This window comes from Amycolatopsis sp. NPDC003865 (assembly GCF_053605345.1).
In genome coordinates this window covers 451,183-506,177 of record NZ_JBSGJA010000002.1, presented here as the reverse complement: position 1 = coordinate 506,177, position 54,995 = coordinate 451,183, and the positions used below count along the sequence as shown (strand labels likewise).

Sequence of the window (54,995 nt, the reverse complement as noted above, 5' to 3'; positions counted from 1 at the left end):
GAACGTGACACCGTGCGGGCGCTGCGCTCCCGCCGCGTCGACGGCCTGCTGATCACCCCGGCGCCGGGCGACGGCCCGGTGATCGGCGAGCTGGTGTCGCTGGACGTGCCGACGGTGCTGATCGACCGGCTGACCACCCGGACCGACGTCGACCAGGTGGGCACGGAGAACATCCAGGCGACCTCGGCGCTGACCGCGCACCTCGGGACGCTCGGGCACCGGCGGATCGGGATGATCAGCGGCGCGCCCGGGTTGTCGACGAGCGAGGAGCGTGTGCTGGGCTACCGGCTCGGGCTCGGCCGGTCCGGGCTGACCTGGTCGTCCGAGCTCGTGGCCTGCGGGAACTCGTCGCACGAGGGTGGCTCGCTGGCGTTGAGCCAGCTGCTGGCGCTGCCCGAGCCGCCGACGGCGCTGGTCGTCGGGAACGACAGCATGATGGTCGGGGTGCTGCACGAGGCGCGGCGGCGCGGCCTCCGGATCGGCCGCGACCTGCCGGTGGTGGTCTACGACGACGTCGAGTGGGCCGACCTGGTCGACCCGCCGCTGACGACGATGGCGCAGCCGATCGAGGAGATCGGCCGGCAGGCGGTCCGGCTGCTGCTGGCCCGGATCAACGACCCGGGACGCAAGGCCGAGACGGTCCGGCTGGCACCCACTCTGCGTCACCGCGAGTCCTGCGGCTGCCCCTCGGTTCACTCACATCAGTGATTCTGCAGTTTTACCGGCACGGCGTGGAGGTTGAGCGGCTACGTTTCGGCCTGAGCGTCTGCGAGGGCTTATGACGGCACTTTCGCCGGAGCTCCGGTTGTGGGACCCCCCGGTCACCTACCGGATCGGCGTCGCGATGGGTACGAGCGCGAACCCCTACTCGGGTGAGCTGCTGCGCTCGATCAGGGCAGCCGCGGCCCAGGCGGGCTGCGACGTCACCCTCGCCGACACCGGCGACACCGCGAGTGAAGAGGCGGCGGTGGTCCGCGCACTGCGGGCGGACCTGGTGGACGGCGTGCTGCTGGTGCCGTCGGCGGGCGCCGACGCGGTGGTCAACGGCCTGGTCCGGATGGGCGTCCCGACGGTGCTGGTCGACCGGGTGGCGGCTCGCAACGACGTCGATCAGGTGGGCACGGAGAACGTGCACGCGGTGGCTTCGCTGGTCCGCCACCTGACCGAGCGGCGGCACCGCAAGATCGGGTTCATCTCGGGTGACGACGGCCTGGAGACCAGCCGCGAGCGCGTCCGCGGCTACCGGCTGGGGCTGGAGCAGGCGGGGCTGCGCTTCAACCGCGAGCTGGTGGAGTGCGGCCTGTCGACCTCGGGCGGCGCGGCCCGCGCGACGGCGAAGCTCCTGGACGGCTGGCCCTCCCCGACGGCGCTGGTGGTGGCGGACGAGTCGATGCTCGTCGGCGTCCAGTACGAGGCCCACCGCCGCGGGATCCGGATCGGCTCGGAGCTGGCGGTGGTCGGGTACGGCGACATGGAGTGGGCCCGCCGGGTGAGCCCGGCGGTGACGACACTGGCCCAGCCGGTCGCGGACCTCGGGCGCCGGGCGGTGCAGCTGCTGCTGTCCCGCATGGCCGACCCGGACCGGCCGCCGGAGTCGGTGTTCCTGACGCCCCGCTTCCTGCACGGCGCCTCCTGCGGCTGCTGAGCGGACACTGGCCACTTCCGGACGCCCGGGAGTGACAATTGGCCTGAATGCGTCACTTCGTTGCTACCCTCGGCGCGCTCGACGGAGGCGAACGGGGAGAGATGCGGCGATGAGCGGGCAGTACCTGAGCGGAAGCGTTTACTCGGCTTCCTTGTCGGCGGCGCTCAACGACTACTGGCAGACGCTGGAACGCCGCTGGATCCGGGACGCCGGGCAGACCCTGCGCGGCGGAACGAGCCGGATCGACGCCGCGCCCGAGCCCGCCCGGTGGCAGGTTCCGGTCGAGTCGCGAGGTCACCTGACGAACTGCCCGATCGTCACCTGGGCGGTCAACGACAGCACACCCGCCAACCGGCCGGCCGCACCCTGCGACGGGTGGAGCGTCCCGGACGCGAAGTACGTCGAATGCCGGGCGGCGGACGTCTTCTCCCAGGTCGGTGACTGGGCGTGGGCCAAGCGGGAGCAGCTCGCGGCCGCGATCCCGGATCTGGCAGGCGGACCGGAACTGTCGTTCCTGGAGGACGCCCGGCAAAGCCTGCTGAACGCCGACGGGACGCTGCACCCGGAGGGTTCCATCGACGCCTACACCCTGCCCGGCATGGTCGACAAGCTCTCCACCAGGGACGACGGCAACACCAACCGGGCGTGGCTGGCCGGCTGGACCGGGCTCGCGGCGAACAGCATCAAAGGCGGCTTCCTCTCGACGGTCGGGCCGGCGCTGAAGAACCAGAGCGTGCTCGTGCGGTGGCTGGCCAATTGCTATTCCGTGCGGGCCACGACGATCCACGCCACCCGGAACAACGCCCTGCAGCTCATCGGGCAGGCCACCCGCGACCTCTTCGAGGCCGCCCCGGCGTCGGGGGACACGCCAACGGACAAGGTCGCCGTGAACGCCGCCAGCCAGGTGTGGGGGATCGTCTCGACGGTTGCCACGGCGTTGGGCGAGGAGGCGCCGGGCAGCATCGGCACCGCGCTGACCCTGATCGACTTCGCGCTGAACCTCCGCGAGGGAAAGCCGAACGAAGACCTGAAGTTCCCGCAGCTGAGCGGCTTCTTCGCGCACATGGATGCCGCCGTCCGCGGCCTTCACGAGGACCTGACCGCGGCCGAAGCCGACTACCAGAGGGCCATCACGGGCATCCGGCAGCGGATCGCCGGAGCCGACCGCACGGTGCTGGAGCTCTACGACTTCACGAAGAGCAGCCCCGACGGCGACGACAGCGACCCGTCCGCGTCGAGCCGGTTCGCCGTCGACGTCGCCGTGGTCATGGAAATCGCCCAGCTCTGCGTCGACGCCGCCGACATCTACTCCCGCTCGGTGCTGAGCAAGGTCGCCGAGGCGTCCTACGCCGACGGGCAGCTGGTCGGCCGCGGCGTCGTGCCCACCGCGGCGGACACGGCGTTGATCGCGTTGCGGGAAGACATCGAGTCGTTCTTCCGGAACACGACCGCGCGGTACCTCCTGGCGTCCGATCGCATCAGGAAGGCGGCGGAGAAGTACGCGGCGAGCGATGCGGAGCAGAAAGCCCGGCTCGAGGACGCGATCAAGGCTTGGCGCGAGACCGGCGAGGACCGCAAGCGCGCCGGGATCGACCTCGACCCGCGCAAGGAAGGCGTCCAGAACTGACCCGCCCGTAGCGGGAGAATGGCGAGGTGGTCAGACTCGCGCACACCGCCCAGCTGCCGCCCGCCGACCTGCAAGCCGTCCGGGCTCTGCTCGAAGGCGCGTTCGCGGACTTCGATCCACCGGGCTGGGAGAACACCCTCGGCGGCATGCACGCCCTCACCTTCGACGGCGACCAGCTGATCGGGCACGCCTCGCTCGTGCAACGCCGGCTGCTGCACGGCGATCGCGTGCTGAACACCGGCTACGTCGAGGGCGTCGCGGTGCACCCGGACCACCGGCGGCGCGGGGTGGCGAGCGCGTTGATGGCGGCGATGGAGGAGCTGCTGCCCGGGTACGAGGTCGGCGCGCTGAGTGCCAGCCGGGCCGGGGCGCCGCTGTACGCGGGCCGGGGCTGGCAACGGTGGCGCGGGCCGACCTTCGCCTTGACGCCGGCCGGGCGCCGGCGCACCGAGGACGACGACGGCGGCGTCTACGTCTTCCCCGGCCGGGTGTCGCTCGACCTGGCCGGGGAGCTAACCGCCGACTGGCGGGCCGGCGACGTCTGGTGACAGCGTCGCCGCCGCTTCCAGGAGCATCCAGCCGCCCACCTGGACCGACAGGTCCCGTTCCGGGGCGTCCTCCGGCAGCGGCCACGGCGCCGGGCGGTCCCAGTACGCGCTGAACACCGGCCCTTCGGCCGCTCCCGACCAGCACGCCTCCGCCGAGGCCACCACCAGCGAACGGGCGATCGCGGCTTCCGGGCCCGGCAACGCGCGGGCCGCCAACGCCAGGTACCGCGCCAGGATCGCACCGAACAAGCCGCCGTCGCCGCCGCCTTGACCGCGGATCACCCCGCCGGGGGCGCAGTGCGAAGCCACCGCGCGCACCGTGCGGGCCGCATTGTCCATTTCGGACAACTCAAGGCACGCCCCCAGGTAAACCCCTTGGCAGTACGTGTAAATGTGCTCCACTAGTTCGCCGGTGTCCGCGCGGATGCCGTCCCGGACGAGACCCGTCGAGGGATCGACCAAAGTGGACGTCAGCCAGTCCGTCAGCTCGCGGGCGCGGGCGAGGTTGCCCGACCGCGCGTGGAAGATCGCCGCCGGGCCGTTGGCCGGGGCGTTCTTGAAGTCGTCCCCGCGGCGCCACCAGATGCCGCCGCCTGCCGCGGACGTCCAGCCGGACAGCAGCTGCGTGTCGATCGCCGCCAGTGCCGGGCCGGCGTCGATGCCGAGGGACTGAACCCGTTGCAGCGCAAGGCCGAGCCACGCGATGTCGTCGTAGTAGTCGTTGGTCCAGCGCCCGAAGTTGCGCAGCCGCACCGAGCGCACGAACGACCGGATCAGGGCCAGGCGCGAAGCCGAAGGCGCGCGCAGCTGGGCGTCGACCAGCGTGTCCAGCAGGTGCGCCTGCCACCAGTAGTTCCAGTGCCAGTGCAGCCGCTGGCCCGGCGACGGTGGCCAGCCGCTGCGGCCGAGCACCGTGCCGGGCAGCGCCCACACCCGGCGCAGGTGCCGTGAGGTCACCGCGTGTTCGGCAGCCGAGACGTCCATGTCGCAATCGTGCCTTGCCCATCGACATACCGCTCGGTATGTTGGGCTGTCATGACGACGGCCCACGTGACCTGCCCGCTGTGCGAAGCCACCTGCGGCCTCGAAGTGACGCTGGACGCGAACCAGCAGGTCACCCGCGTGACCGGCGACCAGAACGACGTCTTCTCCCGGGGCTACATCTGCCCGAAGGGCGCGTCGCTCGGGGCGCTGCACCACGACCCCGACCGGCTGACCGCGCCGCTGCTCAAGCGCGACGGCGAGTTCGTCGAGGTCAGCTGGCAGGAGGCCTACGACGAGATCGCCCGCCGCCTCCCGCCGATCCTCGAAGAGCACGGCCGCGACGCCGTCGCCGTGTACGCGGGCAACCCCGGCGTGCACAACATCGCGCTGACGCTCTACGGCCGCGTGCTCTACAAAGCGCTGGGCACCAAGAACTTCTACAGCGCGACGTCGGTCGACCAGCTGCCGAAGCACTACTCGGCGGGCACCATGTTCGGCGACCCGCTCGCCATCCCCGTTCCCGACCTCGACCGCACGCGGCACCTGCTGATCCTCGGCGCCAACCCGCTCGTCTCCAACGGCAGCCTGATGACCGCGCCGGACATCCGCGGCCGGCTGCGCGGGATCCGCGAGCGCGGCGGCAAGATCGTCGTCGTCGACCCGCGCCGCACGCGCACCGCCGCGTTCGCCGACGAGCACCACGCCATCCGGCCCGGCACCGACGCGCTGCTGCTGTTCGCGCTGGTCAACGTCCTGTTCACGGAGAACCGCGTCGACCCCGGGCGCTTGGGAGAGCACCTCAGCGGGCTCGACGAGGTCCGCGAGCTGGCCCGGCCGTTCACGCCCGAGGCCGTCGCCCCGCGCACCGGCATCGACGCGGCCGAGATCCGCCGGATGGCGCTCGAACTGGCCACCGACAACGCCGTCGTCTACGGCCGGATCGGCACCACCACGCAGACGTTCGGCACGGTCGCGAGCTGGCTCGTCGACGTCCTCAACGTGCTCACCGGCAACCTCGACGCGCCCGGCGGCGCGATGTTCCCCCTGGCCGCGTGCCAGCCGACCGGGAACCGGCGGCCGTTCGCCGTCGGGCGCTGGCGCAGCCGCGTGCGCGGCTACCCCGAGGTGGTCGGCGAACTGCCGGTCGCGACGCTCGCCGACGAGATCGAGACCCCGGGCGAGGGCCAGGTCCGCGCGCTGATCACGGTCAGCGGCAACCCGTGCCTGAGCACACCGAACGCCGGGCGGCTCGCCGCGGCCCTCGAGACCCTCGACTTCATGGTCTCGGTCGACGTCTACCTCAACGAGACGTCCCGCCGGGCCGACGTCATCCTGCCCGGCCCGTCGCCGCTCGAACGGCCGCACTTCGACCTGGCGTTCTACCAGCTCTCGGTGCGCAACGTCGCCAACTGGACGCCGGCGACGCTGCCGTCGCAGCTGCCGCAGGAGTGGGAGACCATGCTGCGGCTCACCGGCATCGTCACCGGTCAGGGCCCCGAGGCGGACGTCGCCGCGCTGGACGACTTCGTCGCCGCCGAAACCGCGCGCCGGAACAAGCTCGACGTCACCGGCGACCGCACCGGGCCCGCGCGGCTGGTGGACCTGCTGCTGCGCGCCGGGCCGTACGACGTCACGCTCGCCGACCTCGAAGCCGCGCCGCACGGAATGGACTTCGGGCCGCTCAAGCCGCGGATCCCCGAGGTGCTGTGCACGGCGTCCGGGCGGATCGAGCTGGCACCGGAACCGGTGGTCAAAGACGTCCCGCGGCTGCGCGACGAGCTGGCGAAGCCGGCGGACGACGGTCTCGTGCTGATCGGGCGGCGCCACCTGAGCTCGAACAACTCGTGGATGCACAACCTGGCGCCGCTGGTCCGCGGCGGAAACCGCTGCACGGTCCTGGTCCACCCGGCCGACGCGACGCGCCTCGGCCTCATCGACGGCGCGCTGGCGTCGGTGACGTCCCGCGCGGGCAAGCTGGAGGTGCCGGTCGAGGTGACCGACGAGGTCCGCCAGGGCGTGGTCAGCATCCCGCACGGCTGGGGCCACGACGTCGACGGCGCGCGGACCCGCGTGGCGAGCGCGAACCCGGGGGTCAACTCGAACCTGGTCGCGGACGAGACGCTGCTCGACGTGCCGTCGGGGACCTCGGTGCTGAACGGCATCCCGGTCGAGGTCGCGCCGGCGTAGCTACCAGGCCGTCGACAGGTCGGCGTGCTGCCGGACCCAGGCGTGCATGACGATCCCCGCCGCGACGCCCGCGTTGATCGACCGGGTCGTCCCGAACTGGGCGATCGACACCGTCAGCGACGCCGCTTCGCGCGTGGCCTCGGACAACCCGGGCCCCTCCTGGCCGAACACGAGCACGCACTCGCGCGGCAGCGTCGCCGTCTCGACCGGCTCGGACCCCGGCGTGTTGTCGACGGCCACCACCGCCAGGTCTTGCGAAGCCGCGAACGACACCAGCCCGGTGACGTCGTCGTGGTGACGGAGGTGCTGGTAGCGGTCGGTCACCATCGCGCCGCGGCGGTTCCAGCGGCGGCGGCCGACGATGTGCACCTCCGCCGCCGCGAAGGCGTTCGCCGTGCGGACCACCGTGCCGATGTTGTGGTCGTGCTGGAAGTTCTCGATCGCCACGTGGAACGGGTGCCGCCGGGCGTCCACATCGGACACGATCGCCTCGCGGCGCCAGTAGCGGTACGCGTCGACGACGTTGCGGCGGTCGCCGTCGCGCAGCAGGTCCGGGTCGTACCGCTCGTCCGACGGCCACTCACCCGGCCACGGGCCGACGCCGACCTCTTCGCGGGCCACCCACTCGGTGGGACCGGCGTCCGGGGAGGTGCTCACCCCCCGATTGTCGCTCAGCCCAGGCGGACCCGGTGCGTCCGGGCGTCTTCGCTGTGGTCGCGGTGGCGCCAGCGGTGGTAGACGCCGACGTAGGAGTAGACGACCACCGCGATCGCGACGACGCCGATCACCGGCAGCCACGCCCGCGGGAACACCGTGTCGTAGAGGTAGTAGGCGTTGAACCCGCCGGGCAGGTCACCGAGGCCCTGCTGGTGCCGGAAGAAGTTCTCCAGCGCGGTGAACGGGCACGGCACCGGCGCCACGTTGACCAGGACACCCCAGGCGACGCCCAGCAGGTGCACGAAGATCAGCTTGGGCCAGCGCCAGGCGAGGAAGCCGCCGAAACCGATGAGCAGCAGGGCCAGGATGTGTACCGCGACTGTCACGTCCGCCAGGAACTTCGCCACCGCACGCCCCCTTCACCGACCCCTACCAGCGACTTTACTCCGCTGATCGGATTCGGCCGCCCCTAAGAGTGCCCGGGTGTGTGATGTTCAACCCTGCGGAGCAACCCTTTCACCTGGGCGGTGACGGAGGCGTCACACCCGGTGGGAATTCCGGCGGGCGCTTCGCGGGGTACTGCGTCGGCTCCTCGTGCGGGTACGGCTGCGGCTTCTTCCACGGCGGGGTGTGCCCGGGCCGGTCCGGCGGCTCGTCGGGCTTCGACGGCTCTTCCACGCCCCCGACGGTACGCCGGATCAGCTGACCCGGTCGGACGGCGCGGGTGCCTCGTCCCCGGGCAGGTGGACGTCGCTGACGTTGATGTTCACCTCGACGACCTGCAGCCCGGTCATCTGCTCGATCGAGGTGACGACGTTGCGGCGCACCGACCGCGCGAGGTCGGCGATGGCGACGCCGTAGTCGACGAGGATCTGCAGGTCGACGGCGGCCTGCTTCTCACCGACCTCGACCGAGACGCCCTGGCCGGCACTGGCCGACGCGCCCGGGATGCGGTCGCGCAGCGCCCCGAACGCGCGCGCCGCGCCGCCACCGAGGTCGTGCACACCGCTGACCTCGCGCGCGGCGAGCCCGGCGATCTTCTGCACGACGGTGTCGGCGATCGTGGTGGTGCCCTGCTTGGTGACGAGGGCGGTGGTCTCGGTCTTCTCGGCCGTGGCGGTCATCGTGGTCCTCCCTGGTGTCTCGGTCCTTCGTAAGCAAGGACCCTGAGGACGGGAGGTGATCACTGTGACGTGGGTCTCCCGAAGGCCGCGCCGTCGAGATCGGTGACGACCAGCCGCAGCCGCGCGCCTTCCCACTCGGTGCCCGCCAGCACCGGGCGCACCACGGCCGCGGCCTGCTCCAGCAGCGGCGGGATCGGCAGCCGCGTGGCGATGAGGCGGATCTGGACGACTTCGGCCGAGAGGTCGACGGCCTGGCCGGCCCAGTCGACCGGCAGCCACGTCGTCTCCGGGGAGATCGGGGTCGCCGGCCGGAGGCCGTCCACGGATTCGAGGGCGCCGACGATCTTCTCGACGGCTTCGGCGCCGGTCACCGGGGCTCGATGTCCAGGATGGACACCGAAACCCCGTCGACGGCCAGGCCCGTCTGCTCGGCGACGAACCGGCCGACCGAGCGCTGCACCGCCCGGCCCACCGCCGCGGCCTGGTCGGCCGCCGACGTGACCAGGTCGACCTCGACCGTCACCCGGCCGTCCGCGGTGCGCACCCGGACACCGTCCGCCGGCGCCGGGTCGAGCCCCTTCCAGCGCTGGCGGGCGGCCCGCGTCCACGCCGTCACCAGGCCGCGCAGGCCCGGCTCGAGCCGCACCACGCCGGGTGTCGTGATCGCCGCCTTCGCCGCCACGCTGGCGATCACCGGATCGGCGATGACGTACTCAACGCTCATTCCCCTGGCTCCCCGACAGCGTCTTCTTCGAAAATGTCATCCACGAGCAGGTCGAGCCTCGCAAGCGTCAGCCCGACCCGGGCCGCGGCCGCCGCGGTCACCCGCTCCCGCACCATCGCCAACGCTTCACCGCCGGTAGCGTTCCGGAGACTCACCGCGAGGGTGAGTTCGACCTCGACCCCGCCCTCGGCGAGGGTGCGGATCCGGCAGCGCCGGGCCCGGACGCCGTCGACCGTGTCCGCCGCGTACCGCAGCACGGCCGCGACGGCCTGCTCGCTGATCTCGACGAACCCGGGTTCCGGGGTCGGCAGCGCGACCATCGAGCCGCGCCGCACCTCGGCCCGCACGGCGGACATGATCCGGCCGAACAAGGCCGGCGGCACGTCGTCCTCCACCACCAGTTCCGCCGTCGCTTCCCGCAGCGCCAGCAGGCTTTCCCGCGCGGCCCGGCAGTGCGGGCAGGTCAGTTCGTGCTCGTCGGCCAGCCCGGCGCCGACCGCGTCGAGCCGCTCCCACACCTGCTCGACGTCGCGTTCGCAGGGCAGCTCGTAGTCCGTCATCGCCATGGCTTCATCACCTCCGCCAGCTGGGCCCTGGCCCGCGCGATCCGGCCGCGCACCGCGGTCGCGTTCGCGCCGACGACTTCGCCGATCTCTTCGTAGGACCGGCCGTGCACTTCCCGGAGCAGCCAGCACGCCCGTTGCTCGGGTGTCAGCTGTTCCAGCGCCGCGTTCAACGCCGCGAGCTGACCGCTCACCTGGGCGGCCCGCTCGGGCTGCAGGTCCGCCCGCGGCGACTCGGCGGTGTCCAGGTCGACGTCCGCCTGCGGCTTGCGCGCGCGGATGGCGTTGAGGCACCGGTTCGTGGTGGCCCGGTAGAGCCAGCCGACGAACGCGGCGTCGTCCCCGAGCTGGCCGAGCTTGCGCCAGGCGTTGAGGAACACCTCCTGCACGACGTCTTCGGCGTCCCCGCGGTGCGCGAGCATCTTCACGGCGAGCCGGAACATCGGCCCCTGGTAGCGCAGGACGAGCTGTTCGTAGGCCTGCACATCGCCGTCTTTGGCGCGCCCGACGAGGGTCGCGTCGTCGAGCGGCGTAGCGGTGGTCGTCACGGCACCTCCTCGGGAGGAGGACACCGGCGGGCGGAAAACGTCACGGGCCGATTGTGGGTGACCTGAGTCACCACGGCGAGTCCGTGACGATCACGCGCCCCGGTGGTCCTTCCGGCAGCAGGGTGCCCCGCCGGGGTGCCGTCCGAACGGGAGGTGCGCGATGTCGCTGGGTGACAAGATCAGCAACAAGGCCGAGGAGCTGGGCGGCAAGGCGAAGGAGACGGCCGGGGCCGCCACCGGCGACGAGCAGCTGAAGGCGGAGGGCCAGGCCGACCAGGCGAAGGCCGGGCTGAAGGGCGCGGTCGAGAACGTCAAGGACGCCGCGAAGGACCTCTTCAAGAAGTGAGCCGCGCGAAGGCCGGGGACCCGCGGGTCCCCGGCCCGGTGCGTCAGTCCAGGCCGAGGTCGTCCTTGCCGAGGATGTACCGGTACTCCAGGCCTTCCTTCTCGATGGCCTCCCGCGCCCCGGTGTCGCGGTCGACCACCGTCACCACGCCGATCACGTTCGCGCCCGCTTCGCGCAGGGCCTCGACCGCCGTCAGGACGCTGCCGCCGGTCGTCGACGTGTCCTCGACCGCCAGCACGCGCTGGCCGCGGACCTCCATGCCCTCGATGCGGCGCTGCATGCCGTGTTCCTTGACGGACTTCCGGACGACGAACGCGTCCAGCACCACGCCGTCGTTCGCCGCCGAGTGCAGCATCGCCAGCGCGACCGGGTCGGCGCCGAGCGTCAGGCCGCCGGCCGCCACGTAGTCCCAGTCCGCCGTCAGCTGGCGCAGGAGCTTGCCGATCAGCGGCGCGGCCGCGTGGTGCAGCGTCGCGCGCCGGAGATCGATGTAGTAGTCGGCTTCCTTGCCCGACGCCAAGGTCACTTTTCCGTGCACCACGGAAAGATCGGTGACCAGCCTGGCCAGTTCGAGTTTCGCCGCTTGATCCAACCCGGGGTTCGCCACGGCCGTGAGTCTTACACACGCCCGCCGTCACTCCCCGATCGATGTGGCGTCGACCGCACGCCCGCGCGTCGCCGCCCAGGCCGGGACGAGGATCGCCACGAGCGAGAGCACCACGGCGATCGCGAGCACCACCAGGTAGATCGCGAGCGGCCCCGACGGCAGCACCGATCCGCTGACCACCAGGCAGAACGGCACGATCGAGCCCGCCGCGACGAGCGTCCCGAGCAGCACCGCGATGGCCGCGATCAGGCCGCCCTCGACGCCGGCCATCCGCAGCACCTGGCCGCGGGTGAACCCGCTCAGCCGCTGCAGCCCGAACTCCCGCCGCCTCTTCGAGGTGGCCATCACCAGCGTGTTCACCACCGAGATCACCGTGTACGCGATGATCATCCCGACGAGCAGGTAGTTGACCCACGCGCCGACCTCGTTGCCCTTCGCGTGCGCCGCGATGAGCGCGTCGCGATCACCGACGGAGACCGGCAATCCCGCCGTCGCCTCGCGAAGCCGCGAAGTCAGCGTCGCCGTGTCGACGCCCTCGGCCGCCCGCACCAGCACCTGCGGGGCGAGCCCGGCCGTCGTGTGCGGCGCGAGCAGCCCGGCGGGCAGCACGAGCTTCTCGAACCCGGCGCGCTGCTTGACGACGGAAGCCACCCGCACGTCCACCGGCGAGCCGTCGCCGAGCCGCAGCGACAGCATGTCGCCGACGTGGCGGCCGAGCGTGTCCGGCACCTCGATCGCGTTCCCGGTCAGCTCGCTGACGCCCAGCGCGGGCCAGCCGTCGTCGTCGTGGTTCGAGTCGAACGGCTTCTCGACGAACACCGAGCTCGTGACGTACTCCGAGGCACTCGCGACCCCCGGCGTCGCGCGCACGCGGCCCAGCACCGACGGGTCCAGCCCGCCCGGCCCGGCCACGACGGCGTCCGCGCGCAGGTCCTCGGTGTACGCCTGGTTCGAGACGGCTTCCTGGGTCGTCTGCAGGTAGATGTTGGCGGTCGCGATGCCGACCGCGAGCATGATCGGGGTGACCGCGCCCGCCGTCCGCACCGCGCCGACGCGGGTGTTGCGCAGCGCGACCCGGCCGGTGACCCCGCTCAACGCCTGCACCGGCCAGCGCAGCAGCATCGCCGTCACCTTGGTGACGCCCGGGCTGATCGCCGCCAGGCCGAACGCCCACAGCATCACCGCCGGGCCGGACGTGCTGGCCGCGACCGGGCCGGTCATCACCGCGACCGTGACGACGGCCAGCGCCGTGCCACCCGCGAAGCACAGGATCGCGGTGATCAGGCGGATCGGCGTAAGCCAGCGCCGTTCGACGGCCGCTTCGGCCAGTGCTTCGGTCGGGCGGACCTTCGAAGCCCGCCGTCCGGCCACGAAGGACGCGGCGAAGACGGCCAGCAGCGACGCGCCCGCGGCGACGATCGCCGGGATCCAGCCCTGCCCGAACCGCAGCACGTCCGGGACGACGTGGTTGGCCGCCAGCTGGTCGAACAGCCAGTTCCCCAGCACCGGCCCGAGCACGACCGCGACGGCGACCGCGAGCAGCCCGACGACGAGCGCCTCGCCGAGCACCATCCGCCGCAGCTGCCGCGGGGTCGTGCCGATCGCCCGCAGCAGCGCGAGTTCGCGCTGGCGCTGCTGGGTCGACAGCGTGAGCGTGCCCGCGACGACGAACACCATGACCATCGCCGACAACCCGCCCGAGACGGCGGCGAGCACGATCAGGTTCTCGCCGCTCTTGGTCACCTCGGGGAACTCCAGCGCCCCGCGGTCGGCCCCGGTCGTCACGACGCCGGCGTCGCCGACGACCGCCGACACCGCGGCCGCGTCCCCGCCGAAGACACCGATCGCGTCGAACTGCCCCGGGTGTCCCGAGAGCCGTTCCGCGTCGGAGGCCGCGAAGAACAGCGCCGGGTCCCGCATGGACCGGGGCGCCTTCGCGACGCCGGACACGCGGTACTGGGCGATGGTCCCGTGTGCGGCAACGGGCAGAGTGGTCCCGGCGGCGATCCCCATGTCGGCGTCAACGACCACTTCACCCGGCTTCGGCGCGTCGCCGGTCAACGCGTACGGCGTCAGCGCGGCGGAGTCCCACGCGTGCCCGAGCGCGCTCGCCGCGCCGAGCCGCACCGGGAAGCTGACCTCGCCGACCACGTTCGTGACGCCGGGGACCGCACGTAGGCGGTCGGCCAGCGCCGCGTCGACCCGGACGCGCTCGGGCAGGGTCGCGTTCTTGTACTTGTGCTTCTCCTCGGGGTCGAGGGTCGCCGGGTCGTCTTCGGGCACCGCAAGCGTTTGCTGCCCGCCGACGACGATCGGCGCCGCCGCCAGCCGCTGCACCGGCGTCTCGGACCGGATGCCGGTCTCCATCAGGCCACCGCACGCCGAGACGATCAGCGCGCCGAAGAACACGGCGACGAACGTCGCCAGGAAGCCGCCCTTGCGCAGGCGCAGCGTCCGCAGCGCGAGGGAGAACATCACGCCGCCACCCGGCCCCACGCGCCCAGGTGGGTCATCCGCTCGGCGACGGCTTCCGCGGTCGGCCGGTCCAGGCGCCCGGCGATCCGGCCGTCGGCCAGGAACACGACCTGGTCGGCGTAGGACGCGGCGACCGGGTCGTGCGTCACCATGATCACCGTCTGCCCGGACGACCGGACGGAGTCGCGCAGCAGGCCGAGCACGTCGGCGGCGGTGCGGGTGTCGAGCGCGCCGGTCGGCTCGTCGGCGAACAGCACGGCGGGATCGGTGACCAGGGCCCGCGCGATCGCGACGCGCTGGGCCTGCCCGCCCGACAGCTGACCGGGCAGGTGCTTGCGGCGCCCGTCGAGCCCGACGTGCGCGAGGATCCGCGCGACCAGCCGCTTGTCCGGGCGCCTGCCCGCCAGCTGCAGCGGCAGCACGACGTTCTGCTCGACGGTCAGCGCCGGGAGCAGGTTGAACGCCTGGAAGACGAAGCCGACGCGGTCGCGCCGCAGCTTCGTCAGGTAGGTCTCGTTCTTGCCGTCGAGGTCCTGGCCGTCGAGCACGACCCGGCCCGACGTCGGCCGGTCGAGGCCCGCCGCGCAGTGCAGGAAGGTGCTCTTGCCCGAACCGGAGGGGCCCATCACCGCCGTGAACCCGCCGCGCGGGAACGAGATCGAAACCCCGTCCAGCGCGACCACGCCGCCGTACTCCTTGCGCACGGCCTCGAGCCGCACCGCCTCATTCGTCATGGGGAAAACGCTATTGAGCCGGTCGGGCAACCACCCTGGTGCGCGCGTGCGTCTTGCCGGTAGGGACAGCCCTACTCAGGTGCGGCCCTTGCCGCCGAAACCGCCGCTGATCCGGCGCAGCACCGCGCGCGGCAGCAGCCCGCCGATCGCGACGACGGCCTTGTACTGCAGGCTCGGCACCGAGATCACCTTGCCGCGACGCAGGTCCGCGAGCGCCTCGCCGACCACCTGTTCGACACCCAGCCAGGCGATTTTCGGGCCCGGTTTCCCGATGCCGGCCCGCTGGTGGAACTCGGTCGCGGTGAACCCGGGGCAAAGCGCCATCATCCGGACGCCCTTCGGCAGCGACGCGGCGATGCCTTCGGTGAACGAGGTGACCCAGTTCTTGCTGGCCGTGTAGGTCGAGCCACGGCCGCTGAAGAAGCCCGCGACGCTGCTGACCTGGATGATGTCGCCGTGGCCGCGCTCGATCATGCCGGGCAGCGCGGCCCGGGTCAGCCGCAGCACGGCCGTCACGTTGACGTCGAGCTGGCGCTGCAGCGCGTCCGGCGGGATGGTCCAGAAGTCGCCGTTGAGCCCGAACCCGGCGTTGTTCACCAGCAGGTCGACCGGCCCGGCGGCGAGCCGCTCCTCGACCGCCGCCCGGCCGTCCACTTCGGACAAGTCAGCCGGCAGCACCTCGACGGCGACCCCGTGCTGTTCCCGCAGCTCAGCGGCGTAGGCCTCCAGCCGCGCGGTGTCGCGCGCGACGAGCACCAGGTCGTACTTCTCGGCGGCGAGCGTGCGCGCGAACTGCGCGCCGATGCCCGCGGTGGCACCCGTGATGAGAGCGGTGGTGGTCATGTGGGTGAACGATACCCACAGGTCAGAGCCTCCGGATGCACCCGATTCGCCACCGGGCTATCGTCCGCGCATGGGTAAGCACAGCAGGCGCAAGAGCGGCTACCTGCCCAAGGTCGCCGCGCCCGTGGCCCTCCTGTTCGCGGCCCCCGCGACGGCGCTCGCGTCCCCGGCCGACCTCACCCTGCCCCTCGACCACCGGCACACCACGACGCTCGACAACGACGGCGACACGCTCTCGGCGAGCCGCCGCGACTTCGTCGGCAAGCAGCTCGGCGACGTCCGGGTGGCGGCCGACCAGACGGAGGCGGCCGCCACGCGCGGCGATCGCGCGGGCGCGGTCGAACGGGCCCGCCAAGGCGTCTGGCTCGGCCACGGCGTCGACGTCCTGAGCGAGAACGCCGAGCAGCTCGACGCGGGGCTCTTCGCCGGGGACCTCTCGGGCGGGGTGGCCGCTCGCCACTCGTCCGGCCAGGCCGTCGACCTCGGTCAGCTGGGCGCGGTCGGGACGACGTCGGAGGTGCACGCCATCGGCAGCTTCGCGGGCGACCTCGACGTGGGGCAGGCGCACGAACTCGGCGGTCAGCTCGGACCGGCGTCCGGCCTGGTCAGGACGACGGCGGGCTCGTTCAGCGGCGACCTCGGCGTCGACCACGTGGTCCACGTCCAGGGCGGCACGACGTCGCTGCGCGGCACGCTGTCGGCCAGCGTGCTCGACCAGCCGGTGCTCTAGTCCCGCGGCTCGGCGGGCGGCGGGATCGGCGTCCCGGCGGCCGGGGTCGGCGGGTTCCCCCCGGCGGACGGGATCGGCGCGCTCGCCTGGTGGCGGCCCGCGTCGTAGTCCTCGTCGAACGGGTCGACGATGTCCGCGATCTCGCCGAGGTCGCGCAGCAGCCGCTCGAGCCGCGACGGGCCGGCGGTCGGGACGACGCTGGCGAGCACCCACTCGTTTTCGAGCCACGCCACGCCGACGTCGCCGCCGAGCTGGTCCGCGGCGTCGACGAGCTCCTGGGTGATGACCACGCGGGCACCGTCGGCGTCGTCCGCGAAGGCGTAGCGCGAACCGATCGGGCCGAGCATCTCGGGCATGTCGGCGCGCTGGAACGGCACGCTCGACAGCCACATCTCGATCGGGATCCGGTGCTTCTTGTTGCAGCGCACGGCGACGACGACCGCGGGGATCTGGCCCTCTGACTCGATGTCGAAGATGAACACCGGGCGGCGGCCGTCGGAGGTGAAGGTCGACCCCGCGACGACGTTCACGGCGGCGTCCGCGCCGAAGTAGCCGATGGCCCCACCGGACCACTGCTGCGGCAGCCGTTCGTCCTCTTCGACGAACTGCCAGCCGCGCAACTGGGCCCAGCGCATGCGCTCGCGGTTGCGCGAGCCCTCCTTCGCCCGGTCGGCAGCGAGCAGCCCGAGGCCCGCCACCAGGGCGACGGCCGCGATGACGAACCAGATCCACGCCGGAATACCCACGACGTGCAGGGTATCGCCTGCTACGCCGAAGAGATGATCGCCGGTACCCGTGTCGCCTGGCCCGTTCGGACCATTTCCCCGTCCCCGGGTCGACAAATCGCCTAATCGCGCGATTCGGTCAGGGCTTCAAGGCACGCGAAGAACGTGGCACGGTCGGCTTTTCCGAGCGGTTCGACCAGGTGCGCCCGCACGGCCCGGGCGTGCACCGGCCGCGCCCGGGCGGCTTCCGCCCGTCCGGCGTCGGTGACGACGACTTCGACACCGCCGTCGACCGGCCGCCGCGTGACGAGCCCGCGCTGCTCCATGCGGGTCAGGTGGTGGGACAACCGGCTGCGGTGCCAGCCCATCGAGTCGGCGAGCTGGTTCTGCCGCAACCGTCCGCGCCCGTCCTCGGTGACGCGGGTGAGCACGCCGAAGTCCGGATCGGACAGTCCGGTCGCGGCGGCGACATCCTCGGCCACCCGGGCCCGCACCGTTTCGGCGGCACGCTTCCACGCGTGCCACAACGCCATCTCGTCCTTGCTGAGCCGGTCCACCGCGCCACCCTACGTCGATGTTGTCATGACAACAACAGACGCGTACGGTGTTGTCATGACAACAGCATTGGTGACCGGCGCGAACAAGGGCATCGGCAAAGCGATCGCGGCCGGGCTGGCCGGCCGGGGAATGACCGTCTACGTGGGAGCCCGCGACGAAGCGGCCGGGAAGGCCGCCGCCGCGGAGATCGGCGCGCGGTTCGTGCGCCTCGACGTCCGGTCCGACGAGGACGTCGCGAAGGCGGTGGCGGAGATCGGCGAGCTGGACGTGCTCGTCAACAACGCCGGGATCAACACCGGCGGGTACGGGAAGCCGTCCGAAGAGTTCGCGGAGAGCCTGCGGGAGGTCTACGAGACCAACGTGTTCGCCGTGGTCCGGGTGACCAACGCGTTCCTGCCGCTGCTGCGGCGCTCACCGGCGGGCCGGATCGTGAACGTGACCAGCAAGCGCGGCTCGATCGGCGAAGCGGGCGCATGGGCGGGTCAGCCGTCGATGCCCTACTCCAGCTCGAAGACCGCGCTCAACGCGATCACCGTCCACTACGCACGCGAACTGGCGGACACGGCCATCAAGGTCAACGGCGCGGCACCCGGCCACGTCGCCACGGACTTCAACGGCTTCCGCGGCACCCGCACCCCGGAAGAGGGCGCGGCAGTGGCCATCCGGCTGGCCACTGTGGACGAAAACGGGCCAACCGGCGCCGTCTACGAAGACGAACGCCGGTTGGCCTGGTGAAACTCAGACGCGCTGGACCGTCAGCGCGTCACCGGCTTCCAGCTCCGGGATGTCCACCCGGACCGTGTCGCCGTCGCGGATCTCACCCGACAGCAGCTCCTTCGCCAGCTTGTCGCCGATCGCCGACTGGACCAGCCGCCGCAGCGGGCGGGCACCGTAGATCGGGTCGAAGCCGTTCAGCGCCAGCCACTCGCGGGCACCGTCGGTGACCTCCAGGTTGAGCCGGCGCTGCGCCAGCCGCGCGGCCAGCCGCGCCACCTGGATGTCCACAATGGACGTCAGCTGCTCGGTGCCGAGCGAGTGGAACACGACGATGTCGTCAAGCCGGTTGAGGAACTCCGGCTTGAACTGCCGCTGCACCACGTTCAGCACCGCGTCCCGACGCTGCCGCTCGTCGAGCGACGGGTCGGCGATGGCCTGCGAACCGAGGTTCGAGGTCAGGATCAGGATGGTGTTGCGGAAGTCCACCGTCCGGCCCTGGCCGTCGGTCAGCCGCCCGTCGTCGAGGACCTGCAGCAGCACGTCGAAGACGTCCGGGTGGGCCTTCTCCACCTCGTCGAGCAGCACCACCGAGTACGGCCGGCGCCGGACGGCCTCGGTCAGCTGGCCACCCTGGTCGTACCCGACGTACCCCGGCGGGGCGCCGACCAGGCGCGCCACCGAGTGCTTCTCGGCGTACTCGCTCATGTCGATGCGCTGCATCGCCCGCTCGTCGTCGAACAGGAACTCGGCCAGCGCCTTGGCCAGCTCGGTCTTGCCGACGCCGGTCGGGCCGAGGAACAGGAACGAGCCGGTCGGGCGGTCGGGGTCGGCGACACCGGCCCGGGCGCGGCGCACCGCGTCCGACACGACCTGCACGGCCTCGGCCTGCCCGATGACCCGGCGGCCCAGCTCCTCCTCCATCCGGAGCAGCTTGCCGGTCTCACCCTCGAGCAGCCGGCCGGCCGGGATGCCGGTCCACGCGCTCACGACGTCGGCGACGTCGTCCGCGCCGACCTCTTCCTTGAGCATCACGTTCTGCTGGCTGACCTCGCTCGCCGCGGTGGCCGCTTCGAACTCCTTCTCCAGCGCCGGGATCCGGCCGTACCGCAGCTCGGCGGCCTTGCCCAGGTCACCGTCGCGCTCGGCGCGTTCGGACTCGCCCCGCAGCTGCTCGAGCTGCTCCTTGAGCTCGCGGACCTTCTCGATCGAGCCCTTCTCGTTCTGCCAGCGCGCGGTCAGCGCCGTCAGCGTCTCGCGCTTCTCGGCCAGCTCAGCGCGCAACGCGTTGAGCCGTTCCTTCGAGGCGGCGTCGTCCTCCTTGGCGAGCGCCATCTCCTCGATCTCCATCCGCCGCACGGCGCGCTCGACCTCGTCGATCTCCACCGGCCGCGAGTCGATCTCCATGCGCAGCTTCGACGCGGCCTCGTCGACCAGGTCGATCGCCTTGTCCGGCAGGAAGCGCGCGGTGATGTAGCGATCGGAGAGCGTCGCGGCGGCGACCAGCGCGGCGTCCGTGATCCGGACACCGTGGTGCACCTCGTAACGCTCCTTGAGGCCGCGCAGGATCGCGATGGTGTCCTCCGGCGACGGCTCGCCGACGAGCACCTGCTGGAAGCGCCGCTCGAGAGCGGCGTCCTTCTCGATGTGCTGGCGGTACTCGTCGAGCGTGGTCGCGCCGACCATTCGCAGCTCGCCGCGGGCGAGCATCGGCTTGATCATGTTGCCCGCGTCCATCGCACCCTCGCCGGTCGCGCCGGCGCCGACGATCGTGTGCAGCTCGTCGATGAAGGTGATGACCTCGCCCGCGGAGTCGGTGATCTCCTTGAGCACGGCCTTCAGCCGCTCCTCGAACTCACCGCGGAACTTCGCGCCGGCCACCATCGACCCGAGGTCGAGGGCGACGACGCGCTTGCCGCGCAGCGACTCGGGCACATCCCCGGCGACGATGCGCTGGGCCAGGCCTTCGACGATGGCCGTCTTGCCGACGCCCGGCTCGCCGATCAGCACCGGGTTGTTCTTCGTGCGCCGAGACAGCACCTGCACGACGCGGCGGATCTCGGTGTCGCGTCCGATGACCGGGTCGAGCTCGCCGTTCCGGGCGCGCTCGGTCAGGTCGACGCCGTACTTCTCCAGCGCCTTGAACGTGCTCTCCGGGTCTTCGCTGGTGATCCGGGCGGAGCCGCGGACCTTGACGAACGCCTCCTGCAGCGCGTCCGGCGTCGCGCCGTGGCGCTTGAGCAGGTCGGCCACCTGGCCGCCTTCGGTGGCGAGCCCGACGAGCAGGTGCTCGGTCGAGACGTACTCGTCGCCCAGCTCGGTGGCCAGCTTCTGGGCACGCGTCAGCGACTTGACGGCGAAGGTGTCGAACTGCGGGCTCGACACCGTCGCGCCGGTCGCGGACGGCAGCGCCGCGATCAGCGGCTCGAGCTCCTTGTGCACCACCCCCGGGTCGGCCCCGACCGCGGTCAGCAGCGGTGCGGTCAGCCCCTCACCCTGCGCCAGCAGGGCGCCCAGCAGATGGGCGGCCGACACGTGCGGGTTGCCGGCCATGGTGGCCGCCTGCGCCGCGGACGAGATCGCCTGCTGGGTCTTCGTGGTCGGGTTGAAAGCGTCCATCCCTCACCTCATGCTCGGTACTTCAAAAGTCCAGGTGACAGGCCTGACCGTGACCTGTCACTATCTCTAACGCACGAAAACTTGAGTCTGTTCCGCTCAACTCTGACCGGGTGCGACGGCGCCCGCCGGCAACCGCGACCCGAGCATCCCCAGCCCGGCGACGGCGAGCCCGGCGCACGCCCCGACCAGCACCCAGGGTAACCAGTCGGCGACCGAGAACAACGCCACCACGGCGGGCGCGATGACCTGCGCCACCGTGAACGCGTACTGGTACGCGGCCAGATAACGGCCGCGGGCCACCGGAGGTGCCGCGGCCTCGGCGAGCGCACCCGAACGCGGCCCGAAGACGAGGTCGCCCGCGGCGAAGATGAGCGTGGAGACCAGCAGGTACGCCACCTGCCAGCCATCCGGGACGAGCAGCACGCCGAGGGTGACCAGGCACCAGACGGCGAACAGCGCCGAGCCCGCGCGCATCGCCGCGATCCGGGTCAGCCGGGCGGTGAGCCGCAGCGCGAGCGTGCCGCCGACGCTGGTCAGCACGGTCAGCAGGGCGAGGATCGCGCCCGGCAGCCAGGCCGGGCCGTGCAGCCGGTCGAGCACGAACACCGGCGTGCCGATCAGGAAGAAGTCGAGGGAGAGCCCGAAGAGGCCGCTGAAGAGGATCAGGGCGAGGTACGGCCGGTCGCGCAGCACCTTGACCGACCGTTCGCACTGCTTCTTGTGCGGCCGCGCGAGCCGGACGAACACGGCCAGGACCGACGCGGCCACGAAGAACGTCAAGGCGTCGAGGACGAGCGCGACCCGGTACCCGCCCTCGCCGAGCCAGGTCAGCAGTGCCCCCGCGACGAGCCCACCGAGGCCGAAGCAGCCGGCCCGCACCATCCCCACCTCGGCGAACGGCCGATCCTTCGGGACGTCGCCCGCGACGTCGGCGATGAGCACGAACAGGGAGCTGTAGAAGAGCTGCTGGCCGGTGGCGAGCAGCACCGCGGCGGCCACGACCGGTCCGGCGGCGTCGGCGAGCAGGTAGGCACCCGCGCCGGCGGCCTGCAGCAGCTGGGCGCCGATGACCACGGTCCGTGGTCCGACGCGGTCGACGAGCCGGCCGGCCAGCGGCGGCACGACCAGCCCGCCGACGGTGCCGAGCGTGACGGCCGTGCCCGCCACCGCGAGCGGAACGCCGACCACCTGCGTCACGTAGACCAGCGCCAACGGGAGGAACAGACCTGAGCCGAAGTTGTCGATCCCCAGCGCGCACAGCAGTGCGACCCGGCTACGCGTCACCTTCCGACGTTAACCCTGGGGCACGCCGCAGAGTCAGGCCCGAACGGACACATTCCGGAGTGCAGAATGCAACTGCCGGTGCGCCTGCGCGAGCACTCGCGTCACTTGTTCGTGTCGGCCAGGCAGGCGGCGCCGCCGAGGGCCCGCCGGAGGTCGGCGTTCATCTCGGCGAGCCGTCCGGTGAGGTCGGTGACGCGCTCGTCGTCCCAGCCACCGAGCGCCTGCTCCATGAACTCGAGGTAGTTGGCCCGCCAGCGGGCGAGCTCGGCCCGGCCCTTCTCGGACACGCTCACCAAGGACGCGCGGCCGTCCTCGGGCGCGGGACGGCGGTCCACCAGTCCGGCGGCGGACAGCTGCGTGATCTGCCGGGAGACCACCGACAGGTCGACGAACCGGCGCTTGGCCAGTTCGGACGGCCGGGCTTCGCCGTTCTTGGCGAGGTCGGACAGCAGCATCGCGGCCGCCGGGTGCAGCCCGGGCTGGTCCTGCCACGCCTGCATGATCCAGGCGTGCTGGAGCTGCGACGCGGTCTTCAGCTCACGCATGAGCTCGACCCGGACGTCGTCGTCGGTGTCGTCGAAGCCCATCAGGACCCTCCCTGTAATACTTGTGCAATACAAGTTTATTCTCGATCGCTTGCGCGAGCAAGGATCAGCCCGGTGAGGTCGCCCACGCCGTCACCGGCCGCAATACACCCGGTCGGAGCAACAATGCGGGCAAAAGGGCGCCCGGCGGCTACCCTGCGGACGGACGCGCGCGCGGCGCGGCCGACTGACGAGGTGCAAGCAGTGGCGATGGATCCAGGAGGCGGCCGCAACCCATGACCGCCGACTCGGTCAGCCCGCTCCCCAGGTCTTCGGCCCCGCGTGAGGCCCCGGCGGCCGTCGCCGCGATGGTCCGGCTCATCCGGGACAGCTGGGCCAAGTCGGAGCCCTACATCGCCGAGATCTCCCAGTTCTTCTACGGGATGCTGTTCACCCTCGCGCCGACCACGCGCGACTTCTTCCCGATCAACATGGAGATCCAGCGCGGCAGGCTGGTGCGCGCCCTGGTGCACATCGTGCAGATGGTCGACCGGCCCGACGACCTCGCGCCGTTCCTGCGGCAGCTGGGGCGCGACCACCGCAAGTTCGGCGTGGTCCCGCGGCACTACGAAGCCGTCGGCACGGCGCTGCTCGCCTCGCTGAAGAACCACCTCGGCCGGGAGTGGACACCCGAGGTCGAGCGCGCGTGGGCCGAGGCGTTCACCATCGCCGCGCGGGCCATGCAGGACGCCGCCGCGGCCGACACCAACCCGCCGTCGTGGTCGGCGACCGTCGTCGAGCACCGGCGGCTGACCTGGGACCTCGCGCTGGTCCGGCTGCTGCCCGACCAGCCCGTGCCCTACCAGCCCGGCCAGTACGTGAGCGTCGAAGTCCCGCAGCGGCCGCGGCTGTGGCGCTACCTTTCGCCGGCGAACGCCCCGCGCGAGGACGGCGGCATCGAGTTCCACGTCCGCGCGATCGACGGCGGCTGGGTGTCCAGGGCGATAGTCAGCCACACCCAGCCCGGCGACGTCTGGCGGCTCGGCCCGCCACTCGGCAGGCTGACGGTCGACCGCGAAACGTCACGGGGCGTGCTGATGGTCGCGGGCGGGACGGGTGTCGCGCCGCTGCGCTCGATCCTCGACCACCTCGCGCTGTGGGGCGAGAACCCGAAGACGCACCTCTTCTACGGCGGGCCGGCCCGCGAGGACCTGTACGACCTCGAAGAGCTGCGCGCGCTCGCGTCGGTCAACCCCTGGCTGAACGTGACGCCCGTGGTGGAGCACGGCGGCGACGTCCCCGGGTTCGAGCAGGGCACGCTGGCCGAGGCGGTCACGCGGTACGGCTCCTGGCCGGAGCACGACATCCTCGTCTCCGGTTCGCCGGCGATGATCCGCGCGACGGTGTCGCGCATGCTGGTCGCGGGCAGCGCGCTGGACCAGATCCAGTACGACCCGTTCACGATCGACTAGCACCGCAATTCGCCGGACACACTCCTTCCGCGCACGAATCGAACGAAACACGAGAATTGTTACGCGACTCGCGTAAACCGTCCGGGTGATCGTTTTTACGCAGCGCCAGACGACGTTGACCGCGTGTGGCGAAATTGCTCCGTTCGAGCGGACCGCGCGGAATCACGCGCATCTGCACGGGAATTCGCCTACAGTCAGGAACCCTCGGGGGCGGCACCGCACGGCGACGCCGCACACACGGCACGAAAAGCCAATGCACGACTGGAGATTACCGTTCCCGATGAACGCCGAATCATTGAAGGTACAACCACCGCCGCAGACCGTTCCCGTTTCCGCGGTGGAAGGCCGCGAACTGGCCAGGCTTATTCGTGAAAGTTTTGCGGAGATCGAGCCGAAAGCGGACGAAGTCGCGCAGTACTTCTACGGCGCGTTGTTCGTCATCGCCCCGGAATGCCGGGACATGTTCCCGGTCACCATGACGGGTCAGCGGAGCCGGTTGCTGCGCGCGCTGGTGTACGTCGTGCAGATGGTCGACCGGCCCGACGAGCTCATCACCTTCCTCGCGCAGCTGGGCCGCGACCACCGCAAGTTCGCCGTCATCTCCCGCCACTACGACGCCGTCGGCACCGCGCTGCTGGCCGCGTTGAAGCGGTTCCTGAAGCAGAGCTGGACGCACGAGGTGGAGGCCGCGTGGACGACGGCGTACGGCCTCATCGCCAAGACCATGCGCGAGGCCGCGCAGGCGGAGACCGGGCCGGCGTCGTGGGCGGCGCGGGTGCTCGACCACCGCAAGCTGTCCCGCGACGTCGCGATGGTGCGGGTGCAGACCGAGGGGCTGCTGCCGTACCGGGCGGGCAGCTACATCAGCGTCGAGGTGCCGCAGCGGCCGCGGATGTGGCGCTACCTCTCCCCGGCGAGCGCGCCGCGCGGCGACGGCCAGATGTCGTTCCACGTGCGCGCGGTGCCGGGCGGCTGGGTCAGCGGCTCCATCGTCAACCACACGAAGCCGGGGGACGTCTGGCGGCTGGGGCCGGCGATGGGCGCGCTCAACGTCCGCCCGACCGCGACGCGGAAGCGGCTGCTGATGATCGCCGGCGGGACCGGGGTCACCCCGTTCGTCTCGATCCTCGACGACCTCGCGCACTGGAAGCGCAACCCGCCGGTGCACCTGTTCTTCGGCGGCCGAAGACCGGAGGACCTCTACGCGCTGGACGACCTCCGGCGGCTGACCGCGGTGTCGAAGTGGCTGACGGTCACCCCGGTCACCGAGGAGGGCGCGGTGCCCGGCGGCGACCGCGGCACGCTCGCCCACGCGGTGACCCAGCGCGGCGCGTGGAAGGACCACGAGGTCCTCGTCTCCGGTTCACCCGAGATGATCCGGGCGACGATCGCGAAGCTGCTGACCGCCGGCGTCGAGCTCGAGCGCATCCGCTTCGACCCGTTCACCATGGACTAGGCACGCGCGGCAGGCGTCGATCCTCGCTATCTTCGCCGATATGGAGATGACTATTCCGGTTTCGGACGGCACGATCGGCGGCTACCTGGCGGAGCCCGCCGGCGCGGGACCGCACCCGGGCGTGGTGCTCATCCACGACGCGTTCGGGCTGAGCCAGGACACGAAGAACATCACCGACCGCTTCGCCGCCGAGGGCTACCTCGCGCTCAGCCCGGACCTGTACTCGCGCGGCGGGATGCGCCGCTGCGTGCGCCGCGTGTTCTCGGACATGTTCGCGAACCAGGGCCGGACGTTCGACGACATCGAGGCGTCGCGCGCGCTCCTGGCCGCCCGCCCGGACTCGTCGGGCCGGATCGGCATCGCCGGGTTCTGCATGGGTGGCGGCTTCGCGCTCGTCGCGGCGTCACGCGGCTTCGAGGCGTCGGCGCCCTACTACGGGCAGCTGCCGAAGAACCTCTCGGTGCTCGACGACGCCTGCCCGATCGTCGCGAGCTTCGGCAAGAAGGACTTCTCACTGCGCGGCGCGGCGGCGAAGCTCGAGACGGCGCTCACCGAGCGTGAAATCCCGCACGACGTCAAGGAGTACGACGGCGCGAGCCACGGGTTCGCCAACAAGATCGACGTCGCGGCGCCGCTGAACCTGCTGCTCAAGGTGGTCGGGTTCACCTACCACCACGAGGCGTCCGAGGACGCGTGGCGCCGGGTGACGGCGTTCTTCGGCGAACACCTGCAGCAACCGGCGCGACCTTCGCACTGAGCCGAGCGGGCTAGCGATCTCTCCGAACGGCTGTAGTTGATTGACCGTTGTGCCCGAATCGACTTATGGTCTAGACCACATCTTCCCCGGATGTGCTCGCTCGTCCTCCCCTTGGAACGACGCTGTTCCCCCTCGAGGAGCCGAAATGACCTGGAACAGAAAGCTTTTCGCGGCCGCGGCCGGGGTCCTGCTCGCCCCCGTACTGGTCGTCGTCCTCCCCGCCACCACCGCGAGCGCCCACGGCTACATCTCCGACCCGCCCAGCCGGCAGGCGAACTGCGCGGCCGGGAAGGTCCCGAACTGCGGCCAGATCGTCTACGAACCCCAGAGTGTCGAAGGGCCCAAGGGCCTGCGCAGCTGCAACGCCGGACTGTCGCAGTTCGCCGAGCTGGCCGACGAGTCGAAGCCGTGGCCCGCCAAGTCGGTCGGCACGACGGTGACGTTCAACTGGGTGTTCACCGCCCGGCACGCCACCGCGAGCTACGAGTACTACATCGGCGGCACGCGCGTGGCGAACATCGCGGGCAACAACCAGCAGCCCCCGGCGACCGTCTCGCACACGGTGAACCTGGCCGGGTACTCGGGCCGGGTCAAGGTGCTGGCGATCTGGAACATCTCCGACACGGCCAACGCGTTCTACAGCTGCGTCGACCTCCAGATCGGCGGAGGTGGCACCACGACCCCACCGCCGACCACGACGACCCCGCCCCCGACCACGACCCGCCCGCCGACGACCACGACCACGCCGCCGACGACCACGACCACGCCGCCGCCGTCGAGCGGCACGTGGGCGGCCGGGACGGCGTACAAGGTCGGTGACGTGGTCACCTACAACGGGGTGAGCTACCGCTGCATCCAGCCGCACACGGCGATCGCGGGCTGGGAGCCGCCGAACACCCCGGCGCTCTGGCAGCGCCAGTGAGGATATGGCTCGCCGCTGTCGCGCTGCTGCTGACGGGTTGCAGCGCGACGGCGGCTCCACCCGCGTACAACGCGGCCGACGTGATGTTCCTGCAGATGCTGATCCCGCAGAACCAGCAGGGCATCGACATCGTCCGGCTGGCCGCGGACCACCCGTTGCCCCCGGCGCTGAAGGAGCTCGCGGCGGCGATCGAGTCGACCCAGCAGACCGAGATCGCCGACATGAAGAACTGGTTGCGCGCCTGGGGCCGGCCGGAGTCGATGGACATGAACCCGCAGGCCCACGCGGGCCACGGCGGCATGAAGATGACGGCACCGGACGTGGTGGGAGCACTCGGCACGGCCCCGGCCGGCGAGTTCCCCCGCAAGTTCCTGGACGTGCTGACCGGCCAGCAGCAAGGGGCGGTCGAGCTGGCCCAGACGGAGAACTCGGCGAACGGCGGGATCAACGGCCCGGCGCGGGATCTGGCCCGCCGGGTGATCGAGTCGCGGACCGCCGAGGTGAAGCAGCTGTTGAACTTCAAGGTGTGACGTCCCCGCGGCCCCGGGGTGCCGGCCGCGAGCAGCCCCCTGCCCGGCTGCTCGCGGCCGGCTTCTGTCCCCAGCGGCTCGCGGCCGTCGCCCGCCCGTCTCGGACCTCTCCCCGCGCCGAAATTCGCTTGGCCGCCTTCCCGCGCCGCACTAGCCTCGCGATCATGACGTTCTCCTTCGCCGTCTTCGCGAGGTTGCGCAACCGCCGCTAGCGGCGGCGCACTCTTTCCTGCCCGCCGTTCCGGCCATCGCCGGGCGGCCCCTCTTGTGCTGCCCGGCTCCCTCCAGAGCTGCGGAGCATCCTTTGAATCCCCTTGCGACCGAACACGCCCACCTGCGCGCGGAAGGCGTCGGCGTCACGCTCGGCTCCCGCCGCGTCCTGCACGACGTGAGCGTCACCGTCTCGGCCCGGTCCCGGCTGGCGATCGTCGGCGAGAACGGGCGCGGCAAGACCACGCTGCTGCACGTCCTCGCCGGGCTCCGGGCGCCGGACCACGGCACCGTCCACCGGACGGGCACCATCGGCGTCGCCCGGCAGGCGCTGCCGTTCCGGTCCGGCGAAACCGTCGGCACCCTGACCACCGAGGCACTTCGCGAAGCCCACGCCGCCTTGCGAGCGCTCGAAGCGGCGGCTTCGGACTTCGAGGAGGACAGCTACGCCGTCGCGCTCGAAGCGGCCACGCGTCTGGACGCGTGGGACGCCGAGCGCCGCGTCGACGTCGCCCTCGAAGCCCTCGCCGCCTGCACCGACCGGACCCGCGAACTGAGCACGCTGTCGGTCGGGCAGCGCTACCGCGTGCGCCTGGCCTGCCTGCTCGGCGCCCGGCACGACTTCCTGCTGCTCGACGAGCCCGGCAACCACCTCGACGCCGACGGCCTCGCGTTCCTCACCGCCCGCCTGCGCGGGCACGACGGCGGCGTCGCGCTGGTCAGCCACGACCGCGCGCTGCTCGCCGACGTCGCCGCGGAGTACCTCGACCTCGACCCCAGCCAAGACGGCCGCCCGCGCCTCTACGCCGGCGGGTACCAGGCCTGGCAGGACGGTCGCCGCCGCGACCGCGACCGCTGGGTGCAGGAGTTCGAGGAGCAGCAGGACACGCACCGGCAGCTGACGCTCGCGGTGACGCAGGCCCGCGACCGGCTCAGCACGGGCTGGCGGCCGGACAAGGGCACCGGCCGCCACCAGCGCCAGTCCCGCGCGCCCGGCGTGGTCCAGGCGCTGAACCGCGAGCGGGCGGCGCTGGAGGCGCACCGAGTGACGGTGCCGGAGCCACCGTTGTCGTTGCGCTGGCCCGATTTCGGCACGGGTCCGCGCCGATCGCTGGTCGTCGTGCACGGGGTCACGGTGGCGGGTCGCCTCCGGAAGCCGGTCACGGTGTCGGTCGCCCGCGGCGACAGGCTGCTGGTGACGGGCGCCAACGGCACCGGCAAATCCACGTTCCTGTCGGCCCTGACCGGCGAGCTGGCCCCGACGAGCGGCTCGGTCCGCCGGGCACCCGGCGCACGGATCGCGTTGGTGGGCCAGGAAGTCCCGGCGTGGCCGGAGGAACTGACGGCGCGCCGGCTGTTCGAGCGCGAAGGGGTCCCGTTTTCGGCGATGGGCCTGCTCGACGCGGAGGCGCTGCGCACGCCGGTGGGCCGGATGTCCCAGGGCCAGCAGCGCCGGCTGGATCTGGCGTTGCGCTTGGCCGGCCACCCGGACCTGCTGGTGTTCGACGAGCCGACCAACCACCTGTCGGCAACGCTGGTCGAGGAGCTGACGGAAGCACTGCTGACGACCCCGGCCGCGGTGGTGGTGGCCACGCACGACCGCCGCATGCTGGCGGATCTGGCGAAGTGGCCGCGGCTGGAGCTGTGACGCGAAAGGGCCTCCCCGGTCGCCCGGGGAGGCCCTTTTCGCTCCAGCGGTCAGCGGCGCTTGGGCCGCCAGACCACCATCGCGGTCTGCTGGTTGAGCGGGACCAGGTCCCGCCGGTAGGACGCGTGCGCCGCCGCCGCGGCCTGTTCCGCCGCCGCGTACGCCGCCGCCAGTTCCTCGGTGATCTCCGACAGCCGGGCCCGCAGCGCGTCGACCTGGTTCTCCAGCTCGATGATGCGTTTGATGCCGGCCAGGTTCACACCGTCCTCTTGCGACAGACGTTGCACCTCGCGCAGCAACGCGATGTCCCGCATCGAGTAACGCCGGCCGCCGCCGGCGGTGCGGCCCGGCGACACCAGGCCCTGCCGGTCGTAGGTGCGCAACGTCTGCGCGTGCATCCCGGCGAGCTGGGCCGCCACCGAGATGACGAACACGGGCGTCTCCTCGTCGCCCTCCTGCGGAATCCCGCCGAACATCACACTCACCTGCCTTCGAGCAGCTCAGTGATCTCGGGCCGGGGGTCGTGCCCGGCCATCGCCTCGGCGTACGCCTGCAGTGCCTCGCGCGCCTTGTCGTCCAGTTTGGCGGGAATCGCCGCCTGGAGGGTGACGAGAAGGTCACCTTGCGAACCGTCGCGCTTGGCGATGCCCTTGCCGCGCACGCGCAGCACCCGCCCGCTCGCGGTGCCCGGCGGCACCTTGAGCGAGACCTTCGCGTCCAGCGTCGGCACCGTGATCGTGGTGCCGAGCGTCAGCTCGGTGAAGTCCACCGGCACGGTGAGCGTCAGGTCGAGCGACTTCGGCTTGCGGCCGAACAGCGCGTGCGGAGCCACGTGCACCCGGACGTACAGGTCACCCGCCTGCGCGCCGCCCCGGCCCGGCTCACCCTGGCCGGCCAGCCGGATCCGCTGGTCGTCGTCGACGCCCGGCGGGATCCGGACGGTCAGCGTGCGGGTCCGCGTGCTGACTCCTTCGCCGCCGCACTCCGGGCACGGGTCGTCGATGATCGTCCCGCGGCCGCGGCAGTCGCGGCACGGCTCGGAGAAGGCGAACGCGCCCTGGCTGCGGCTGACCAGCCCCGACCCGGAACAGGTCGGGCAGGTCCGCGGCGATGTGCCCGGCTTCGCGCCGTTGCCGCCGCACGTCGAACAGGTCGCCGGGCTCGACAGCCGCAGCGGCAGGGTCGCGCCCTTGACCGCCTCGACGAAGTCGATCCGCACGTCCGTCTCGACGTCGGCCCCGCGCTGCGGCCGGTTGGCCGTCGCGCCCGCCGTCGTCCGGCCCCGGCCGAACAGCCCGCCGAGGATGTCGCCGAGCCCGCCGAAGCCGCCCTGCTGGCCGGCCCCGGCCTGGCCGAAGATGTCGCCCATGTCGAAGCCGCCGGTGCCGCCGCCACCGGGGAAGTTGAACCCACCCCCGCCGCCGAACAGGCGCCGCGCCTCGTCGTACTCCTTGCGCTTGCTCGCGTCGGAGAGCACGCCATAGGCCTCGGAAACCGCCTTGAACTTCTGCTCCGCCTGCGCGTTGCCGGCGTTCGCGTCCGGGTGGTTCTCCTTGGCCAGCTTGCGGTAGGCCTTCTTGATCTCGTCCGCCGTGGCGTCGGAGGAGACGCCCAGCTCACGGTAGAAGTCCTTACCGATCCATTCCCGTGCGCTCATCGGGCGTCTCCTCCTCCCACTTGGTGTCTCTTACTGGTGCTGGTCATCGAGTCCGCCGTCGAGTGGCAGCTCGCCACCGACGGACGGGTCCACCGGGGCCGCGCCGGGCTCGTGGTCGGTCACGCCGACCAGCGCCGCCCGCAGTACGCGGTCCCCGAACCGATAGCCGCGGCGCATGACCACGGTGACCGTCGGGCCCGCCACGTCCGGCGAGGTGTTGTGCTGCACGGCCTCGTGCACGCTCGGGTCGAAGGCCTCGCCCTCGGCGCCGAACGACTCGAGCCCCGCGCGCTGCAGGCCGCTGATCAGCTTGTCGCCGACCGCCTTGAACGCGCCGGTGAGGTCACCGTGCTGCTCGGCCCGCTCGAGGTCGTCGAGCAGCGGCAGCAGGTCGTTCACCACGGTCGCCTTCGCGCCGAGCACGACCGCTTCGCGGTCACGCTCCACACGCTTGCGGTAGTTGGCGTACTCCGCCTGCAGGCGCTGGAGGTCGGCGGTGCGCTCGGCCAGCTCCTTCTCGACGTCGGAGACGACCGTCACCGAATCGTCCACAATGGACTCGCCAAGCGACGGGCCCGCGTGCTCCACGGGCGCGTCCTCCGGCTCCGGCGCGGCGTGGGCCGGACCGGGCGGGCGAACCTGCCCGGTCTGGGGGTCCACCCGCCGCCGATCCCGCACGACCACCGGCTCCTCGGGGCCGCGGCCCTGGTTCTCGGATTCGTCGTAGCTGTGGGTCACTTCTTCTCGTCCTCTTCGACGATCTCGGCGTCCACCACGTCATCGGCCTTGGCCTGGCCGCCGGCCGCACCGGCGTCCCCGGCCGCACCCGCACCAGCAGCGCCCTCGGCGCCCGGCTGAGCGGCGTTCGCGTTGGCGTACAGGGCGGTGCCCAGCTCCTGCGAAGCGGCGTTCAGCTTCTCGATCGACTCGCGGATCTTCGCCGAGTCGGTGCCCTTGAGGGCCTCGTTCGACTCGTCGATCGCCGACTTGACCTTGCCCTTGAGCTCCTCGGGCAGCTTGTCGTCGTTGTCCTTGAGGAACTTCTCGGTCTGGTAGACGAGCGTCTCGGCCTGGTTGCGCGTCTCGGCCTCTTCGCGGCGGGCCTTGTCCTCCTCGGCGTGCGCCTCGGCGTCCTTGACCATGCGCTCGATGTCGTCCTTCGGCAGCGCGGAGCCACCGGTGATCGTCATCGACTGCTCCTTGTTCGTGCCCAGGTCCTTCGCGGTCACGTGCACGATGCCGTTGGCGTCGATGTCGAAGGTGACCTCGATCTGCGGCACGCCACGCGGGGCGGGCGGGAGACCGGTCAGCTCGAACATGCCGAGCTTCTTGTTGTGCGCGGCGATCTCGCGCTCACCCTGGAACACCTGGATCTGCACCGACGGCTGGTTGTCGTCCGCGGTGGAGAAGATCTCCGAGCGCTTGGTCGGGATCGTGGTGTTGCGCTCGATGAGCTTGGTGAAGACGCCACCCTTGGTCTCGATGCCCAGCGACAGCGGGGTCACGTCCAGCAGCAGGACGTCCTTGACCTCGCCCTTCAGGACACCGGCCTGCAGCGCCGCGCCGACCGCGACGACCTCGTCCGGGTTCACGCCCTTGTTCGGCTCGCGGCCGCCGGTCAGCTCCTTGACCAGCTCGGCGACGGCCGGCATGCGGGTGGAACCACCGACGAGCACGACGTGGTCGATGTCGCCGACGGAGATGCCCGCGTCCCGGATGACGTTGTTGAACGGCGCCTTGGTGCGGTCGAGCAGGTCCGAGGTGATCTTCTGGAACTCGGCGCGCGAGAGGGTCTCGTCGAGGAACAGCGGGTTCTTGTCCGCGTCCACGGTGATGTACGGCAGGTTGATGCTGGCCGAGTTCGAGCTGGACAGCTCGATCTTGGCCTTCTCCGCCGCCTCGCGGATGCGCTGCAGCGCCATCTTGTCCTTGGTCAGGTCGATGCCGTTCGTCGCCTTGAACTTGTCGACCAGCCACTTGACGATGCGCTCGTCCCAGTCGTCACCACCGAGGTGGTTGTCACCGGAGGTCGCGCGGACCTCGACGACGCCCTCGCCGATCTCCAGCAGCGAGACGTCGAAGGTGCCACCACCGAGGTCGAAGACCAGGATGGTCTGCTCCTTCTCGCCCTTGTCCAGGCCGTACGCCAGCGCGGCGGCGGTCGGCTCGTTGACGATGCGGAGCACGTTCAGGCCGGCGATCTGCCCGGCCTCCTTGGTGGCCTGCCGCTGCGCGTCCTCGAAGTACGCCGGGACGGTGATCACCGCGTCGGTGATGGTCTCGCCCAGGTACGCCTCGGCGTCGCGCTTGAGCTTCATCAGCACCCGGGCGCTGATCTCCTGCGACGTGTAGTTCTTGCCGTCGATCTCGGTCTTCCAGTCGGTGCCGATGTGCCGCTTCACGGACCGGATCGTCCGGTCGACGTTCGTCACGGCCTGGTTCTTCGCCGGCTGACCGGTCAGCACTTCGCCGTTCTTGGCGAAGGCGACGATCGACGGGGTGGTACGGGAGCCTTCCGAGTTGGCGATGACCGTCGGCTCGCCGCCCTCAAGGACGGCGACGACCGAGTTGGTCGTGCCGAGGTCGATGCCGACCGCTCGCGCCATGGTGCTTTCCTCCTGTGTAAGCCTGCTATGTTCGTGACCTGCACGTTCGCCGCCGCCTTGAGCGGGACCTTGGCAAGTTTACTGGGGCCTTCGTGCCGGTCGTCAAGTCGGACTTGAGTCGACTGCACTCAACCTTCGTACCCGGTCCAACGAGGCACTCCCCGTCGTTGTTCCCGGGTTCACCGGCAGAGTTGGCGATGACCGCGTGTGAGCCCGCTCACCAGGTAGTTCACCTCGGCCTCCCGGGCGCACGCGGAGTTGAACAGCCCCGTGTGGCCGTCGTCGGCGCGGGTGAGCAGGGCCGCGCCGTCGATGCTCGCCGCCAGGCCGCGAGCCCAGGACAGTGGCGTCGCCGGGTCGTGGGCGCCTCCCACGACCAAGATCGGCGGGGCACCGCGGACCGGGTGGGGCTGGGGCGGGTTCTTCGCCGGGACCGGCCAGCCGGTGCAGCCGCTGGTGAAGTCCCAGAACTCCGAGTACCGCCAGCTGTGCGGCGCCACCGCGCGAAGCAGCCCGGCCATGACACCCAGGTCCGCCGGCCCGGTGAACGGCGACGGGAAGTCGTGGCAGCCGATCGCCCGGTACGCCCCGTAGATCGGGGAGAGGAACTGGTTCCGCTCGGTCAGCCCGCGAGCGTCCGGGAACTCGCCGCCGGCCGCGGCCAGCGCCTTGCCCAGCGCCGGCCACTCGTCACGGAGGTAGAGGTGGTTGTAGACGCCCGCCGAGATTTCGTCGGCCGTCGCCGGCCGGCCCAGGTCACCCGCCCACACCGCGCCGCGGCCCGCCCGGGCCACGATGTCGTCGTAGAAACGCAGGACATCCTGGCCGTGCAGGGCGCAATCGGCCGAGACCCGGCACCAGCCCGCGAACCGGACCAGCGCGTCTTCGGTCGCCGCGGCCTCCTCGAGGATCGCCTGGCGCAGCGGGCGGGCGTGGTCGACGGCGCCGTCCAGCACCATCGCGCGCACCCGGTCCGGGTGCTTCGACGCGTAGACCGCACCCAGTTCCGTGCCGTACGACAGACCCAGCCACGAGATCTTGGCTTCGCCGAGCGCCGCGCGGATCGTTTCGATGTCTTCGGCCGCGCTCTGCGTGTCCGCGTTCGCCAGCAACGGCCCGGTACGCGCCAGGCAGTCCTCGCCCGCCACGCGGTTGTGCGCGACCAGCGCGTCGAAACCCGCTTGAGAAGCGGGGAACCGGTCCAGTGCCGGGTCGAACAGCCTCCCGGGGTCGCACGTGATGCGCGGCGTGCTGAACCAGTCGCCGCGCGGGTCGAATCCCACGACGTCGAATCGCTGCCGCAGCCGCGCGAGGTCCGGCGAGGCCAGGCCGCCGAACTGCACGAACCCGACGCCGGAGCCGCCCGGCCCGCCCGGGTTCACCAGCAGCGAACCGAGCCGGCGGGACGGATCGGCCGCCGGCAGCCGCGCCAGCGCGAGCCGCGCCGAACCCAGCTCCGGTCGCGAACGGTCGATCGGCACGTCGACCGTCGCGCATTCCGCTGTCGGCTCTTGCTGTGTCGCGCACGGCCGCCAGGTCGGCGAAGACGCCGAAGCGACCGCGGGTACGACCCCCATGACCACGACCGCCGCGACGAGCGCGACGACCCGGCGCACATCCATGTTCCTGTTCCTCCCCCTGCACGCCGGCCTTCGGCGTGCTCCCTTCCTAACAGCGACCCCCGACAGTTCAGGAGCGGCGGCCGGTCCAGGAGGTCAGGAAGAAATCGGGATTTCCTTGCCGCACAACGACTTCTGCCGGGGTGCCGACCCAAGAAGTCACTCGATAGTGGGAATCCGCGGCGACCGGCACCCCCTGCGCCGGCGCCGCGGTCTCCTCCCCGCGCGCGAACCCCACGACGCCGAACATCGCGACGGCCCCCAGCAGCGCGGCCGCCAGCACGCGCTGTTCGATCTTGCCCATGGTGAAAATGCCCCCGTAGTAAGGAAAGTCAGGCCGCGCGGACCGTGACGCTGCCGCTTTCGGTCGTGAGGTCGAGTGTGTTGGGCGCGGAGCCGTCGGTCGGGACGTCGATGTTCCGGCGCCCGCTGTCGCTGTCGCCGACGACGCGGTACGGCCCGCCCGGCACCTCGACGTCGACGCTGCCGCTGTCGGCCTTGATCTTGACGTTGTTCGCCTGCACCAACGTGAAGTCGACGCTGCCGCTCGACGACGTCACGTCGACCGGGCCCCGCACGCCTTCGGCCTTGATGCTGCCCGAATCGGCGTGCACCTGGACCTCGCCGACGTCCGACAGGTCGATCCCGCCGCTCTGCAGCCGCAGCTTCACCAGGCCCGGCACGTCTTCGACGCGCGCGTGCCCGGAGTCCGACTGGACGTCCACGCTCGCCACCCCGGCGACGTCCAGGGCGCCCGAGTCCAGCCGGCCGGTGACCGGCACCCCCGCGGGCACGACCACCTCGAAGTCGACCGAGCAGTTGGTCCCGCAGTCGGTGAGCACGAGCTGGTCGCCGTCGACGCGGTAGAAGGTGTCGCCCGGCTTGCCGCGCCAGTGGTAGTTGACTTTTTCGCGCACCGTCGACGGTCCCGTGCCGGTGCGGATCTTCACCGAGCCCGAGTCGCCTTCCAGCTTCACGCTGCGGATGGTCTCCGAAAGGGTCTTGCTGTTCTCGAAGTCCGATCCCCAGCCCCAGCCGAACGCGGTCGCCAGGCCGACGCCGATCAGGACGATGCCACCCAGAGCCAGAAGCGGGCGCGCCATGGTCGTTCCCCTCAGTTGTTTCCTCTGCGTGAGGAACGTTATGGCCGGGTGAGGGGCGCGCACATGGGGGTAACCCCCCGAAAGAACCCTGAGATCCGTCCCTGACACGCGGGGGCGGGTCGAGGGGCCTAACCTGGCGCCAGGCTCAGTTCCGTGATCAGGAGGATCCATGCCGCAAGCACCCGGCCCGTACGAATCCCTGCCCGACGTGCCGTCCTTCACCCTCCGCAGCAACGACGTCGCCGACGGCGAAACCCTCGCCACGCCCCACCTCTCCGGCATCTTCGGCGCCGGCGGCGAGGACCGGTCGCCGCAGCTGGCCTGGGAAGGCTTCCCGGCGGAGACGAAGAGCTTCGCGGTGACGTGCTACGACCCGGACGCCCCGACCGGCAGCGGCTTCTGGCACTGGGCGGTGTTCAACATCCCCGCGTCGGTGACGGAGCTGGCCGCCGGCGCGGGCGACGGGTCGGGCCTGCCGGAAGGCGCGGTGACGCTGAAGGGAGACGGCGGAGTCAAGCAGTTCCTCGGCGCCGCGCCCCCGCCCGGGCACGGCCCGCACCGCTACTACTTCGCGGTGCACGCGCTGGACGTCGACAAGCTGGACGTCCCGGAGGACGCGACCCCGGCGTTCCTGGGCTTCAACATGTTCGGGCACACGCTCGCCCGCGCGGTGATCACGCCGGTGTACGAGAACAAGGGCTGAAGCTGGGGACGGGCCCGGCGCTGTTGCGGATCGGCAACGGTGCCGGGCCCGTTTTTGTCGGTGGCCGATGACACACTGCGGTCATGTCACCACCGATAGCGACGCCCCGGTCGAGAGCGCTGGGGTTCGGGTTGCGGAAGACGCGCCAAGAGCGCGGGTTCGGGCTGCGTCAGCTGGCCAGGGCGACTGGCGTGCACCCCGCGGAACTGTCCAATTGGGAGCTGGGGCTGCGGGTGCCCAAGGTCGAGGAGGTCGCGCTCCTGCTCGGGCAGCTGCGGGTGGACGTGGCCGTACGGGAGCGGCTGTTCGAGCTGGCCGAGCACGCCCGCGAGCCGAACTGGCTGGAGTCGACGATGCCGGGCGCACCGGCCGATGTGTCGGCCTATGTCGAATACGAGCGCACGGCGAGCGCGATGCTCAGCTGGGAGCCGAACCTGGTGCCCGGCCTGCTGCAGACCCGCGAGTACGTGCGCCGGATCGTGACCGAACCCGGCCGCGGCCCGGACGAGATCGACCGGCGGACCGAGATCCGGCTCGCGCGGCAGAAGCGGCTTCGGGGGCACAACCCGCTGCAGTACAACGTGCTGATCGGGGAGGCCGCCCTCCGGCCGGGGCTCGGCGGCCCGGCGGTGATGGCCGAGCAGCTGCGGCGGTTGCTCTTCGAGGCGGACCGCCCGAACATCGGCCTGCGGATCGTGCCCGCGACCGAGTTCGGCCACCCCGGCCTGCACGGCTCCTTTACCATCCTGGAGTTCTTCGGCCTGCCTCCGATCGTCTTCTTGGAGCAGTACCGGGCCAGCGCCTACCTCTACGATGATGATCAGATCGCGGCTTACCGGGCGGCCGCCAAGACCCTCGCCTCCCTCGCACTGAGCGAGCCCGACTCGGCGCGGTACCTCCGGGAGGTGATCGCCGAACTGGAGGCCTGACGTGCGCTGGCGGAAGTCGACTTACAGCGGCGCCAACGAAAACTGCGTGGAGGTCGCGCTCGCCCAGGTGGTGCGGATCCGTGACACCAAGGACCGCCCGGGCGGAACGCTCGAAATCTCCACCCGATCGTGGGACGCCTTCCTGAAGCTCAGCGCAGCGACTCCGCGTTGACGCCCTCGCGCTCCAGGTAGCGGCCCTTGGTGTGCTCACCGAAGCCGAACTGCCGGTACAGCCCGTGCGCGTCGGCGGTGTGCAGCATCCAGCGGAACCCGGCACCGGGCCCGTTGTCGATCATCTCGCGCACGATCTCCTTGCCGAGACCAGTACCCCGCGCGGAGTCGACGACGAACACGTCGGCCAGGTATGCCGAAGACACCCCGTCCGAGAACGCCCGGGCGAAACCGACCTGCTCGCCTGAGCGGTACGCGCCGACGACCCGCCACGACCCGTCGATCGCGGCCTCGACCTGCGCGCGCGTGCGCCAGCGACCCCAATAGGCCTCGGTCGACAGGAACTTCCACACCACGTCGAGGTCCAGCCGCGCCCGGTCGTCGTCAAGCTCGTAGTCACCGAAGATCCGCATGCCCGGACGCTAGCCCGGACCGCTCGCTCAGCCCCACTGATATTTGAGGAACTTCCCGTCCATGGTGACGACGACGCGCTCGCCTCCCGGGTCTTCGCGCCGCGAGACGTCGAGCTTGAAGTTGATCGCGCTCATGATCCCGTCGCCGAACTGCTCGTGGACGAGCTCCTTGATCGTCGGCCCGTAGACCTGCAGGACCTCGTAGAAGCGGTAGATCGTCGGATCGGTGGGGACCACGTTCTCGAGGGCGCCGCGCGTGGGCTGCAGCCGCAACGCGGCTTCGGCGTCGGCGTCCAGCTCCAGGACCTGCGCGGCCTTCGCGGCCAGTTCGGCCGGCACGGGGTGCTGGCCGAGCAGCGCGGACGTCGTCCACGCGAGCGGGGCGTCGAGGGTCTCGGCGAGCTGGGCCCAGCTGAGCCCGAGGCGCGTCTTGGCGGCGAGGACGGCTTCGGCGGCTTCCTGCTTCGTCGTCATGCGCCGACGCTAGAGCCGGGGTGTTTCAGCGAGGTTTCAGCAGGTAGTCGACAACCGGGCGAAGCTCGTCCGCGGACGGCGGCTCGTCGTCGATCAGGCCCTGGATGAGCAGCCCGTCGATGCCCGCGAGGAACACCCGGAACGCCACTTCGTCGTCGTGGCGGACCATCGACGTCAGGACGTCCAGCCAGCGCCGCGCGGCCGGCCGCAGCTCCGGCTTGCGCGCGGCCAGGAGGTACAGCTCGTACTCGGCCATCGTCCGCCCGCGCCGCGGCCCCAGCGCCTCCGCCAGCAGGCCCGCGACCTCTTCAGCGCCACGACTACCCCGGGAACGAGCCCGGTCGATCATCCAGTAGACCTCGGTCGCCATGTCGCGGGCGCACGAGATGAGCGTCGCCACGAGCAGGTCGTCCAGCGAGGAGAAGTGGTAGGTCGTGGACGTCGTCGGCACGCCGGCCTCGGCGGCGACCGTCCGGTGGGTGACGCCCGCGACGCCGTCGCGCTCGATCACCCGCAGCGTCGCCTCGATGATCTCCGCACGCCGCTTGTCGCCGCGTGCCTTCCGGCCGTCGACCTGCAGTTTCACGTCGAAGCACTCCCGATCTCGATGAGCACGACACCGCCGATGACCAGGGCCAGCCCGGCGATCATCGCCGCGTTGATCGGCTCCTTCAAGAACACCACCCCGACGATCGCCACCAGTGCGACGCCGGCCGCGGCCCAGATCGCGTACACGACCCCGACCGCCAGCCCCATCTTCAGGACCCGCGCGAGCACGAGGAACGCGACGGCGTACCCGAGCACGACGATGATCGACGGCCCGAGCTTGGAGAAGCCTTGGGAGAGCTTCAGCGAGATCGTCGCGGAGACCTCGGCGGCGATCGCCAGCGCGAGCAGAAGGTACGCACCCATAGGGTGAAAAGTACCTGAACGATCGTCCCAAAACAAAGAGCGACGTACACCACATCGGTGGGACTTAGGGCCACTCAACGGGTTACTCATCAGTAAGGACGGTTAGTCTCCCGGCACCACCACGTTTTTTCCGGACGAAAGGCACCCGAACGATGGGCGCTCTGCAACTGACGCTCGGCGGGCTCTCCGTCGTGCTCGGCCTCGTCGCCTGGGGCATGTTCGCCGCGACGATCGCCCGTTTCGTGCGGGTGATCCGCCTCGGGCAGCCCGACTCGACGCGCAACGGGCCCTTCATGCCGCGCATGAAGACGCTGATCAAGGAGTTCGCCGCGCACACGCGGATGAACCGCAAGCGCAGCGTGGGCCCGGCCCACTGGCTCGTCATGTGGGGCTTCCTGCTCGGCTCACTCGCCCTGTTCGAGGCCTACGGCGAGGTCTTCGTCCCGACGTGGGGCTGGCCGATCCTCGACGACTTCCCGCCGTTCCAGCTGCTCATGGAGCTGCTCGGGCTCGGCACGATCGTCGGCATCCTGGTGCTGATGGCGATCCGCCAGCGCAACCACCCGCGTCGCGCCGACCGCCAGTCGCGCTTCGCCGGGTCCAACTTCAAGTGGGCGTACTTCATCGAGGCCGTCGTCCTGATCGAGGGCATCGGCATCATCGGCGTCCGCGCCGCGAAGGCCGCGCTCGGCGCGCACGAGACGCCGACCTGGGCCGCCTTCGTCTCGAACCCGATCGGCGAGCTGCTGCCGGCCAGCCCGAACTTGGTCACGGTCTTCGCGTTCGTCAAGCTGATGAGCGCCACGGTCTGGCTGATCGTCGTCGCGCGGACGATGACCATGGGCATCGCGTGGCACCGCTTCAGCGCGTTCTTCAACATCTACTTCAAGCGCGAGGCCGACGGCGGCGTCGCCCTCGGCGCGCTCAAGCCGATGATGAGCGGCGGCAAGGTCCTCGACCTCGAGGAAGCCGACCCCGACGAGGACACCTTCGGCGTCGGCAAGATCGAGGACTTCAGCTGGAAGGGCTGGCTGGACTTCTCGACGTGCACCGAGTGCGGCCGCTGCCAGGAGCAGTGCCCCGCGTGGAACACGGGCAAGCCGCTGTCGCCGAAGCTGGTCATCACGCAGCTGCGTGACCACGCCTACGCGAAGGCGCCATACCTGATGGCCGGCGGCAAGCGCGACATGGCCGGCGACGAGATCGGCCTGTCCGGCGACAACATGTACGCCGGGATCGACGTCCTCGCGATCGCCGAGTCGCAGAAGGCCCTGATCGGCGATGACGGCGGCGTCATCGACCCCGACGTCCTGTGGTCCTGCACCAGCTGCGGCGCCTGCGTCGAGCAGTGCCCGGTCGACATCGAGCACGTCGACCACATCGTCGACATGCGCCGCTACCAGGTGATGATCGAGTCGTCGTTCCCCAGCGAGCTGAACGGCATGTTCAAGAACCTGGAGAACAAGGGCAACCCGTGGGGCCAGAACGCCAAGGACCGGCTGGCCTGGACCGAGGACCTCGACTTCGAGGTGCCGGTGTTCGACGGCGACCTCGGCGACACCGAATACCTGTTCTGGGTCGGCTGCGCGGGCGCGTTCGAGGACCGCGCGAAGAAGACGACCCGCGCGGTCGCGGAGCTGCTGCACATGGCGGGCGTCAAGTACACCGTGCTCGGCTCGGAGGAGTCCTGCACCGGTGACCCGGCCCGCCGCGCCGGCAACGAGTTCCTGTTCCAGATGCTGGCGCAGCAGAACGTCGAGATCCTGAACTCGGTGTTCGAGGGACGTGAGCGCAAGGCCCGCAAGGTCGTCGTGACCTGCGCGCACTGCTTCAACACCCTCGCCAACGAGTACCCGGAGCTGGGCGGCCAGTTCGACGTCGTGCACCACACGCAGCTGCTGAACCGCCTGGTTCGCGAGAAGCAGCTGGTGCCGGTGGCGCCGGTCGCCGAGGACGTCACCTACCACGACCCGTGCTACCTCGGCCGCCACAACAAGGTGTACGAGGCGCCGCGCGAGCTGGTCGGCGCGACGGGCGCGCAGCTGCGCGAGATGCCGCGGCACGGCGACAAGTCGATGTGCTGCGGCGCCGGCGGCGCGCGGATGTGGATGGAAGAGAAGATCGGCAAGCGGATCAACGTCGAGCGCGTCGACGAGGCGCTGGGCACCGCGCCGTCGAAGATCGCGACCGGCTGCCCGTTCTGCAAGGTGATGCTGAACGACGGTCTCACGGCCCGCCAGGCCGACGGCAGCGCGAGCGAGAAGGTCGAGATCGTCGACGTCGCGCAGATGCTGCTCGAAGCGGTCAAGCGCAAGCCGGAGCCGAAGCCGATCGCCCTCGGAGCGCCGTCGCTCGCGCAGGAGTGACGGACGTCGCGAACACGCACGGCCCCGGTCGGGACTTCCCGGCCGGGGCCGTTTCTCATTCCGTGATACGCGGAAATCGATTACGCGAATAACGTTCACAATATTCACCGCAATGGCCCATCAGGCCAGAAACAAACCTTGGCCAAAAGCCCCTCCACCGGGCGTAAGCTGGGCTTTCCTCGCCGCCACCGCTGCCAGCGAGGCCACTTCGACGATCACGGAATCAGGGGGCAGCGCGGATGGGCGAGGACCTGCGGACCACGGCAACCGGGTTCGGGGAAACCACCGGCCGGCACGCCCTCCGCGAGATCCCGGCCGTCGGCGAGTACCGGATGGAGCCCTCCGGCCAGCTTCCCACGCAGCGGACGCTCGTCCGTCCGTACGTCCTGACGCGCGGCCGCACGCAGTCGCGGCGGCACCTGGCGATCGAAGCCCTCGTCTCGACCCGGGCCGGCGCGCCCTGGAGCGGCACCCGGCTGACCGGCGAGTTCCGCTCGGTGCGGTCGCTGTGCCTGCACCCGCGCTCGGTCGCCGAGGTCGCGGCCCGGCTCAGCGTGCCGCTCGGCGTCGCCCGCGTGCTGCTCGACGACATGGCCGAGCAGGGGCTGATCACCATCCACGACACGCGCGTGAACACCGAAGGCCGTCCGGCGGTGGCGCTGATGGAACGCGTGCTGCACGGCCTGCGCCGCCTCTGACCATTACGCTCACCAGGGTGACCGAGGAAGAAAACGGGAGCTCCGGCGGCGAAAGCACGTTGACCGTCCTGCTCGCGGGCGGCGTGAACCTGGCGATCGCCGTCATGAAGCTGATCGCGGGCATCATCACCGGCTCCGGCGCGATGCTCTCCGAAGCCGCGCACTCGGTGGCCGACACGTTCACCGAAGTCCTGCTGCTGACGGCGTTGAAACGTTCCGACCGCCCCGCCGATCGCGTACACCCCTTCGGCTACGGCAAGGAGCGCTACTTCTGGTCGCTGTTGGCCGCCGTGTCGATCTTCGCGTCGGGCTCGATGTTCGCGCTCTACGAAGGCGTCTCGACGCTCTTCGGCCACGGCGAGGCGCAGAGCACGTCGATCCTCAGCTACCTCGTGCTGGCGGGAGCCTTCCTGCTCGAAGGCACGTCGTGGGTGCAGGCGGTGCGCCAGACCCGCCGGGATTCGCGGGCCGAGAACCGGTCGTTCTGGGCGTACCTGCGGCTGATCGACGACCCGGCGCCGAAGACCGTCCTGTTCGAGGACTCCGCCGCCCTGATCGGCCTGGTGGTGGCGTTCGCCGGCATCGGGCTGCACCAGCTCACCGGGTCGGAGGTGTGGGACGGCATCGCGTCGATCGTCATCGGCGTGCTGCTCGCCTGCGTCGCCTACCTGCTCGGGCGGACGAACCGCGGCCTGCTCATCGGCCGCCAAGCCAACCCCGAGATCGTCCGCGGCGTCCGCGACCACCTCTCGTCCGCGCCCGAGATCGAGGCGGTCGTCGACCTGCAGACGATGCTGATGGGCACCGACCAGGTCCTCGTCTGCACCCGCGTCGACTTCGACGACTCGCTCAGCGCCGGCGACCTCGAGCGCACGTGCGTCCGGCTCGCGAGCGAGCTGACCGAGTCGTTCCACGACGTCACCGAGGTGTTCATCGAACCGGTGCCGCGGACGGATCCGGAGCTGCGCGCGACCGTGCTGGCCCGCTACGGCGAGATCGCGGAACGCTGGAGCAACCCGAGCCAGTAGCTCAGTACCCGAAGTCCTGGACCCAGTAGTTACCCGCCTTCGTGAACCCGACACCGATCTTGGTGAGCGAGCAGTTCAGGATGTTCGCGCGGTGGCCCTCGGAGTTCATCCACGCGTCCATGACCTGAGCCGGGGACGTCTGCCCCTTCGCGATGTTCTCCGCGCCCGGCTTCGAGTAGCCGGCGATCTTGATGCGCTGGTCGAACGTCACGCCTTCGGGGTTGGTGTGGGAGAAGAAGTCGCGGGCCGACATGTCGTCGCTGTAGTCCTGGGCGGCCTTGGTGAGGTGCGACTCCTCGGTCAGCGGCTTGCAGCCCGCCTGCGCGCGCTCGTCGTTGACCAGGGAGACGACCTGCGCGGCGGTCGACGGCGCGACGCGGGCCACGGCCTTGGTGGTCGGCGGTGGGGCGGCCGCGGAGGTGGTCGGCGGGGTCGTCGTGGTCTCGGTCGGTGCCGGTGCCTCGCTGGACGCCGTCGTCGGCGCGGGCGCCTCGGTCGAGGCCTGCCGGGGCGCGGGGGCTTTGCCGCCCGCGAGGTCGGTTCCGCTGCCGCTGCCGGCGCCGGCCGGCGCGTCGGGCAGCACCAGCGCCGCGGCGCCGAGCTCGGCGGTGTTTCCTTCGGCGGTCGCCATCCAGGTGCCTGTCGCGGCGGAAAAGACGCCGAGCAGCACACTGAGTGACACCATCACCACGCGACCACGTTCACCAATGGGGGACACGGCGCGAGAACGTATCACGGAACGATTACAGCGAGAACCCTACGAACGCACTGGTCACATTCCCCGGTCCGAGCATTCGACGACCGACACGATTTTCGCGGCAATCGGACGCTCCGGCGTTACTCCGTTCAGCCGCTTCGCACGACGAAGGTGGCGTCGCCGGACGCCGTCACCGGACGTCCGGTCGGGTCTTGGCCGGTCACAGTCGCCTTGCCCGTGAAGCCCTGTTTCCCCGCGATCGTCGTGCAGGTGTAGGTGATTTCGGCGTCCACGGCCAGGCTCGCTGCGGTATGCGCGCACGACGCCGTGTGGTCGTCCACGACGGACACGGCGGTGAGCGGGACGTCGCCGGTGTTCTTGACCAGGATCGAGAACGTGACCTTCGCGCCTTCGCGGACTTCGTACGGCGTCGCGTCCTTCATCAAGGCGATCTCCGGGTGGACGACGTCGACTTTCGCTTCCGCCGTCGATTGCACGGAGCGATTGGCCGGGTCCATTCCGGTTACTTCGACGGTATCCGGGAAGTCGTCGGCGGGTGCTTTTCGGGTGCAGGTGTAGATCCGCTTTTCCCCGGCCGCCAGAGTGCCGATTTCTTTCGCGCACGGTTCGTCGTCCCGCGCGGACACGCTGGTCAGCGGGACGTCACCGGTGTTCGAGACGGTGATCGTGAACGTGACGTCGTCGCCCGCGCGGACCTGTGCCGGCTTCGCTTCTTGCGTGACCTTCACGGCCGGGTGGATGACGTCGATCCCGTCGCCGTCCTCGGCGGTGACGGGCGGGCCGATCGGAGCGGTAGCCGTGGCCTTCGCGGTGCTCACGACGTCGTCCTGCGGTGCGGTCGTGGCGCAGTCGTACTTCTGCGCCTGCTTGGCTTCGAGGCGGTCGAAGGTCTTCGCGCACGGGTCGGCCTTGACGTTCGTCAGGGGGACATCGCCGGTGTTCGTGACGGTGATCGTGCGGGGCACGGTGTCGCCCTGGTGGAACGGGCCGCCGTGGATCTCCTGCGTGACGCTCAGCGCGGGGTGGATGACGGTGTAGGCCGCGTCGCCGGTGGCGTTGACCTCGCGGTTCGTCGGATCGGTGCCTTTCGCGGTGGCGGAGCTCACGAAATTGTCGGTGCCGGCGTTTACCGTGCAGGAGTGGTGCTGGGAAGCGCCGGGAGGGAGGGTGCCGATGGTCTGAGCGCACGCCGGTGTGCGACTGTCCGCAATGGACACGTCGGTCAAGGGGACGTCGCCGGTGTTCGTGACGACGAGGGTGAACGTGACGGTGTCGCCTGGCCGGACCTGTGCGGGCGTCGCGTCGTTCGTGATGGTGATCGCCGGGTGGATGACATGGACCGGTTGCCCGGCGGTGGCGGTCACGGGACGGTTCGTGGCGTCGGTACCGGTGACTTGCGCGACGGCGGTGAAGTCGGCTTCGCCTGCGGTCTGCGTGCAGCTGTAGTTCTGCGTGGCTTGCGGTTCGAGTGAACCCAGGGATTTGGCGCATGCCGGTGCGCCCGGGTCGGCCACGGAGACGTCGTGCAGCACGCTGTCGCCGGTGTTGGTGACGGTGATCGCCGAGGTGACGGTGTCGCCGGGGCGCACGGTCTTCGGATCCGTGGACCGGGTGATCGCGACGGCCGGGTGGATCACGTCGATGGCGGCGGTGCCTTCCGCCGTGACCGGCGGGCCGACCGGTGCGGTGGCGGTGACCTGGATCTTGGCGGTGACGTCGTCGGCCGGGGCGGTGAGGGTGCAGCTGTAGGTCGTGCCGGCGCCTGGCTCGACGGCGCCGTCGAGGACCTGGGCGCACCCCGTGGCTCGCGCCTGCGGTCCGGTGGCTCGTGGGACGGCCGGCGCCGGTGTCGGCGAGTCCGTGACCCGCAAACCGGTCAGGGGCACGTCACCCGCGTTGCGCACCGTGATGCGCAGCGGCACCGCGTCGCCTTCGCGGAAGGGCCCGCCCGTCACCTGCGCGGTGATCGCCACGGCCGGGTGCTGCACGGCGAACGCGGCTTCCGCGCTCGCCGTCACCGGACGGGCGGTCGGGTCGAGACCCGTCACCGTCGGCTTGCTGGTGACGCCGGTCGCGCCCGCACGCGTTGTGCACGTGTACGTCTGCTTGCCCTGGGGCGGCAGCGTTCCGAGCGGCTTCGCGCATCCCGCGACCTGGTCGTCCGTGACCGTCACGCCGGTCAGCGGCACGTCGCCGGTGTTCGACGCGGTGATCGTCCACGTGACCGTGTCGCCTTCGCGGACGGCCGCGGGCGAAGCCTGCGCGGCGAGCGCCACCGCCGGGTGGATCACGTCGACCACGGCGTCGTCGGTGACCTTCACCGTGCGGCCGAGCGGGTCCTTCCCCGACGCGGCCGCCGTGTTGGTGAAGTCGTCCGCCGGGGCCGGCGCGGTGCAGGTGTACTTCTGCTTGGCCGGTGGCGGCAGCGCGCCAATCGCCTTGGCGCACGCCGGGGTGCGGTCGTCGGTGACGGCGACGCCGGTCAGCGGTGCGTCGCCGGCGTTGGCGACCGTGATCGTGAAGGTGACCGGGTCGCCGGGGCGCACGACGGCCGGGGACGCGTCCTTCGCGAGCGTCAGGGCCGGCGTGATCACCGTGACGGTCGCCGACGCGGTGGCGGCCACCGTCCGTCCCGACAGGTCGGTGCCGGTGGCGGTGACCTGCGACGTCGTCGTCGTGGACGGGTTGGCCGTGCACGTGTACGTCTGCGTCGCGCCCGGAGCCAGGGCGTCGAGCGTGCGCGAACACGACGTCGTCGTGTCGTCGGTGACCCGCACCGGTGCGAGTGGGCTGTCGCCGGTGTTCTTGACCGCGACGGTGAACGTCACGGCGTCGCCCGCGTGGATCACCGGCGGGTCGGCGGTCTTGGTGACCTCGACGGCGGGCGCGATCGTCGGCGCGGGGGCGTCCGCGGTGGCCGTGACCTGCTTGCCGAGGTCGTCGGTGGCGGTCGCGGTCGCGGTGTTGACGCCGTCGGCGATCGGGGTCTTGGCCGTGCACGTCGTCGTGCGGCTCTCGCCTGGCACGAGAGCCCCGGCGAGGGCGCACGCCGGCGCCTTCGGGTCGGTGACCCGCAGGTCGGCAAGCCCGGTGTCGCCGGTGTTCGTGACCTTGATCGTGAAGGTCGCGGTGTCGCCGGCGCGGTAGGCGGGCTTGTCGGCGGTCTTCGTCATGCCCAGAGCCGGGTGCACGACGTCGACGGCCGCGGTCGCGGCGCCGTCGAGCGCGTCGCCGAGGGCGCTCGTGCCGGTCGCCTTCACGGTGTTCGTGAAGTCGTCGGCCGAGGCCGGGCCGGTGCAGTCGTAGGTGGCCGTCTGGTGCGGGGCGAGCGTGCCGAGTGCCTTGGCGCAGGCGGGAACGGCCTCGTCGACGGCTTGCACCCCGGTCGCCGGGACGCTGCCCGGATTGGTCACGGCGACGGCGAACGTCACCGGCTCGCCGGCGTGCGCCTTCGGCCGGGCCGGGCGCACGGCGACGTGGAGTTCGGGCACCGGCACGGAAAACGCCAGGTTCTGCGCGAGGTAGGTGTCGCCGCTGGTGACGAACCCGAATTCGGCGCTCGTCGCGCCGGCGGGGATGGTGTCGACGTCGAACGACTTGGCGTCCACGCTGAAGTTGTTCTTCACTCCCGGAGCGGCGGCGTTGTCGGCGTTGGAAATGAAGAAGTTCGACGTCCCGCCGGTCGCGGGCTCGGCGGCCGGGGTGCCGTCGACCAGGAACTGGTCGCCGGAGCCACCCCAGTCGCCGTCGTAGGCGGTGACGCCGATGTGCGCGTCGGCGGCCGCCGCGCGGAAGCCGGTGATCGTCGTTTCGGTGGGGGCGTCGGCGGTCTGGCGGACGTGCCCGTCGTCGACGACGACCTTGCGCTTGTCGGGTGCGAAGTCCGGATTGCGTTCCGGGTACGCGTAGACCAGGACGAGCGACCAGCCGCCGGCGCAGTCGAAACCGCGGGGAGCCCAGACGTTGCCGACGGTCACGTCGAGCGGGGCACCCGTCGGCGCGCCCGCGAACCGGCTGGTCACGTCGGCGTGCGCGGAGTAGTACGGGCCGTCTTCGGCGAACGCCGACGGTGCGACGTCGACGGGCTTCGCGCTGCCCACCGAAAGCCGGACGTTCTGCGTCGCCGGGTTGCCGGGCGGCGGGATCGCCGGGACTCCCTCGCGGGAGCCGCACGTCGTGCCGGTCGTGTTGCCCGCCCAGTTCAACCGGGCGAAGACGATCCGGGCGCCGGGCGGGACGCGGACGGACGCGCTCGCCGAATCGAACGTGCCGGGGTCGGCGTCGACGTCCGCCCACTGCATGAAGAAGTCGTCGTTGGCCAGGGTGTCCTTGCGGTCCGCGGTGTTCGCGCACGCCGTTGGCGTGTCGATCGCGCCGGAGGTCGGTGCGTGGTCGGCGGCGAGCGGGCAGCGCAGGACGCCGTTGCCCGCGTACAGGAAGTCGCCGTAGACGACGTCGTCGTAGCCCGCCGCGAACGGTGGGGCGCCCGCCGCGCCGGCCGACGGCGTAAGCGCCGAGACCGAAATGATCATTGCCAGAACGAGAACCAAGCGGAGCGGCCTATTCGGCAACCGCATTCCTCGCTACCTCCGGGGCCGGGACGACCTTTCGGAGCCTGGCACGAAAGAGGGGTTTACGCGCCAGTTCTCACCCGTCCGTGGCGCCGGTCAGCTTCGCCGTGGACTCGTGGGTGATCTCCGTGGCCGCCTCGACGAAGCCGATCACCGTGCGGAGCTCGTCGTCGGCGTAGCGGTCGCACAGCTCGTGCATGCGCTTGACCAGGTGGTCCCACAGGTGCACGCCGCCGGCGATGGCTTGCTCGTCCAGCTCGATGAGGACGCGGCGGCGGTCGTCCGGGTGCGGGCGGCGGCCGACGATGCCCTTGCGCTCCAGCCGGTCGATCATCGCGGTCACCGAGGCCGGTGCCAGGCCCGACAGCCGCGCCAGGTCCTTCGGCGTCTGCGGCCCGAACCGGGCGAGGTAGTCCAGGACCTTGGTGTCGACCGCCGACAGCCCGCGCGTCTCGGCGATTGCGGTGTGGAACATGACCGTCTCGGTCGACAGCTCCCGCGACCTGAACAGGACTTCTTCGACCAGCTGCGCTCGCTCGCTTGACACGGCCCTCAGCTTAGCCCACTCTTTAGTTCGACAGAACGAATTAGTTTCTAAGAGATTCGATGGGACGAACGAGATGACCAAGGCGCTGATCATCGGGGGCGGCATCGCGGGCACGATCACGGCGATCGCCCTGCACGAAGCCGGGCACGAACCGGTGCTGTTCGAGGCGTACGACCGGGGCGCGGAAGGCGTCGGCGCGTTTCTCACGCTGGCGGTGAACGGCCTGGACGCGTTGCTGCCGCTGGGACTCAAGGACGTCGTCAAGAGCGCGGGCTTCGACTCGCCTCGCATGGCGATCGGGCTCGGCAACGGCACCCGGCTGGCCGAATTCCCCTTGGGCGGCACCCTGCCGGACGGCACGGTGAGCCAGACCGTCCTGCGCTCCGACCTCTACGTCGCGTTGCGGGACGAGGCCGCCCGGCGCGGGATCCACGCCGAGTACGGCAACCGCCTGATCGGCGCGAGCCAGACGTCCGGCCAGGTCAGAGCCGAGTTCTCGGACGGCTCGCACGCCACCGGCGACCTGCTGATCGGCGCCGACGGGCTCCGGTCGCGCGTCCGCACGATCATCGACCCGGACGCGCCGGCGCCGCGGTACGTGCCGCTGCTCAACACCGGCGGGTTCGCCGAAGGCCTTTCCCTGCCGGACGAACCGGGTGTGCTGAACATGGTGTTCGGCAAGCGGGTGTTCTTCTGCCACGTCGTCAGCCCGCGGGACGGCCGCGTCTGGTGGTTCGCGAACCCTGCCCGCAAGTCCGAGCCCACCGCGTCCGAACTGGCGACGCTCGCCGGCGAGAAGCTGCGCGCCGAGCTGCTGCACCTGGTGGCGCCCGACCGGACGCCGGCCGCGGAGATCATCCGCGCGACCCGCGAGGTCTACCCGGCGTGGCCGACGTTCGACTTCCCGACGGTCCCGGTCTGGCACCGCGGCCGCATGGTGATCATCGGCGACGCGGCGCACGCGACGTCACCGGCGGCGGGCCAGGGCGCGTCGATGGCCATCGAAGACGCCGTCACGCTGGGCAAATGCCTGCGCGACGTGCCGGACGTCGAGCAAGCGCTCGCCACCTACGAGGGTCTGCGGCGCGAACGCGTCGAAGCCGTGGTCGCGGCGGGCAAGCGCAACGGCGAGCAGAAGGTGATCGGCCCGGTCGGGCGCGTCGTCCGCGACTTCTTCATCAAGCGGGCGTTCTCGAAGCCGTTCGACGAGGACCCGAACGCCTTCATGTGGAACCACCACATCGACTGGAACGAGAAGATCGCGGCTTAGCGCCAGGTGTCGACGCGGTGGAAGTTCTTGTACGCCCGGCTCGGGGTCGGGCCGCGCTGCCCCTGGTAGCGGGACCCGGCCTCACTCGAGCCGTACGGGAACTCCGCCGAGCTGGAGAGCCGGAAGATGCAGAGCTGCCCGATCTTCATGCCCGGCCAGAGCGTGATCGGCAGGTTGGCGACGTTCGACAGCTCGAGCGTGATGTGCCCGGAGAAGCCGGGGTCGATGAAGCCGGCGGTCGAGTGCGTCAGCAGCCCGAGGCGCCCGAGCGACGACTTGCCCTCGAGGCGGCCGGCGAGGTCGTCGGCCAGGGTGACGAGCTCGAACGTCGAGCCGAGGACGAATTCGCCCGGGTGCAGCACGAAGGGTTCGTCGCCCTCCTTCTCGACGAGCGAGGTCAGCTCGTCCTGCTGCAGCTGCGGGTCGATGTGGGTGTACTTGCTGTTGTCGAAGACCCGGAAGAACCGGTCGAGCCGGACGTCGATGCTCGACGGCTGGACCATGCCGGCATCGAAGGGGTCGATGCCGAGCCGGCCGGCGTCGAGCTCTTTGCGGAGGTCACGGTCACTGAGCAGCACGGCCGAAGCCTATCCGGTGGAGTCAGGCGACCCGCATGTGCTGCGCGTAGGAGGTGTCGGGCGCGAAGATCTTCTCGAGCCGCTTCACGTACCCGCGGCGTCCGGCCTCGCCGATCCGCTCCTGCAGCGCGGTGGCACCGGGGATGAACCGCCGCACGGTCTCGGCGGCGAAGTTGACGCCGGCGACGGCGACGATCGCGGCCTGCGCGACCGGGTCGTTCGGCAGCCCGAGGAAGTCGGCGTTGGTCTTCCCGAGCACGAGCCTGCTGATCGACGAGTGCACGGCGACGGAGACGTGGGAGAGCACTTTGCCGACGGCGCCGCGTCCCTCACCGACGGCGGCGTTGGCCTCGATCAGCGCCTTGGCGAGCCGCTTCGAGTCGTCGTCCGGGATGAACTCGGTGGCGGCGAGCAGCCAGAGCAGGCGCCAGGCGTCCTCTTCCGAGGTGGGGAGCAGCTCGTCGTCGACGCCCATGAGCCAGCCGATGTACCGCCAGAGGTGCAGGATGTCGCCGCGCTCGCGGGCGGAGTAGCGCAGGCCGAGCAGCTGCGTGCCGAAGACGTAGACGAGGGAGAAGAGCAGCAGGGTCCCGGCGGTCTGGACCTGGTTGACGGGCCGGTCCCAGGCGGCGTAGTCCCAGTCGTCCCGCCGGTTCATGGCGGCGCGCACGTGGGCGTGCACGAGCCGGATCCGCAGGGCGGAGGCATAGCCCTTCTCGCCGTGCTTGAGGGCGCCGGGCGTGGTGACGTCGATCCACCAGGTGGCGGTCTCGACGAGCCGCCGCGTGGCCTGGTATTCGATCTCCCCGGTCCCGACCAGCGATTTCGTGGCGCGCGAGGCGAGGTAGCCACCCATCAGCGACATGTCACCGAGCGGGAACAGACCGAGCAGCCCGGCCCGGGTGATGGCTTTGGCCCCGCGTTCCAGCCGCTCGTCGTCGACCCAGTAGGGCTTGGCGTCGACCTCGTCGAAGAAGTCCTTGAGCGGCCCTTCAACGGTGGCGCCGTTCTTCAGCGCCTCTTCGAAGAGCCGCCGCCCTTCGCCTTTGGGCTGCCGCGCCATCCACGCGACGACGTCGTCGGCACGCCGGTCCTGGACCTGCGCGAACTCCCGGATGCGGGCGACCTGCCGCTCGTCACCCCGGATGTCCCCCTCGATGAACAGCCGCTGGGCCAGCCGGAACCCACCTTCCCGGAACAGCTCGGGCTCATCCATGGCACTCACCTCCGAGGTCGACAACAAGTGTTGTCACTTGAAGCGGAGGAGTCAAGGAGGGAGGGGTCTGGACATGGGGATCACGGCGCCGTGTATGCTGACGACGCACTGCGGATGTAGTTCAATGGTAGAACATCAGCTTCCCAAGCTGAATACGCGGGTTCGATTCCCGTCATCCGCTCTCACCGAAACCCCGGGCATTTCGCCCGGGGTTTTCTTTTTGTATCCGGGCGCGCAAATGCGTCGCGTGCGCGGCGGGCAAACCGGTTTCCACCGCGCGTTTCAACGCCTCGGCGGCCGCCGCCCAACCCAGGCGGTGCAACAATTCCGCCCGAGTCGCGTGCCACCACGGGTAGTCGTCCAATCCCACAAGAGAGTCCACCAAAGCCAGCCCCGCCGCGGGTCCGTCCCTTTCCGCTACCGCCGCCGCGCGGTTCAAGCGCACCACCGCCGTGTCCTGGATCGACAACAACACGTCGTACCAGGAAATCACCGCGTCCCAGTTCGTCTCCGGGTACGACGGCGCCAGGTCGTGGCAGGCCGCGATCGCCGCTTGGACCACGTACGCGTTCGGCGTCGACGGCGTCCGGCGCAAGCCCGTTCCCACCAGCTCGACGCCCTCTTTGATCAGCTCGAAGTCCCACGCCGAACGGTCCTGGTCGGCCAGCAGCACCGGCACGCCGTCGGAGAACCGGGCCGCGCGGCGGGCGTCCTGCAGCAGCACCAGCGCCAGCAACCCCAGCGCCGTCGGCTCGTCCGGCATCAGCGACGCCAGCAACCGGGCCAAGCGAACACCCTCGGCCAGCAGGGATTCGCGGCCCGTGTAGCCCTCGTTGAAGATCAGGTACACCGTCGACGCCACGCCGGCCAGCCGCGAAGGCAGCTCTTCGGCGGAAGGCACCCGGTAAGGGATCCGAGCCTGGGCGATCTTTTGCTTCGCCCGCGTCAGGCGCTTCGCCATCGTCGCCTCGGGGACCAGCAGCGCGCGGGCCACCTCCAGCGTCGACAAACCGCCCAATGTCCGGAGCGCCAAAGCCACCTGCGCGTCCAGCGACAACGCCGGGTGGCAGCACGTGAACACCAGCCGCAGCAGGTCGTCGCGGACGGCAACCGGGTCCGGGGACGGGTCGACGGCCGGCATCGCGACCGCCTCCTTCCCGAGCCGCTTCGCTTCGCGGCGGACGACGTCGACCGCGCGGCGGCGGGCCGCCACCAGCAACCAGCCACGCGGGTTGTCCGGGACGCCGTCGCGCGGCCACGTCTCCAGCGCGCGCACGACGGCGTCCTGGACCGCGTCCTCGGCCAGGTCGACGCTGCCGGTGACGCGGACCAGCGTGGCCAGCACCCGGGTGCCCTCGTCCCGGACCAGCCGCGCGACCGCGTCCCCGGCGCGGGTCACTTGCCGAAGTCGACGACCGGCCGGACCTCGATCGCGCCGTCCCAGGCTCCCGGGATGCGCGAAGCGACCTTGACGGCTTCGTCGAGGTCGGCGCACTCGATCAGGTAGAAGCCGGTGAGGGCTTCCTTCGTCTCGGCGTACGGGCCGTCGCTGGTGACGAGGTCGCCGCCCTTGCCGCCGGTGACGCGGACCGTCGTCGCGGTCGCCGTCGGGTACAGCGCCGCGCCGCCGCGGATCACCGCCGCCGCGCCCGCGC

At 71.0% G+C, this 54,995-nt stretch carries 56 protein-coding genes and 1 tRNA gene (2 of these 57 only partly in view); 22 read left to right on the top strand and 35 right to left on the bottom strand.

Features of this window, described 5'->3' with window-relative positions; genetic code table 11:
• From ACWEVP_RS07315 to ACWEVP_RS07300, 4 genes are all read left to right on the top strand, one after another.
• Positions 1 to 708: the 3' portion of a LacI family DNA-binding transcriptional regulator gene (locus ACWEVP_RS07315; protein WP_452061738.1), read on the top strand. 330 nt of this gene lie to the left of the window's left edge; 708 of the gene's 1,038 nt are visible here — the last part of the coding sequence; the start codon falls outside the window, past its left edge; the stop codon is at positions 706 to 708.
• A gap of 70 nt (positions 709 to 778) precedes the next feature.
• The gene (locus ACWEVP_RS07310; RefSeq protein ID WP_452061737.1) at positions 779 to 1,645 is read left to right on the top strand and encodes a LacI family DNA-binding transcriptional regulator; all 867 of its coding nucleotides are present in this window, start codon (positions 779 to 781) and stop codon (positions 1,643 to 1,645) included.
• Between the two features lie 109 nt (positions 1,646 to 1,754).
• A complete protein-coding gene (locus ACWEVP_RS07305) occupies positions 1,755 to 3,272 on the top strand; it encodes a hypothetical protein (protein ID WP_452061736.1) in 1,518 nt (505 codons plus the stop codon).
• A 26-nt stretch (positions 3,273 to 3,298) separates the two neighbouring features.
• Complete coding sequence (locus ACWEVP_RS07300) at positions 3,299 to 3,820, top strand: GNAT family N-acetyltransferase (RefSeq protein WP_452061735.1); 522 nt, start codon at positions 3,299 to 3,301, stop codon at positions 3,818 to 3,820.
• Here ACWEVP_RS07300 and ACWEVP_RS07295 read toward each other — a convergent pair.
• The gene (locus ACWEVP_RS07295) at positions 3,785 to 4,804 is read right to left on the bottom strand and encodes a glycoside hydrolase family 76 protein (protein WP_452061734.1); all 1,020 of its coding nucleotides are present in this window, start codon (positions 4,802 to 4,804) and stop codon (positions 3,785 to 3,787) included. The two genes, ACWEVP_RS07300 and ACWEVP_RS07295, sit on opposite strands and share 36 nt — an antisense overlap.
• Before the next feature lie 51 nt (positions 4,805 to 4,855).
• On the opposite strand from ACWEVP_RS07295, the gene ACWEVP_RS07290 reads away from it, so the two are divergent.
• Complete coding sequence (locus ACWEVP_RS07290) at positions 4,856 to 6,991, top strand: molybdopterin-dependent oxidoreductase (RefSeq protein ID WP_452061733.1); 2,136 nt, start codon at positions 4,856 to 4,858, stop codon at positions 6,989 to 6,991.
• On the opposite strand, the gene ACWEVP_RS07285 is transcribed toward ACWEVP_RS07290, so the two are convergent.
• The 7 genes from ACWEVP_RS07285 to ACWEVP_RS07255 all read right to left on the bottom strand — a co-directional run bounded on the left by ACWEVP_RS07285 (position 6,992) and on the right by ACWEVP_RS07255 (position 10,607).
• Positions 6,992 to 7,648, bottom strand: a complete 657-nt coding sequence (locus tag ACWEVP_RS07285) for a TrmH family RNA methyltransferase (protein WP_452061732.1) — start codon at positions 7,646 to 7,648, stop codon at positions 6,992 to 6,994. It lies immediately after the preceding gene.
• A gap of 14 nt (positions 7,649 to 7,662) precedes the next feature.
• Positions 7,663 to 8,055: a DUF2784 domain-containing protein gene (locus tag ACWEVP_RS07280; protein ID WP_452061731.1), complete on the bottom strand. Its 393-nt coding sequence runs from the start codon at positions 8,053 to 8,055 to the stop codon at positions 7,663 to 7,665.
• 291 nt (positions 8,056 to 8,346) lie between these two features.
• A complete protein-coding gene (locus ACWEVP_RS07275) occupies positions 8,347 to 8,772 on the bottom strand; it encodes an Asp23/Gls24 family envelope stress response protein (protein ID WP_372667354.1) in 426 nt (141 codons plus the stop codon).
• A 59-nt stretch (positions 8,773 to 8,831) separates the two neighbouring features.
• A complete protein-coding gene (locus tag ACWEVP_RS07270) occupies positions 8,832 to 9,143 on the bottom strand; it encodes a hypothetical protein (RefSeq protein WP_452061730.1) in 312 nt (103 codons plus the stop codon).
• Entirely contained in the window at positions 9,140 to 9,496 is a 357-nt protein-coding gene (locus ACWEVP_RS07265; protein ID WP_452061729.1) for an Asp23/Gls24 family envelope stress response protein, read from the bottom strand. Before ACWEVP_RS07265 ends, ACWEVP_RS07270 begins: the two co-directional genes overlap by 4 nt.
• Complete coding sequence (locus ACWEVP_RS07260) at positions 9,493 to 10,062, bottom strand: Asp23/Gls24 family envelope stress response protein (RefSeq protein ID WP_452061728.1); 570 nt, start codon at positions 10,060 to 10,062, stop codon at positions 9,493 to 9,495. The genes ACWEVP_RS07265 and ACWEVP_RS07260 overlap by 4 nt, the downstream gene beginning before the upstream one ends.
• Positions 10,053 to 10,607, bottom strand: a complete 555-nt coding sequence (locus ACWEVP_RS07255) for an RNA polymerase sigma factor (protein ID WP_452061727.1) — start codon at positions 10,605 to 10,607, stop codon at positions 10,053 to 10,055. The genes ACWEVP_RS07260 and ACWEVP_RS07255 overlap by 10 nt, the downstream gene beginning before the upstream one ends.
• Positions 10,608 to 10,767: 160 nt before the next feature.
• Between ACWEVP_RS07255 and ACWEVP_RS07250 the strand changes: the two genes are divergently transcribed.
• The gene (locus tag ACWEVP_RS07250; protein ID WP_452061726.1) at positions 10,768 to 10,953 is read left to right on the top strand and encodes a CsbD family protein; all 186 of its coding nucleotides are present in this window, start codon (positions 10,768 to 10,770) and stop codon (positions 10,951 to 10,953) included.
• 43 nt (positions 10,954 to 10,996) lie between these two features.
• Here ACWEVP_RS07250 and pyrE read toward each other — a convergent pair whose 3' ends face one another.
• The 4 genes from pyrE to ACWEVP_RS07230 form a co-directional block, all read right to left on the bottom strand.
• Positions 10,997 to 11,560: an orotate phosphoribosyltransferase gene (gene pyrE, locus ACWEVP_RS07245; protein ID WP_086841553.1), complete on the bottom strand. Its 564-nt coding sequence runs from the start codon at positions 11,558 to 11,560 to the stop codon at positions 10,997 to 10,999.
• A gap of 27 nt (positions 11,561 to 11,587) precedes the next feature.
• Positions 11,588 to 14,035, bottom strand: coding sequence for an ABC transporter permease (locus ACWEVP_RS07240; RefSeq protein ID WP_452061951.1), 2,448 nt, complete (start codon positions 14,033 to 14,035; stop codon positions 11,588 to 11,590).
• The gene (locus tag ACWEVP_RS07235) at positions 14,035 to 14,769 is read right to left on the bottom strand and encodes an ABC transporter ATP-binding protein (RefSeq protein WP_452061725.1); all 735 of its coding nucleotides are present in this window, start codon (positions 14,767 to 14,769) and stop codon (positions 14,035 to 14,037) included. Before ACWEVP_RS07235 ends, ACWEVP_RS07240 begins: the two co-directional genes overlap by 1 nt.
• Positions 14,770 to 14,844: 75 nt before the next feature.
• A complete protein-coding gene (locus tag ACWEVP_RS07230) occupies positions 14,845 to 15,612 on the bottom strand; it encodes an SDR family NAD(P)-dependent oxidoreductase (RefSeq protein ID WP_452061724.1) in 768 nt (255 codons plus the stop codon).
• Between the two features lie 70 nt (positions 15,613 to 15,682).
• Between ACWEVP_RS07230 and ACWEVP_RS07225 the strand changes: the two genes are divergently transcribed.
• On the top strand, positions 15,683 to 16,342 hold the full coding sequence (locus ACWEVP_RS07225; protein ID WP_452061723.1) for a hypothetical protein: 660 nt from the start codon (positions 15,683 to 15,685) through the stop codon (positions 16,340 to 16,342).
• Here ACWEVP_RS07225 and ACWEVP_RS07220 read toward each other — a convergent pair.
• Positions 16,339 to 17,088, bottom strand: a complete 750-nt coding sequence (locus ACWEVP_RS07220) for a hypothetical protein (RefSeq protein ID WP_452061722.1) — start codon at positions 17,086 to 17,088, stop codon at positions 16,339 to 16,341. The genes ACWEVP_RS07225 and ACWEVP_RS07220 overlap by 4 nt on opposite strands.
• Before the next feature lie 101 nt (positions 17,089 to 17,189).
• Positions 17,190 to 17,624, bottom strand: coding sequence for a MarR family winged helix-turn-helix transcriptional regulator (locus ACWEVP_RS07215; RefSeq protein WP_452061721.1), 435 nt, complete (start codon positions 17,622 to 17,624; stop codon positions 17,190 to 17,192).
• A gap of 55 nt (positions 17,625 to 17,679) precedes the next feature.
• Between ACWEVP_RS07215 and ACWEVP_RS07210 the strand changes: the two genes are divergently transcribed.
• A complete protein-coding gene (locus ACWEVP_RS07210; protein WP_452061720.1) occupies positions 17,680 to 18,360 on the top strand; it encodes an SDR family NAD(P)-dependent oxidoreductase in 681 nt (226 codons plus the stop codon).
• Positions 18,361 to 18,363: 3 nt separating this feature from the next.
• Here ACWEVP_RS07210 and clpB read toward each other — a convergent pair whose 3' ends face one another.
• The 3 genes from clpB to ACWEVP_RS07195 form a co-directional block, all read right to left on the bottom strand.
• Positions 18,364 to 20,958: an ATP-dependent chaperone ClpB gene (gene clpB, locus ACWEVP_RS07205; protein ID WP_452061719.1), complete on the bottom strand. Its 2,595-nt coding sequence runs from the start codon at positions 20,956 to 20,958 to the stop codon at positions 18,364 to 18,366.
• A 96-nt stretch (positions 20,959 to 21,054) separates the two neighbouring features.
• Entirely contained in the window at positions 21,055 to 22,242 is a 1,188-nt protein-coding gene (locus ACWEVP_RS07200) for an MFS transporter (protein ID WP_452061718.1), read from the bottom strand.
• Positions 22,243 to 22,343: 101 nt separating this feature from the next.
• On the bottom strand, positions 22,344 to 22,829 hold the full coding sequence (locus tag ACWEVP_RS07195; RefSeq protein WP_452061717.1) for a MarR family winged helix-turn-helix transcriptional regulator: 486 nt from the start codon (positions 22,827 to 22,829) through the stop codon (positions 22,344 to 22,346).
• Between the two features lie 233 nt (positions 22,830 to 23,062).
• On the opposite strand from ACWEVP_RS07195, the gene ACWEVP_RS07190 reads away from it, so the two are divergent.
• The 6 genes from ACWEVP_RS07190 to ACWEVP_RS07165 all read left to right on the top strand — a co-directional run bounded on the left by ACWEVP_RS07190 (position 23,063) and on the right by ACWEVP_RS07165 (position 29,761).
• Complete coding sequence (locus ACWEVP_RS07190) at positions 23,063 to 24,238, top strand: globin domain-containing protein (RefSeq protein ID WP_452061716.1); 1,176 nt, start codon at positions 23,063 to 23,065, stop codon at positions 24,236 to 24,238.
• A 352-nt stretch (positions 24,239 to 24,590) separates the two neighbouring features.
• Entirely contained in the window at positions 24,591 to 25,694 is a 1,104-nt protein-coding gene (locus ACWEVP_RS07185; RefSeq protein WP_452061950.1) for an FAD-binding oxidoreductase, read from the top strand.
• Positions 25,695 to 25,734: 40 nt separating this feature from the next.
• Positions 25,735 to 26,451 (top strand): dienelactone hydrolase family protein, encoded by a 717-nt coding sequence (locus ACWEVP_RS07180; RefSeq protein ID WP_452061715.1) that lies wholly within the window; start codon positions 25,735 to 25,737, stop codon positions 26,449 to 26,451.
• 145 nt (positions 26,452 to 26,596) lie between these two features.
• Positions 26,597 to 27,373 (top strand): lytic polysaccharide monooxygenase, encoded by a 777-nt coding sequence (locus ACWEVP_RS07175; RefSeq protein WP_452061714.1) that lies wholly within the window; start codon positions 26,597 to 26,599, stop codon positions 27,371 to 27,373.
• Positions 27,370 to 27,903, top strand: a complete 534-nt coding sequence (locus ACWEVP_RS07170; protein WP_452061713.1) for a DUF305 domain-containing protein — start codon at positions 27,370 to 27,372, stop codon at positions 27,901 to 27,903. The genes ACWEVP_RS07175 and ACWEVP_RS07170 overlap by 4 nt, the downstream gene beginning before the upstream one ends.
• A gap of 304 nt (positions 27,904 to 28,207) precedes the next feature.
• The gene (locus tag ACWEVP_RS07165) at positions 28,208 to 29,761 is read left to right on the top strand and encodes an ATP-binding cassette domain-containing protein (RefSeq protein ID WP_452061712.1); all 1,554 of its coding nucleotides are present in this window, start codon (positions 28,208 to 28,210) and stop codon (positions 29,759 to 29,761) included.
• A gap of 50 nt (positions 29,762 to 29,811) precedes the next feature.
• On the opposite strand, the gene ACWEVP_RS07160 is transcribed toward ACWEVP_RS07165, so the two are convergent.
• The 7 genes from ACWEVP_RS07160 to ACWEVP_RS07130 form a co-directional block, all read right to left on the bottom strand.
• Positions 29,812 to 30,237, bottom strand: a complete 426-nt coding sequence (locus tag ACWEVP_RS07160; protein ID WP_400897588.1) for a heat shock protein transcriptional repressor HspR — start codon at positions 30,235 to 30,237, stop codon at positions 29,812 to 29,814.
• 5 nt (positions 30,238 to 30,242) lie between these two features.
• Positions 30,243 to 31,418: a molecular chaperone DnaJ gene (dnaJ, locus tag ACWEVP_RS07155; RefSeq protein WP_452061711.1), complete on the bottom strand. Its 1,176-nt coding sequence runs from the start codon at positions 31,416 to 31,418 to the stop codon at positions 30,243 to 30,245.
• A gap of 30 nt (positions 31,419 to 31,448) precedes the next feature.
• A complete protein-coding gene (grpE, locus tag ACWEVP_RS07150; protein ID WP_452061710.1) occupies positions 31,449 to 32,156 on the bottom strand; it encodes a nucleotide exchange factor GrpE in 708 nt (235 codons plus the stop codon).
• Entirely contained in the window at positions 32,153 to 34,024 is a 1,872-nt protein-coding gene (gene dnaK, locus ACWEVP_RS07145) for a molecular chaperone DnaK (RefSeq protein WP_452061709.1), read from the bottom strand. The genes grpE and dnaK overlap by 4 nt, the downstream gene beginning before the upstream one ends.
• A gap of 179 nt (positions 34,025 to 34,203) precedes the next feature.
• Complete coding sequence (locus ACWEVP_RS07140; RefSeq protein ID WP_452061708.1) at positions 34,204 to 35,646, bottom strand: alpha/beta hydrolase; 1,443 nt, start codon at positions 35,644 to 35,646, stop codon at positions 34,204 to 34,206.
• A gap of 67 nt (positions 35,647 to 35,713) precedes the next feature.
• Entirely contained in the window at positions 35,714 to 35,947 is a 234-nt protein-coding gene (locus ACWEVP_RS07135) for a hypothetical protein (RefSeq protein ID WP_452061707.1), read from the bottom strand.
• A 28-nt stretch (positions 35,948 to 35,975) separates the two neighbouring features.
• Positions 35,976 to 36,746, bottom strand: coding sequence for a DUF4097 family beta strand repeat-containing protein (locus tag ACWEVP_RS07130; protein WP_452061706.1), 771 nt, complete (start codon positions 36,744 to 36,746; stop codon positions 35,976 to 35,978).
• Between the two features lie 169 nt (positions 36,747 to 36,915).
• Between ACWEVP_RS07130 and ACWEVP_RS07125 the strand changes: the two genes are divergently transcribed.
• The 3 genes from ACWEVP_RS07125 to ACWEVP_RS07115 all read left to right on the top strand — a co-directional run bounded on the left by ACWEVP_RS07125 (position 36,916) and on the right by ACWEVP_RS07115 (position 38,550).
• Positions 36,916 to 37,449, top strand: coding sequence for a YbhB/YbcL family Raf kinase inhibitor-like protein (locus ACWEVP_RS07125; RefSeq protein WP_452061705.1), 534 nt, complete (start codon positions 36,916 to 36,918; stop codon positions 37,447 to 37,449).
• Positions 37,450 to 37,532: 83 nt separating this feature from the next.
• Entirely contained in the window at positions 37,533 to 38,378 is an 846-nt protein-coding gene (locus ACWEVP_RS07120) for a helix-turn-helix domain-containing protein (protein WP_452061704.1), read from the top strand.
• 1 nt (position 38,379) lies between these two features.
• Positions 38,380 to 38,550 (top strand): DUF397 domain-containing protein, encoded by a 171-nt coding sequence (locus ACWEVP_RS07115; protein WP_452061703.1) that lies wholly within the window; start codon positions 38,380 to 38,382, stop codon positions 38,548 to 38,550.
• Here ACWEVP_RS07115 and ACWEVP_RS07110 read toward each other — a convergent pair.
• The 4 genes from ACWEVP_RS07110 to ACWEVP_RS07095 are packed head-to-tail and all read right to left on the bottom strand — an operon-like array spanning position 38,528 to position 40,348.
• Positions 38,528 to 38,962, bottom strand: coding sequence for a GNAT family N-acetyltransferase (locus tag ACWEVP_RS07110; RefSeq protein ID WP_452061702.1), 435 nt, complete (start codon positions 38,960 to 38,962; stop codon positions 38,528 to 38,530). The two genes, ACWEVP_RS07115 and ACWEVP_RS07110, sit on opposite strands and share 23 nt — an antisense overlap.
• A gap of 27 nt (positions 38,963 to 38,989) precedes the next feature.
• Positions 38,990 to 39,436: a cyanase gene (gene cynS, locus ACWEVP_RS07105; RefSeq protein ID WP_452061701.1), complete on the bottom strand. Its 447-nt coding sequence runs from the start codon at positions 39,434 to 39,436 to the stop codon at positions 38,990 to 38,992.
• A gap of 25 nt (positions 39,437 to 39,461) precedes the next feature.
• Complete coding sequence (locus tag ACWEVP_RS07100; protein WP_372667386.1) at positions 39,462 to 40,022, bottom strand: TetR/AcrR family transcriptional regulator; 561 nt, start codon at positions 40,020 to 40,022, stop codon at positions 39,462 to 39,464.
• Complete coding sequence (locus tag ACWEVP_RS07095; protein WP_452061700.1) at positions 40,019 to 40,348, bottom strand: DMT family transporter; 330 nt, start codon at positions 40,346 to 40,348, stop codon at positions 40,019 to 40,021. The genes ACWEVP_RS07100 and ACWEVP_RS07095 overlap by 4 nt, the downstream gene beginning before the upstream one ends.
• Before the next feature lie 152 nt (positions 40,349 to 40,500).
• Here ACWEVP_RS07095 and ACWEVP_RS07090 point away from each other — a divergent pair, with 152 nt between their 5' ends.
• From ACWEVP_RS07090 to ACWEVP_RS07080, 3 genes are all read left to right on the top strand, one after another.
• Positions 40,501 to 42,714 carry a (Fe-S)-binding protein gene (locus tag ACWEVP_RS07090; protein ID WP_452061699.1) on the top strand — a complete coding sequence of 738 codons (2,214 nt, stop codon included), beginning with the start codon at positions 40,501 to 40,503 and terminating at the stop codon, positions 42,712 to 42,714.
• Between the two features lie 239 nt (positions 42,715 to 42,953).
• The gene (locus tag ACWEVP_RS07085) at positions 42,954 to 43,412 is read left to right on the top strand and encodes a DUF742 domain-containing protein (RefSeq protein WP_452061698.1); all 459 of its coding nucleotides are present in this window, start codon (positions 42,954 to 42,956) and stop codon (positions 43,410 to 43,412) included.
• Between the two features lie 17 nt (positions 43,413 to 43,429).
• Complete coding sequence (locus tag ACWEVP_RS07080) at positions 43,430 to 44,440, top strand: cation diffusion facilitator family transporter (protein ID WP_452061697.1); 1,011 nt, start codon at positions 43,430 to 43,432, stop codon at positions 44,438 to 44,440.
• A gap of 1 nt (position 44,441) precedes the next feature.
• On the opposite strand, the gene ACWEVP_RS07075 is transcribed toward ACWEVP_RS07080, so the two are convergent.
• From ACWEVP_RS07075 to ACWEVP_RS07065, 3 genes are all read right to left on the bottom strand, one after another.
• Positions 44,442 to 45,131 (bottom strand): CAP domain-containing protein, encoded by a 690-nt coding sequence (locus tag ACWEVP_RS07075; protein WP_452061696.1) that lies wholly within the window; start codon positions 45,129 to 45,131, stop codon positions 44,442 to 44,444.
• A 155-nt stretch (positions 45,132 to 45,286) separates the two neighbouring features.
• A complete protein-coding gene (locus tag ACWEVP_RS07070) occupies positions 45,287 to 49,690 on the bottom strand; it encodes a DUF7507 domain-containing protein (protein WP_452061695.1) in 4,404 nt (1,467 codons plus the stop codon).
• 115 nt (positions 49,691 to 49,805) lie between these two features.
• Complete coding sequence (locus tag ACWEVP_RS07065; protein ID WP_452061694.1) at positions 49,806 to 50,276, bottom strand: MarR family winged helix-turn-helix transcriptional regulator; 471 nt, start codon at positions 50,274 to 50,276, stop codon at positions 49,806 to 49,808.
• Positions 50,277 to 50,349: 73 nt separating this feature from the next.
• On the opposite strand from ACWEVP_RS07065, the gene ACWEVP_RS07060 reads away from it, so the two are divergent.
• Positions 50,350 to 51,546 carry an FAD-dependent oxidoreductase gene (locus ACWEVP_RS07060; protein WP_452061693.1) on the top strand — a complete coding sequence of 399 codons (1,197 nt, stop codon included), beginning with the start codon at positions 50,350 to 50,352 and terminating at the stop codon, positions 51,544 to 51,546.
• Here ACWEVP_RS07060 and dcd read toward each other — a convergent pair.
• Both dcd and ACWEVP_RS07050 read right to left on the bottom strand, forming a co-directional pair.
• Complete coding sequence (gene dcd, locus ACWEVP_RS07055; protein WP_086671086.1) at positions 51,543 to 52,124, bottom strand: dCTP deaminase; 582 nt, start codon at positions 52,122 to 52,124, stop codon at positions 51,543 to 51,545. The genes ACWEVP_RS07060 and dcd overlap by 4 nt on opposite strands.
• 22 nt (positions 52,125 to 52,146) lie before the next feature.
• Positions 52,147 to 53,340 (bottom strand): oxygenase MpaB family protein, encoded by a 1,194-nt coding sequence (locus tag ACWEVP_RS07050; protein WP_452061692.1) that lies wholly within the window; start codon positions 53,338 to 53,340, stop codon positions 52,147 to 52,149.
• A gap of 110 nt (positions 53,341 to 53,450) precedes the next feature.
• Here ACWEVP_RS07050 and ACWEVP_RS07045 point away from each other — a divergent pair.
• A tRNA-Gly gene (locus ACWEVP_RS07045) sits at positions 53,451 to 53,521 on the top strand.
• Here the strand turns inward: ACWEVP_RS07045 and ACWEVP_RS07040 are convergent.
• Together ACWEVP_RS07040 and ACWEVP_RS07035 are read right to left on the bottom strand one after the other, a co-directional pair.
• On the bottom strand, positions 53,513 to 54,739 hold the full coding sequence (locus ACWEVP_RS07040; protein ID WP_452061691.1) for an RNA polymerase sigma factor: 1,227 nt from the start codon (positions 54,737 to 54,739) through the stop codon (positions 53,513 to 53,515). The genes ACWEVP_RS07045 and ACWEVP_RS07040 overlap by 9 nt on opposite strands.
• A protein-coding gene (locus ACWEVP_RS07035; RefSeq protein ID WP_452061690.1) for a YciI family protein crosses the window boundary here: on the bottom strand, positions 54,736 to 54,995 show its 3' portion. Its footprint extends 91 nt past the window's final position; the window shows 260 of its 351 coding nt (coding positions 92–351); the start codon falls outside the window, past its right edge; it ends in the stop codon at positions 54,736 to 54,738. The genes ACWEVP_RS07040 and ACWEVP_RS07035 overlap by 4 nt, the downstream gene beginning before the upstream one ends.

Excerpts from the sequence above, each read along its gene's own strand:
- ACWEVP_RS07310 (WP_452061737.1), top strand. The coding sequence starts at position 779 with ATGACGGCACTTTCGCCGGAGCTCCGGTTGTGGGACCCCCCGGTCACC.
- ACWEVP_RS07305 (WP_452061736.1), top strand. The coding sequence starts at position 1,755 with ATGAGCGGGCAGTACCTGAGCGGAAGCGTTTACTCGGCTTCCTTGTCG.
- ACWEVP_RS07295 (WP_452061734.1), bottom strand. The coding sequence starts at position 4,804 with ATGGACGTCTCGGCTGCCGAACACGCGGTGACCTCACGGCACCTGCGC.
- ACWEVP_RS07290 (WP_452061733.1), top strand. The coding sequence starts at position 4,856 with ATGACGACGGCCCACGTGACCTGCCCGCTGTGCGAAGCCACCTGCGGC.
- ACWEVP_RS07275 (WP_372667354.1), bottom strand. The coding sequence starts at position 8,772 with ATGACCGCCACGGCCGAGAAGACCGAGACCACCGCCCTCGTCACCAAG.
- ACWEVP_RS07265 (WP_452061729.1), bottom strand. The coding sequence starts at position 9,496 with ATGAGCGTTGAGTACGTCATCGCCGATCCGGTGATCGCCAGCGTGGCG.
- ACWEVP_RS07260 (WP_452061728.1), bottom strand. The coding sequence starts at position 10,062 with ATGGCGATGACGGACTACGAGCTGCCCTGCGAACGCGACGTCGAGCAG.
- ACWEVP_RS07250 (WP_452061726.1), top strand. The coding sequence starts at position 10,768 with ATGTCGCTGGGTGACAAGATCAGCAACAAGGCCGAGGAGCTGGGCGGC.
- ACWEVP_RS07240 (WP_452061951.1), bottom strand. The coding sequence starts at position 14,035 with ATGTTCTCCCTCGCGCTGCGGACGCTGCGCCTGCGCAAGGGCGGCTTC.
- ACWEVP_RS07235 (WP_452061725.1), bottom strand. The coding sequence starts at position 14,769 with ATGACGAATGAGGCGGTGCGGCTCGAGGCCGTGCGCAAGGAGTACGGC.
- ACWEVP_RS07230 (WP_452061724.1), bottom strand. The coding sequence starts at position 15,612 with ATGACCACCACCGCTCTCATCACGGGTGCCACCGCGGGCATCGGCGCG.
- ACWEVP_RS07225 (WP_452061723.1), top strand. The coding sequence starts at position 15,683 with ATGGGTAAGCACAGCAGGCGCAAGAGCGGCTACCTGCCCAAGGTCGCC.
- ACWEVP_RS07210 (WP_452061720.1), top strand. The coding sequence starts at position 17,680 with ATGACAACAGCATTGGTGACCGGCGCGAACAAGGGCATCGGCAAAGCG.
- clpB (WP_452061719.1), bottom strand. The coding sequence starts at position 20,958 with ATGGACGCTTTCAACCCGACCACGAAGACCCAGCAGGCGATCTCGTCC.
- ACWEVP_RS07195 (WP_452061717.1), bottom strand. The coding sequence starts at position 22,829 with ATGGGCTTCGACGACACCGACGACGACGTCCGGGTCGAGCTCATGCGT.
- ACWEVP_RS07190 (WP_452061716.1), top strand. The coding sequence starts at position 23,063 with ATGACCGCCGACTCGGTCAGCCCGCTCCCCAGGTCTTCGGCCCCGCGT.
- ACWEVP_RS07180 (WP_452061715.1), top strand. The coding sequence starts at position 25,735 with ATGGAGATGACTATTCCGGTTTCGGACGGCACGATCGGCGGCTACCTG.
- ACWEVP_RS07175 (WP_452061714.1), top strand. The coding sequence starts at position 26,597 with ATGACCTGGAACAGAAAGCTTTTCGCGGCCGCGGCCGGGGTCCTGCTC.
- ACWEVP_RS07160 (WP_400897588.1), bottom strand. The coding sequence starts at position 30,237 with ATGTTCGGCGGGATTCCGCAGGAGGGCGACGAGGAGACGCCCGTGTTC.
- dnaJ (WP_452061711.1), bottom strand. The coding sequence starts at position 31,418 with ATGAGCGCACGGGAATGGATCGGTAAGGACTTCTACCGTGAGCTGGGC.
- dnaK (WP_452061709.1), bottom strand. The coding sequence starts at position 34,024 with ATGGCGCGAGCGGTCGGCATCGACCTCGGCACGACCAACTCGGTCGTC.
- ACWEVP_RS07140 (WP_452061708.1), bottom strand. The coding sequence starts at position 35,646 with ATGGATGTGCGCCGGGTCGTCGCGCTCGTCGCGGCGGTCGTGGTCATG.
- ACWEVP_RS07135 (WP_452061707.1), bottom strand. The coding sequence starts at position 35,947 with ATGGGCAAGATCGAACAGCGCGTGCTGGCGGCCGCGCTGCTGGGGGCC.
- ACWEVP_RS07130 (WP_452061706.1), bottom strand. The coding sequence starts at position 36,746 with ATGGCGCGCCCGCTTCTGGCTCTGGGTGGCATCGTCCTGATCGGCGTC.
- ACWEVP_RS07125 (WP_452061705.1), top strand. The coding sequence starts at position 36,916 with ATGCCGCAAGCACCCGGCCCGTACGAATCCCTGCCCGACGTGCCGTCC.
- ACWEVP_RS07120 (WP_452061704.1), top strand. The coding sequence starts at position 37,533 with ATGTCACCACCGATAGCGACGCCCCGGTCGAGAGCGCTGGGGTTCGGG.
- ACWEVP_RS07110 (WP_452061702.1), bottom strand. The coding sequence starts at position 38,962 with ATGCGGATCTTCGGTGACTACGAGCTTGACGACGACCGGGCGCGGCTG.
- cynS (WP_452061701.1), bottom strand. The coding sequence starts at position 39,436 with ATGACGACGAAGCAGGAAGCCGCCGAAGCCGTCCTCGCCGCCAAGACG.
- ACWEVP_RS07095 (WP_452061700.1), bottom strand. The coding sequence starts at position 40,348 with ATGGGTGCGTACCTTCTGCTCGCGCTGGCGATCGCCGCCGAGGTCTCC.
- ACWEVP_RS07090 (WP_452061699.1), top strand. The coding sequence starts at position 40,501 with ATGGGCGCTCTGCAACTGACGCTCGGCGGGCTCTCCGTCGTGCTCGGC.
- ACWEVP_RS07085 (WP_452061698.1), top strand. The coding sequence starts at position 42,954 with ATGGGCGAGGACCTGCGGACCACGGCAACCGGGTTCGGGGAAACCACC.
- ACWEVP_RS07070 (WP_452061695.1), bottom strand. The coding sequence starts at position 49,690 with ATGATCATTTCGGTCTCGGCGCTTACGCCGTCGGCCGGCGCGGCGGGC.
- ACWEVP_RS07060 (WP_452061693.1), top strand. The coding sequence starts at position 50,350 with ATGACCAAGGCGCTGATCATCGGGGGCGGCATCGCGGGCACGATCACG.
- ACWEVP_RS07050 (WP_452061692.1), bottom strand. The coding sequence starts at position 53,340 with ATGGATGAGCCCGAGCTGTTCCGGGAAGGTGGGTTCCGGCTGGCCCAG.